This is a genomic window from Phenylobacterium sp. (assembly GCF_019636135.1).
GTDB lineage: Bacteria > Pseudomonadota > Alphaproteobacteria > Caulobacterales > Caulobacteraceae > Phenylobacterium.
The window spans coordinates 110,190-167,860 of the sequence record NZ_JAHBYD010000001.1; the positions used below are offsets into that span (position 1 = coordinate 110,190).

Here is a 57,671-nt window from a genome sequence, read left to right on the forward strand (position 1 = left end):
GCGAGGCGTTCGAGCGCGGCGCCGAATCCGGCCGCCGCGGCGTGGTAGCGCTCGTCCTGGGAGAGGTCTCCCGCCATCGCGTCCCGGTATCCCTTCCGTTCAGGAAGGTAGTCGCCGGGACGCAGGAGGTCTTACGAGAGTTCTGCGATCAGCGGCGACGCGACGCCCGAAGGTCCCGCAATCGCCGCCGCGGGGCGCGGCCAGCGCGCTATTTCACCGGCGCCTTGTCGGCGCTCGCGCAGACGGCCGTGAGCAGCGCGGCGTTGTCGGCGCCGTCGGCCTTCTTGGGCGTGTCCTTGCGCCAGGTGTCCTTGATGTCCAGCGGCTGGCTCGGCTTGTACGAGCCCAGCGTGATCATGTTCCGCTTGGCGCAGTCGAGCGCCACGACGCTGCCGACGCCGTCCGGCTTGCCCGGGCCCGAGGGGCCGATCTTGGCCTCGGGCTTGGAGACCGCCTGCATGACCACCACGCGTCCGGTCTCGCGGTCCTTGTAGGTGTAGTCGGCGTCGTAGGACCACTGGATGCCGTTGCCGGAGTCCACGTACTTGGTCCAGGCCTCGGCGGACGCGGCGCCGGCCAGGGCGAGCGGGGCCAGGAAGCCGAGGGTGGTGGCGAGCGCAAGGGCGCGGCGCATGGGCGTATCTCTCCAAACGATCGTTCGAACGTTGTTCAGACGGAACCTAGCGGCGGTTTCGGGGCGCCTCCACAGAATTCGCGCGCGGCGCATCACCGCCGCTCGGCCCTGGTCTTGTCGCGCTCGGCCTTGAACTCGGCGCCGTCCTTCCAATCGGGCCAGAGGCGGCTGTTCGCCAGCTTCTGGCCCAGTTCGAACAACAGGGCGCCGTCGGCCTCGAAGCCTTTCGGGTCCCAGGACGGGTCGAACTCGTCGGCGGGCTGGTGGTACTTGTCGGCGGTGTAGGCCCTGGCCTTGGCGTCGCCGGCCGCCTTGCCGCCTTCGAACAGGTCGCGGCCGCCGCCGAAGCTGATGGCCGGCACGCCGACCTTGGCGAACGGGAAGTGGTCGGAGCGGAAGAAGCTGCCCGCCTCCGGCCGCGGATCGGGCGTGTAGTAGCGGCCGTGCGCCTTGCCCACCGCGATCAGCTCGTCCTGCAGGGTCAGCGGGGCGTTGCCCGACGTCGTGAAGTCGTGCGCCAGGCCGTTCGGGCCCACGCCGTCCATGTTGATCACGCCCACGGTGGTCGCCAGCGGATAGAGCGGCGACGACGCATAGTACTCCGTGCCGAGCAGGCCCTTCTCCTCGGCGGTCACCGACATGAAGACGATCGTCCGCTCGGGCCGGGGCGCCTTGGCCGAGAGGCGCGCCAGCTCCAGCAGCATCGACGTGCCGGACGCGTTGTCGAGCGCGCCGTTGTAGATCCTGTCGCCCCGGGCGTCGGGCAGGCCGATGCCCAGGTGGTCCCAGTGCGCCGTGTAGAAGACGCGCTCGTCGGGGTGTTTGGCGCCGGGGATCGCGCCTACGACGTTGTGCGAGACCACCTTCTGCGCATCGACCCTGTAGTCGGTGGAGAAGGTCACGCCCTTCAGCTCGACCGGCCTGAAGTCGCGGGTCCGGGCCTGCTTCTTCAGCGTGTCGAGGTCGTAGCCCCCGGCCTTGATCAGCTCGGCCGCCGGGTCGCGCTGCACCCAGCCTTCCAGCGGCGCGTGGTCGGTCGACGGGTCCTTGCGGATGACGTCGAAGATCTCGTTGGTGTTGGAGTTCTTGACGGTGGCCCAGCCGTAGGAGGCCGGCGCCGTCTCGTGGATCACCAGGAAGCCGATGGCGCCCTGCCGCGCGGCCTCCTCGAACTTGTAGGTCCAGCGGCCGTAGTAGGTCATGGCCTTGCCGCCGAAGTCGCCGCCGTTCCCGGTATCCGTCTCGAAGTCGGGGTCGTTGACCAGCACCAGGGCGACCTTGCCCTTCAGGTCGACGCCCTTGAAGTCGTCCCAGTTGCGCTCCGGGGCCTTCACGCCGTAGCCCACGAACACCACCGGCGCGTCCTTCACCGTCAGGTGGTCGCCGATCAGGGTCGCGCGGATCGCGATCTCCTGGCCTTGCGTCCAGGTCTTCGTCTCGCCGCCCAGCTTCACGCTCACGGCCACGGGGCCGGAGGTCTGCGAGCGCACCAGCGGCACGTCCTGGGTCCAGGCGCGGGTCCCGTCCTTCTGCTTGTCGCCGGCCGGCTGAAGGCCCGCGGCCTTCATCTGTTCCACGAGATAGGCGACGGTCTTCCTCTCGCCTTCGCTGGCCGGTGCGCGCCCCTCGAATTCGTCGGACGAGAGCACCCTGATGTCCTCGAGGATGCGGCCCGCGTCGATGGACGGACCGGCGGCGACGGCGGACCCCGAGGCCAGGGCCATGACGGCGACGGTGAGGAGAAGCTTTTGCATACGGGGGCTCGCAATCGGGTCGAAAGTTGCGCGACCCTAGCGACGGCCGGGGCACGTCGCCAGCGCGGCTTGGAATAGTCGCGTTCGGTCAATCCGTTGCCGGTATGTGTCCTTTGCGCAATTCCCCCGACGCCCCGGGCAGTGTAGACGGCCCGCTCAAGTTCTTACGGCGTCCGCCAAACCTCCCCATCCCGGCTCCGCATGCGACTCAAGTTCCTCCTCCTGGCCGCCGGCGTCGTTCTGGCGGGATGCGCGACGCCGCGCGAGGCGGACGTGCGCCTGCCCGCGGGCTATGAGGCCGGGGCCGAGGCGCCCGCCGGGGCGATCCCGCTGGATACCTGGTGGACCGCCTACTCGGACGCCCAGCTCACCGAGCTCGTGCAGCAGGCGCTCGCGCGCAACACCGACGTCCGCACCGCCCGCTCGCGCCTCGACGAGGTGAAGGCCCAGCGCACCAGCGCCGTCCTGCAATACCTGCCGCAGGGCGACCTCGCGGCCTCGGGCCGGCGCACCGACACCGACCAGATCGGCGGCACGGTCGCCAACATCCCGGGCTTCTCCACCTCGGGCGTGTCCGAGCAGTACGGCGCCAATTTCAACGTCTCGTGGGAGGTCGATCCCTGGGGCCGCGGCTTCGTGGCCTACCGCGCCGCCAACGCCGAGGTCGACCGCGTGCGCTTCGCCTACGAGGCCGCCCGCGCCCAGGTCGCCGCCCAGACCGCCGACGCCTACTTCCAGGCCAAGGGCCTCGCCATCCAGCTCGCCGACGCGCGCGAGACGTCGCGCATCCAGCAGGAACTCTACGACCTCGCCTCGAAGCGCGCCGCCGCCGGGATCGCCGCCACCTCCGAGCCCGACCGCGTCGCCGGCGACCTCGCCCAGGCGCAGGCCAACGTGGCCGCCCTGGACGCCCAGCTCCAGATCCAGAAGCGCGCGATCCTGATCCTGGCCGGCCGCGTCTTCGAGCCCACCGCCAGCATCGCCGCCACGCCGGACGTGGGCGAGGCGCCGGGCGTCCCGGCCTCGCTGCCCAGCGACCTGCTGCAACGCCGGCCCGACGTGCGCCAGGCGCAGGCCGCCGTCCGCTCGGCCGCCGCCCAGCAGAAGCTCGCCGGCCTGGCCTTCTTCCCCAGCTTCACGCTGACCCCCGGCCTCGGCTGGTCGCGCATCGAGCAGCCCGGCTTCTCGTCCGAGACCACGAGCTGGACGATCGGCGGCTCGGTGATGCAGCCGCTGCTGTCGATCCCGCGGCTGATGTCCGAGCTGAAGGTGCAGAACGCCCGCGCCGAGCAGGCCGTCACCGCCTACGAGAAGACCGTGCAGACCGCCTTCCAGGAGGCCGAATCCTCGCTGGTCGGCCTCGACGCCGACCGCCGCCGCGTGGCCCTTCTGCGTGACGGCGAGGCGCGGGCGCGGCGCGCCTTCGAGGCGGCCCGCATCGGCTACGAGCGCGGGCTGACCGACCTCAACACCACCCTGTCGTCCGAGCAGGCCTGGCGCGCCGTCCGCGCCCAGCTCACCTCGGCCGAGGTCCAGGCGCTGCGCCGCTCCGTCCAGGCCGTGAAGGCCATCGGCGGGGGCTGGCCGGCCCAGAAATACGCCCAGGCGCGGCCCGAGGCTGCGCGGTGAGACAGAACATGAAGCGCATCACCCTCCTCATTCTGCCGCTGGTCGCGGTCGCCGCCCTGGCGGGCTGCCGCAAGCCGCCGGAGCAGCAGACCGAGGCTCAGCGGGCGCGCGCCGTGACCGTGGTGCGGATCGAGCCGCGGTCGATCGTGGGCTCGCTGACCGCCTCGGGCGACCTGCTGCCGCGCGAGGAGGCCGCCGTGCTGCCGGAAGTGAACGGCTACCGCGTCGCCCGCGTGCTCGCCGACGTCGGCCAGTACGTGAAGGCGGGCCAGACCCTCGTCCAGCTCGATCCGACCCTGCTGGAGGCGCAGATCGCCGCCTCGCAGGCGCAGGCCGCCCAGGCCGAGGACCAGGCCCGCCGCGTGAGCGGGCTGGACGGGCAGGGCGTGCTGAGCCAGGAGCAGATCGAGCAGCGCCGATTCCAGGCCAAGGTCGCCACCGCCAACCTGCGCAACCTGCAGACCCAGCGCCGCAAGCTGGCGGTCGTGGCCCCGGTGTCCGGCCTGATCCTGGAGAAGACCGTCCGCCCGGGCGACCTCGCGGCCGGCGCGGGCACGCCGTGGTTCCGCATGGCGCGCGACGGCCAGGTCGAGCTCGCGGCCGACCTCGCCGAGGCCGACCTCGCCCGCGTGCGCCCGGGCCAGTCGGCCACCGTGACCCTGCCCGGCGGCGGCGTGGCGAACGGGCGCGTGCGCCTGGTCAGCCCGCAGATCGATCCGCAGACCAAGCTGGGCGAGGTCCGCATCACCCTGCCGGTCCGCCCGGACATCCGCGCCGGCGGCTTCGCCCGCGCGGTGTTCGACGACGCCTCGGCCAGCGTGCTGGCCGTGCCGGAAGCGGCGATCCGCTACGACGCCAACGGCGCCAGCGTGATGGTCGTCGGCGCCGATGACCGGGTGAAGCGGGTCATGGTCCAGACCGGGGCCCGCGGCGGCGGCCTGGTGCAGATCGTGAAGGGCCCGCCCGCCGGATCGCGCATCCTGGCCAACGCCGGCGCGCTCTTCCTCGACGGCGACATGGTGCGCCCCTCCGACGCTCCGGCGGCGAAGCCGGCGGTCAAGCGATGAGCGAGGGCCACCGCAGCGGATTCCCCGTCTCGGCATGGGCGATCCGCAATCCGATCCCGGTCGCGGTCCTGTTCATCGGCCTCGTGCTGGCCGGCCTGATCGCCTATTCGGGCCTGGCGGTTAAGCAGTATCCCAACGTCCAGTTCCCGGTGATCGCCGTCACGGTCACCCAGTCGGGCGCCGCGCCCGGGGAGATGGAGACCCAGATCACGCGCCCGGTCGAGGACGCCGTCTCCGGCGTCACCGGCGTGCGCAGCATCCAGTCGGTGGTCACCCAGGGCGTTTCCACCACCTCGGTCCAGTTCGAGATCGGCACGAACCTGCAGAAGAAGACCGACGAGATGCGCTCGAAGGTCGCCCAGGCCCGTGCGCAGCTCCCGCGCGATATCGACGAGCCGCAGGTCACCCAGCTCGAGATCGACGACGCGGCCCCCATCCTGACGATGGCGGTCTCGGCGCCCTCCATGTCGGACGACGAGCTGTCGTGGTTCGTGGACGATACGGTCGCGCGCGCCCTGCAGTCGGCGAAGGGGGTGTCGCAGACGTCCCGGGTCGGCGGGGTGTCGCGCGAGATCAACGTCATCGTCGATCCTGACCGGCTGGCCGCGCGCGGGCTGACCGCCAGCCAGCTCAACACCGCGCTCCGGGCCTTCCAGGTCGACGCGCCCGGCGGGCAGGTGACGGTGGGCGACCGCGAACAGACGGTCCGCGTGCTGGGCACCGTGCGCACGGTGGAGCAACTGCGCGAGCTCACCATCCCGACCGGCGGCGGCCAGTTCGTGCGCCTGACCGACGTGGCCGAGGTGGGCGACGGGGCGTCCGACGTGCGCGGCTTCGCGCGCCTCAACGGCCGGCCCGTGGTCGGCTTCCAGGTCGCCAAGACCAAGGAAGCCAGCGACGTCGACACCGAGGACGCGGTGCTGGCGAAGCTCGCGGAGCTGGAGAAGGCCCACCCGGAGGTCAAGTTCTCGACCATCTTCTCGTCGGTCACCGAGACCCGGGCGAGCTTCCACGCGACCAAGAACGTGCTGGGCGAAGGCATGCTGCTGGCCGCGCTGGTGGTGTTCTTCTTCCTGCGGAACTGGCGGGCGACGGCGATCACGGCGCTGGCCATGCCGATCTCGCTGATCCCGACCTTCTTCGTCATGAAGATGGCCGGCTTCTCGCTGAACATGGTGACGCTGCTGGCGCTCACCCTGGTCATCGGCATCCTCGTCGACGACGCGATCGTCGAGATCGAGAACATCGAAAAGCGCGTCGAGCGCGGCCAGCGCCCGTACCAGGCCGCGATCGAAGGGGCCGACGCGATCGGCCTGGCGGTGGTCGCGACCACCATGGCGATCGTCGTGGTGTTCACGCCGGTGTCGTTCATGCCCGGCATTCCGGGCCAGTTCTTCAAGGAATTCGGCCTGACCGTCTCGGTCGCGGTGATCTTCTCGCTGGTCGTCGCGCGCCTGGTGACGCCGTTGCTGGCCGCCTATTTCCTGAAGGCGCAGGCGTCGCCGCACGAGCGCAAGCCGTTCAAAGGCTTCTACCGCAACGCGCTGGAGTGGGCGCTGGCCCACCGGATCGTCGCCGCGATCATCGGCGGCGTGTTCTTCGTCGGCTCGCTGTTCCTGGTCCCGCTGCTGCCGGCAGGGTTCCAGCCGGCGGGCGACCCCGACTACATGTACGTCGAGATCCAGGGCCCGCCGGGCGCCACCGTGGCCGACATGGAGACCACGTCGCAGCGGATCACCGACCTGTTCGCCAGGCAGCCGGAGGTCACCGGGGTCTTCGTCCAGATCGGCTCGACCGTCTCCAGCTTCGGTCCCGGCAGCGGGGCCAGCGGCGGCGGCGACCTGCGCAAGGGTACGGCGACGATCCTGCTGCGCGAGGACCGCAAGGTCAGCGGCGACGAGATCCGCAACCGGCTGCGCGAGGAGCTGCGGAAGATCCCCGACGTGCGTCTCGGCTTCCTGAGCTTCGAGGGCAGCGCCGGCTTCCAGCAGATCCTCACCGGCGACAACGGCCCCAACCTGGAGCTGGCGGCGCTGGAACTCGAGCGCCAGATGCGCACCCTGCCCGAACTGGCCGACCCGAAGCAGTCGACCCCGCCGGTCGGGCCCGAGATCGTGATCCGGCCGAAGCCGGCCGAGGCCGCGCGTCTCGGCGTGTCGTCCGACGCCATCTCCGCGGTCGTGCGGATCGCCACCGTCGGCGACATCGACGCCAACGTCGCCAAGTTCAACGAGGGCGAGCGCCGCATCCCGATCCGGATCCGCCTGCCGGAAAGCGCGCGGACCGACCTGCAGCAACTGCGGGACCTGCGGGTGCCCACGGCGAGTGGCGGGACGACGACGCTGGAGAGCGTGGCCGACATCACCTTCCAGGCCGGCCCGGCCCGGATCGACCGGCTGAACCGCGAGCGGCGGGTCATGCTCGTGGCCGAACTGAACGGCGGCTACCAGTTGGGCCAGGCGCAGCAGGCGGTGAACAAGCTGCCGATCATGAAGAACCCGCCGCCCGGCGTGCGGCCGGCCTCGATCGGCACGGCCGAGGCGATGGCCGAGCTGTTCGGCGGCTTCGGCATGGCGATCTTCGCCGGCGTGTCGATGATCTACGGCGTGCTGGTCCTGCTGTTCCGCAGCTTCTTCAAGCCGCTGGTCATCCTCTCGGCCCTGCCGACCGCGGTCGGCGGCGCGTTCCTCGGGCTGCTGACCTTCAACCTGTCGCTCTCGATCCCGTCGCTGATCGGGTTCCTGATGCTGCTGGGCCTGGCGGCGAAGAACTCGATCCTGCTGGTGGAGTACGCCATCGAGCGCGAGCGCGAGGGCATGAGCCAGCACGACGCGATCGTCGAGGCCTGCCGCGAGCGGGCGCGTCCGATCGTCATGACGACCTTCGCCATGGCCGCGGGCATGCTGCCCACCGCGTTCGCGCTGGAGAAGGGCGCGGAGTTCCGCCAGCCCATGGCCGTCGCGGTGATCGGCGGCCTCATCACCTCGACCGTGCTGTCGCTGGTGCTGGTGCCGGTGGTCTACGAGTTCGTCGACGACTTCGAGAACTGGATCAAGCCGAAGCTCGCCCGCCTGGTCACCCCGCGCGACGCCGCCCGCGGGCCGGCGCCGGAAGACCGCCTCTAGCGCGCCCTCGGTATCGGTTCACCGGCAGGCTGCGGAGCAGCTTGGCATAGGCGGCCGACTGGAAGACCTGGCGGTCGCACCGCCGCAGCGCCCTCATAATCGACAACGCGCCAGAGATCCGCTGAACATCTCCAATCCCGGCGGTTCGCCAGCAAGCCAATGACGTTGTTCCTGCCGTGTGCAACTGGTCGAACAAGACGGGAGCCTGATCCACAAACCGAGCCGCGACGATGAAGAATGATCGCGAAAATGCTGCGGAAATCGCCCGCATCCGAAGTCGGCTGGCATCGCTTGATACCGAACGCAGAAAACTCGCGACCGAGCTCGCCGCACTCGAACGTGGACAAGCGGCGTGGACGCCCGCCGATCATCGTTCAGAGCCCACCGCGAACACGTCGACCGTGACGGCCAAGTCCTCGACAGCGGCCAAGGTCGACCTGTTTCGCCGCCTGTTCGTCGGCCGGTCCGATGTGTTTCCGGTCCGTTGGGAGAACCGAAAGACTGGCCACGCGGGATATGCGCCCGCATGCGCCAACGAGTGGGTGAAGGGTGTTTGCGGCAAACCTCAAGTCAAGTGCGGGGCGTGTCCCGGCCAAGCATTCATCCCGGTCTCGGACGAGGTCATTGAGAGACATCTGCGCGGCGGCGGCCAGAAGGCGTCAGACAGCGATTTCGTCGCCGGCGTCTATCCGCTGCTCCCCGATGAAACCTGCTGGTTTCTGGCGGCGGATTTCGACAAGGAGAATTGGGTGGCGGATGCGTCGGCCTTCGTCGAGACCTGCCAGGCAAAGGGCATCCCGGTCGCCCTCGAACGATCACGGTCCGGCAGGGGCGGACATGTCTGGATCTTCTTCTCCGAACCCATCGCGGCCCGCACCGCGCGCCAGCTCGGCGCGGCGATCCTCACCGAGACGATGGAGCGGCGACCGGAGATCGGTTTCGAATCCTATGATCGTCTCTTTCCGAGCCAGGACACGATGCCCAGCGGCGGGTTCGGGAATCTGATCGCGCTGCCCCTGCAGCGCCGCGCTCGCGAAGGCGGCAATAGCGTCTTTATCGACAAGGACCTGTGTCCATATGACGATCAGTGGGCGTTCCTGTCGTCGCTGCCACGACTCCCCGCCGACGCGGCGACGAAGATCGTCGCGGAGGCCGAGACGCGCGGCCGTGTGTTGGCCGTGCGCATGCCCGTCGAGGACGAGGACGCCGACGAGCCTTGGCGCATGACGCCCTCGCGGCATCGCGAGCCGGCTCCGATCAACGATCCCATGCCAGGGAAGATTCGCCTTGTCCTTGCAGACCAGATCTATGTCGATCGAACGGAGGCGCCGCCCGCGCTGACGGCGCAGTTGATCCGCCTGGCGGCCTTTCAGAATCCCGAATTCCATCGTGCGCAATCCATGCGGCTGCCGACGTTCGACAAACCCCGGATCATCTCGTGCGCCGAGCTTCATTCCCGCCACGTCGGGCTTCCGCGCGGTTGCCTGGACGAAACCGTCGAACTGATCCGAGCGCTTGGTTCCGAAGTCGAGATTCAGGATCACCGTTCCGCCGGCGCGCCGCTCCCGGATGGCGTGAGCTTCCAAGGCGCGCTCCGCGGCCCGCAGATCGAAGCCTTCGACAAGCTCATGCCGCACGACCATGGCGTGCTGGCTGCGACGACCGCGTTCGGCAAGACGGTCGTGGCCGCAGCCCTCATCGCCAGGCGGGCGCGAAACACGCTGGTCCTCGTCCATCGCCGCGCCTTGCTCGCTCAGTGGACCGAGCGTCTCAAAGCCTTCCTCTCGATCGACGCCAGGGATATCGGCGCCATCGGCGGTGGGCGTCGGAAGCCGACCGGCGTCGTTGACGTCGCGCTGATCCAGAGTCTGGTGCGACGGGGCGAGGTGTCCGACCTAGTCGCGGACTACGGTCACCTCGTCGTCGACGAGTGTCATCATCTGTCCGCGGCGAGCTTTGAACTGGTGGCCAGGCGGGCGAAGGCGCGGTACGTGCTTGGATTGTCCGCGACCGTGACGCGCAAGGACGGTCATCACCCCATCATCTTCATGCAATGCGGCGCTGTTCGGCACAGAGTCAGCGCGTGCACTCAGGCGACAGAGCGGGGCGTCGTGCATCGCGCTTTGTTCAAGCCGACGACGTTCCGGTTACCTCCGCCCCTGGCCGAGCTGGACCGCCCGACCATACCCGCGATCTATGCCGCGCTCGCGCGGGACCAAGCACGCAACGATCTGATCTTCGAAGACGTGCTGAAGGCGTTGGAAGCGAAGCGCTCGCCCATCGTGCTGACCGAGCGCCGGGATCACCTTGATCACCTTCAGCAGCGCTTCTCGCGCTTCGTGAGCAACCTGGTCGTCCTGCGCGGCGCGATGTCGGCGGCCGAGCGCAAGGCGTCGGAGGCGGCGCTGCAAGTCGCGGACGATCAGGAGCGGCTCATCCTGGCGACCGGCCGCTACATCGGAGAGGGTTTCGACGACGCCCGGCTCGACACGCTCTTCCTCACCATGCCGATCTCCTGGCAGGGCACGCTCGCGCAGTATGTGGGCCGGCTTCACCGGCAGCGCGAAGGCAAGGCGGAAGTTCTGGTCGTCGACTACGTCGATGAACGGGCGCCCGTGCTGGCGCGCATGGCGGCGAAGCGACGGGCCGGATATCGCGCGCTCGGCTACGTGATCGAACAATCGGCAGAGCGCGCGCCCGCTGACCGTCTCGGGCCGGCTTGATGGTCCTGCCGCGGGTCCTCAGGTTGAATTGACTGTCCGAGAATGTCGTAGCCGGCGCCTGGCGGGAGTATCCGCATGCTGGAGGAACAGCTCCATATCCGCCTGTTGACCGAGACACGCGCGCGGCTCATGCGCCGATGCCGGCCTGAGGCTGCGGCAAGAGAGCCGCGCTCCAGGACAGGAGACGACTATCCCAGGGCCTGCAACCGCTCGATGAAGCGTGTCTTGGCGGCGTGACGGGTGCGGATCTTCTGCAGTCGAGCCTTGAAATGCGCCGTGGACCCGTCCTGCTCGGCGATGGCCCCGAGATCGTGGAGGAGGGCGGCGGCCCGAGCGTAGGCGGCGCCGTTGCGGCGTTCGATCTCGGCTTCGGCCTGGGTCCAGACGGCTTCGCCGCGTCTGCGGATGGAGTCCAGGCGGGCCCGACGCCCGCGCTCCGCCGCCTTCGCCTGCCGTTCGGCTTCCGCCTCGAGCCGGGCGATCTTCTCGCGTTCGCGGGCGATGCGGATGGCCTCGGCGCGGACGCGCAGGTCAGCGACGGTCCTCGCCGCGCCTTCCATCCCCGCGACGACCGACCTGGCGAGGTCGGGCTCGTCCGCGACCGGGCGGAACGGGCGCTCGGCCGCCGCGGCGGCCAGGTCGGGATCGATCCCGAAGAAGTCCACGAAGGCTTCGAGCGGACCCGTCAACGGCCCGAGGCCCGGCAGCGGCTCCGGATCTCCGAGTTCCACGGCGTCGCCTTCGACCGCCGTCAGCCAGAGGAGATAGAAGACCCTAAGGTCGCCGCCGAGCACGTCGGCGCGCAGCGGCGCCATGGCGGCGAGCGACTCTGATCCGTCGTCCCAGGCCTCGCCCTCGACCTCCTCGACAAGGATGTCGAGGATCAGGTTCCCGCCGACGACGCGCTGACGCACGCCGTCCACGTCTCCAAGGCAGGCCGCGAGCGCCTGCCGGTCGACGAGCCGCTCCGGCCACCGGATCATCAGCCGGCGCGTTCCCCAGTTCGACAGGTAGAGATGGAGGTCGAACCATTTCTCCATCAGGCGCGCCGGATCGCCCTTGAAGTCACCCCACTCATAGTGGTTGCTGAAGCTCGTCGCAGTGATGTTCGCTCGCGTCGACAGAGCGCGCAACGCCTTGCGATCCCCCTCGCCGAGCGGCCGATCGACGGCCCGGAACTCATAGTACTGATATTCGCTCATCGTCTTCCGAGCCCAATTCTCCGGCCGTCGGCAGCGAAACACCCCCCTTCCGGGAAGAGCGGCTCCGGGAGCTTCGCCTCGCGGCTTCTGGGACTACTGGAGCCCCCGGCTGCCAGAACTGCCACGGGCAATCGTATCTTCACGCTGGCGGTTCGTCTGAGGAAAACGAGAACCCAACGAGTTTCATAGTGAAAGCCCTCGCCGTCGGCCTCCGTCATCTCGCCCAGGCTTCTGGGTTTGGATGGATATGCGCGTGGAAAAGAGTAGGCGAGGACCGATGGCGACGACCTGCGCGCCCGGCGGTCCTCGATGCGGTCGCCGCGCCATCCGGCCATCGGCCGGCGCGGCGACGTCGGCGAGCCTTCACGCGGCGTTCGGCGGGACGGACCTAGGCCGGCCCACGCGCGGCGGGCCGCCCCCGACGCGGAGCACCGGTCGGTTGGGTCCCTGTCTTCGCCTTGCGGCGAAACCGGGATGACAGTTGAGAGTGAGGCCGACGGGTGAGAGCGGCCCTAGGCCGCGTAGCCGGGCGATTCCGCGTCCAGCTTTCGGAGGAGGGCGGGCCAGGTGAAGGCGCCGGCGGAGCCGTCGAAGAGGGAGCGGGACTGGTCGGTGACTTTCTCGGGCACGCCCTGGTTCGGGGTCGCGAGGCGGGCGCCCGTGGACTGGGCGCGGACCTGCATCGTGCAGGCGCGCTCCAGGAAGTAGATCGCCAGCCACGCGCCGGCGCAGCTCGGGCCGACGGCCAGGGTGCCGTGGTTGCGGAGCAGCATCAGGTGGCGGTCGCCGAGGTCGTGGACCAGGCGCTCGCGCTCGTCGAGGTCGAAGGCGATGCCCTCGTAGTCGTGGTAGGCCACCTGGCCCGCGACCATCATCGCGTGCTGCGACAGCGGCAGCAGGCCGTCGGCCTGGGCGGCCACGGCGACGCCGTCGTCGGTGTGCAGGTGGATGACGCACCGGGCGTCGTCGCGCGCCATGTGCAGCGCCGAGTGGATCACGAAGCCGGCCGGGTTCACCGGATGCGGGCTGTCCTCGACCGGCTGACCGTCCAGGCCGACCTTCACGAGGTTGGATGCGGTCACTTCGCAGAACCGCAGCCCGAACGGGTTGATCAGGAAGTGGTGCTCCGGTCCCGGGACGCGCGCCGAGATGTGCGTGAAGATCAGGTCGTCCCAGCCTTCGAGCGCGGCGAGGCGGTAGACGGCGGCCAGGTCGCGCCGGACCTCGGCTTCGGTCTGCAAGGGTGCGTCGTAGGGCATGGCGGGGCTCCGGATCAGGCCACGCGGTCGCGCAGGGCGCGCCGGGCGGAGAGGAAGAAGTGCAGGCCGGCCCAGACGAGGGCGACCGTCGACATCAAGAGCGCGTAGCGCAGGCTTTCCTTGCCGAACGTGGGGGCGAGCGCATCGCTGGCCTCGCCCACCAGCCAGGGGCCCAGGCCCAGGCCCAGCAGGGACGACAGGAACAGCGTCAGCGAGATGGCCGTGGCGCGCCGATGCGGCTCGGCGAACGACTGGATGGCCGACAGCGCCACGCCGCCGCCCGACGCCGCCAGGAAGGTCGCGAACAGCTTGATCCCGATGGCGATCCACGGCGACGGCGCCAGGAACACCGCGGCGTAGAGCGGCGCCGAGCCGCCGTAGGCGATGGCCGGCAACCAGAGCTCCCAGCGCGGATCGCGCGGGATCAGCCGCATCCCGAGCCAGCCGCCGAGCATCACGCCCAGGATGCCGCCGACGCCGCTGACCGTGCCGGAGAACAGGCCGATCTGGGTGAGCGTGAGGCCGTGGATGCGGATGAAGAAGGCCGGCAACCACTGCGTCAGGCCGTAGGTGCCGAAGGCTCCGATCGACAGCGCCAGCACGAGGTGGCGCAGCGCGGGGCGGCGGAGCAGGGCCGCGATCGCCTGCGCCGCGGGCTCGACCGCGGCCTCGGCGACGTGGCCGCGCCGGGGCGGCTCGCGCAGCGTCGTGAAGATCAGCAGCGCCAGCGGCACGCCCATCAGGCCCACGATGCAGAGCGCCGCGCGCCAGCCGAAGTGGTCGGCGAGCAGGCCGGTCACCACCAGCCCGGCGCTGAGGCCCGCGAGCCCGCCCGCCTGGAAGATCGAGATGCCCAGCGCGCGGCGCGCCGGCGGCAGGTAGTCGCCGATCAGGGAGTGGGCGGCGGGCACGCAGCCGGCCTCGCCGACGCCGACGCCGACGCGCGCCAGGAAGAGCTGGCCGAAGCTGCGGGCGAGGCCCGTCACGGCGGTCATCACGCTCCAGAGCGCCAGGCAGGCGGCCAGCAGCCGCACGCGCGACGACCGGTCGGCGAGGCGGGCCAGCGGGATGCCGAGCGTGGCGTAGAACGCGGCGAAGGCGAGGCCCGAGAGCAGGCCCAACTGACCGTCCGAGAGGCCCAGCTCGGCCTTGATGGGCTCGAGCAGGACCGCGAGCACCATCCTGTCCATGTAGTTGAAGAAGGAGACCCCGGTCAGGACCGCGATGGCGTACCAGGCGCCCGCGCCGATCCGCACGCCGTCCGCCTCGACAGGCTTCCTGATTGTCGACGCCGCGCCAGCCATCGGTCCTCCCCGTCGCCCGCGCCTTGCCGCCGCTGAACGTGCGGTCACCGTACGGCGAGTGGCTGGACTAATCAAATGTTCAGTGCTTATTTCCGGTCGGAGCAAGGGAGGAAGGGCGCGTGAACGTCGCTGAAGCGATTCCCGTCCGGCGCATGGACTTCGAATTCCCGGACGACCTCGACCTCGTGTTCATCGAGGGCGACCCGGCGATGTCGTACTTCTTCGTCGGCGCCTGGATGATGCTGCCCTACCTGGAGCCGTTCCTGATCCGCACGATCCAGGCGGCCATGCCGGAGATCCGCGACGAGCGGCTGCGCGAGGAGATGAAGCGGTTCTGCGCCCAGGAGGGTCAGCACTTCCGCCAGCACGCGCGGCTGAACGAGGTCGTGCGCCGCATCCACCCGTCCGGCCCGGCGCTGGCCGAGCTCGAAAAGGAGGTGGCCGCCGAGTTCACCGCCTGGTCGGCGGAGAAGCCGCTGAAGTTCAACCTGGCCTACGGCGAGGGCTTCGAATCCATGACCTGCGCCGGCGCGCGGACGCAGATCCGCACCGGCATGTTCGGCTGGATGAAGGAGCCGATCCGCAGCCTGATGTACTGGCACATCCTGGAGGAGATCGAGCACCGGACGGTCTGCTTCGACGTCTATGAGGCGGTGGTCGGCGACTATGCCTACCGCACGCGGATGAGCGTGTGGTTCCAGAAGCACTACTACGCCTGGTGCCGCCGGTTCGCCGCGGCGATGATCGCCGCCGATCCGCAGGCCATCGCGCGCTACGACACGCCCGAATGGGCGGCCGTGCGCAAGCGGCGCATGCGCGCCTACCGCGCCGACTACCTGCCGCGCCTGATCGGCACCTTCATGCCCTGGTACGACCCGGCGAAGGTCCGCCTGCCGCCCGGCTTCGAAGCCGCGCGCGCCGACTTCACCGCCCGCGCCGCCAGCGTCCAGTAGCCCTCACCGGAGCCCCGACCCATGGATGACGCCCCCGCCATCGACCCGCGCCTCGCCGCTTTCGCCCAGGCCCGCATGGGCCGCCCGATCGTGCCGGCCGACGGCCTCCTGCCCACGCTGCACGTCGGCGACGACGACCTGCCGTGGATGGAGGCGGGCGACGGCTCGGCGCTGCAGCTTCTGCACGTCGACCTGAGCCAGGGGCTCTGGATCTCCAAGACCCGCCTGCCGCCCGGCTATCGCGTGGCGACCCACTACCACACGGGCATCGTCTTCGCCGTGACGCTGGAAGGCGCCTGGTACTACTTGGAGAGCCCCGACGAGGTGAGCCGGCCGGGCTCGTACCTGTTCGAGCCGGCGGGGTCGCGCCACACCCTCTGCACGCCGCCGGACATGGAGGGCCGCATGGTGACGTGGTTCGCCATCTACGGCGCCAACATCAACCTCGACGCCGAGGGGCAGATCACGTCGGTGCTGGACGCGCGCGCGGTGCTCGACCTCTACCGCGGCTATTGCGAGGCGCTGGGCCTCGACTGCTCCAAGCTGATCGTCGTCGGGGGATGAGCATGCGCGCGGCGGTCATGCGGGGCGACCGGTTCGAGGTCGAGGAGCGCCCGATCCCCAGGCCCGGCCCCGGCAACGTGCTGGCGAAGGTGCGGGCCTGCGGCATCTGCGGCTCGGACCTGCACTACTTCCACCACGCGCCGCAGATCATCGCGCGCGCCCGGGCGCTCGGCGCCGACACCTCCGGCATGGAGCGGGCGCTGCGCGAAGGGCCGGTGCTGGGCCACGAATTCGTCTGCGAGATCGTCGACTTCGGGCCCGGGACGTCAAAGACGCTCCGGGCCGGCGACCGCGTCGCGTCGATGCCGTTCGTGATGCGCGGCGGCGCGCCGGTGCTGGTGGGGTCGCGTCCCGACACGCCGGGCGCCTACGCCGAATACATGGAGCTGACCGAGGCGCTCCTGCTGCCCGTGCCGGACGAGGTGTCGGACGAGGCGGCCGCGCTGGTGGAGCCGTTCGGCATCGCGGTGCATGCGGTCAACAAGGCGGCGCTGCGCGGCGACGAGGCGTGCGTCGTCGTGGGCTGCGGCCCGATCGGGCTGGCCATCGCCGCGGTGCTGCGCGCCCGCGGGTTCGAGACCATCGTGGCCGGCGACCTGTCGCCGACGCGCCGCCGGCTGGCCGCGGAGCTGGGCGCGACGGCCGTGGTCGACGCCCGCGCCGAGAGCGTGGTCGCCCGCGCGGTCGAGGCGGCGCCGGGCCGGCCGGTGGCGATCTTCGAGAACACCGGCGCGCCGGGGATGCTGCACCGCCTGGTGATCGAGGCGCCGAAGGACGCGCAGATCCTGGTCACCGGCATCGCGGTGGGCGACGAGAGCCTGACCCCGATGGCGGCGATCACCAAGGAGCTGAAGCTCCAGTTCGTCATCTACTACGCGGCCGGGGAGTTCGCCGAGGCGCTGGAGCTGATCCGGACCGGCCGCGTGGACTGGGCGCCGCTGCTCACCGGCTCGGTGGGCCTGGACGGCGTGACCCAGGCCTTCGCCGACCTCAGCGACCCCGAGCGGCACGCGAAGATCCTGGTCCGGCCGTGGGCGAGCTGATCGCGGGCGCCACGGTCCGGACGCTGCGGGTCGGCGCGCTCGCCTTCACCGCCTACGAGCTGGGCGAGGGCCCGCCGGTCCTGCTCGTGCATGGCTTCCCGGACACGCCGGCGACGTGGCGTCACCTGGCGCCCGCGCTCGCCGGTGCGGGCTTCCGCGCCGTCGCCGTCACCTGCCGCGGCTACGAGCCGGGCTCGACGCCGGCGGACGGCGACTTCGGCCTGGCGGCGCTGGTCGACGACGTGATCGGCTGGCTCGATGCGCTGGGCGCGGCGCGGGCGCACCTCGTCGGCCACGACTGGGGCTCCAGCCTGGTCCAGCTCGCCGCGGCGAAGGCGCCGCATCGCGTGGCCTCGCTGACGATCCTGGCGGTCGCGCATCCCGCCGCCTTCGCCGCCCTCCTGCCCACCGACCTCGAGCAGGTGGAGCGCTCCTGGTACCTCTACCTGCTGCAGCGCCCGGACCTGCCCGAGCTGCTGATCGCCGAGCAGGGGCTGCTGGAACACTTCTGGCGCCGCTGGTCGCCCGGCTGGGAGCCCGACGCGGAGGCCCTGGCGGCCATGCGCGCCGCCTTCGCCGATCCGCAGGTCGCGGCCAGCGCGCTCGCCTGGTACCGCCGGGCCTTCGATCCCGCCCACGCGCGCTGGTCCGAGGCCGCCGCGCTGCTCGCGACGCCGATCGCCGCGCCGGTGCTGGGCCTGGCTGGCGCCCGCGACGGCTGCGTGGCGGCGGAGCTCTTCCTGCGCGCCATGCCGGCGGAGATCTTCCGCGCCGGGCGCGAGCTCGCCGTCATCCCCGGGGCCGGCCACTTCCTCCACCTTGAGCGCCCCGAGCTCGTGGGCGCGCGCGTCACGTCCTGGATCGCCCGCGCACCAGCAACCTAGCCGAAGCCGCCGTCTCCGGGCGGCTCTCCTCGTGGGGAGCCGCCCGTTTCCGCCATCCGGGGCGGGAAGGCTCGTCGACAGGTTCCGCTTGACCCGAGGCCGTTGCGGCGGCGTTATCGGTAACAAATTACCATCGGCCAGGCCCAGGCGGGGGGAGATCATGACGGCAAGCGTGGTGGAGGAGGCGGACGGCCGCGGCCCGATGGACGCCGCGCCCGGCCGCGAGCGCCTGCCGCTGACCACCAAGCTCAGCTATGGCCTGGGCGAAGCGGCCGAGGGCGTGAAGACCGCCACCCTCGAGACGTTCCTCTTCTTCTTCTATGTGCAGGTGGTCGGGCTGTCGGGCTCGCTGACCGGCCTCGCCCTGATGATCGCCCTCGTGTTCGACGGCGTGACGGACCCGATCATCGGCAACGTCTCGGACAACTTCCGTTCACGGCTGGGCCGCCGCCACCCGTTCCTCTATCTCGCGCCGATTCCCCTGGCGGTGTGCCTCTTCCTGCTGTTCAGCCCGCCGGCGGCGCTGGGGCAATGGGGCCTGTTCGCCTGGCTGCTGGGGTTCACGGCCGCGGGGCGGCTGATGCAGTCGTTCTACTTCGTGCCGCACATGGCCCTTGGCGCCGAGCTCAGCACCGACTTCAGGGAACGCGTCTCGGTGAGCGGGTTCCGGGCGCTCTTCGCCTACATCGGCCGCCTGGCCGTGCTGGGGCTCGCCTTCAGCGTGTTCTTCAAGTCGACCGAGGCCTTCCCCAACGGCCAGCTCGATCCCGCCGCCTACCAGCCGCTGGCGACCGTGTGCGGGGCCCTCGTGATCGTCGTGATCTTCGCCTCGGCGCTGGGCACCCAGCGCCGCGCCCAGGAGGTGTACGCGCGCGGCACGGCCAACGGCAGCCTGGCCATCGGCAGCGGCGGGCTCGTGCGGAACCTGCTGACGGCGTTCCGGCTGAAGGCCTTCACCGTCTACTTCGTCGCCATCCTGATCTCCTACATCCTGGGCGGGGTGCAGGCGGCGCTGAACATCCACCTGAACACCTACTTCTGGAAGCTCCCGACCACGGGGGTCCAGGCGGTGCTGGTGGCCAATGTCTTCGGTTTCATGGCCGGCGCCTTCATCGCCCGGGCGCTGGCGCATCGTTTCGACAAGAAGCCGGTCTACGTAGCCTGCGTGGTCCTTTCGGTGATCGTGCCGGCGGCCACCATCGGCCTGGCGCTGGCGGGCGCGTTCCCGCTGGAGGACAAGGGCTTCCTGACCGTCCTCCTGGCGACCAGCACCTTCGTCGCGGGCTTCATCGGCGGGCCGGCGGTCGTGGTGGCGGGCGCGATGCTGGCCGATGTCGCCGACGCCTATCACCACCGCTTCCGGGGCCGTTCCGAGGGGTTCCTGTTCGGGGCCAGCGCCTTCACCCGCAAGGCCTCGCTGGGCGTGGGCGGGGCCATCGCCGGCGTCGCGCTGGACCTGATCAACTTCCCGCGTGGCGTGCCCGTCGACGCCGTGCCCCGCGAGGCGACCGTGCAGCTCGCCATCCTCTACGGGCCGGCCATGCTGATCTTCACCTGCATCTCGATGAGCATCATGTGGACCTATCCGCTCGACCGCCGGCGACACGCCGAAATCCTGGCCGACCTGGAGCGCGAGGAACGCGCCGCGGCGAGCGATCGGTAAGGGTCCCATGCGCAAGCTCCTGATCGCGAACCGCGGCGAGATCGCCGTCCGCATCGCCCGCACCGCCGCCCGGCTGGGGCTTCCCACCGTGGCGGTCCATTCCGAGGATGACGCCCGCGCGCTGCATGTCCGGCGGTGCGACGAGGCGCAGGCGCTGCAGGGCGTCGGCCCGGCGGCCTACCTCGACGCGTCCGCCCTGGTGGCGGCGGCCGGCTCGACGGGCGCCGACACCATCCACCCCGGCTACGGCTTCCTGAGCGAATCGGCCGCCTTCGCCAGGGCCTGCGCCGAGGCCGGCCTGACGTTCGTGGGGCCTGACCCCGAGACCCTGGCGGCGTTCGGCGACAAGGCCGCGGCGCGCGAGATCGCGCGCCGATGCGGCGTCCCCGTCCTGGAGGGCACGCAAGGGCCGACCGGCCTCGCCGAGGCCGAGGACTTCCTGCGCGCCCTGGGGCCGGGCGGGGCCGTGATGGTCAAGGCGGTGGCCGGCGGCGGCGGCCGCGGGATGCGCCCGGTCGAGCGGATCGAGGACCTGGCGGCGGCCTACGAGCGCTGCGCGTCCGAGGCCCTGTCCGCCTTCGGCGCAGGCGAACTCTATGTCGAGCGGTTGCTGCCGCGGGCCCGGCACATCGAGGTCCAGATCCTGGGCGACGGGTCGGGGGAGGTGATCCACCTCTGGGACCGCGACTGCAGCGTCCAGCGCCAGCGGCAGAAGATCGTCGAGCTGGCGCCGGCCCTGGGCCTGGAGCCGCCGGTGCGTGCGCGGCTGCTCGAGGCGGCGCTCGAACTGGGGCGGGCGGTGCGCTACCGCGGCGTGGGGACGATCGAGTTCCTCGTCGAGCCGGGGGGCGGCCACGCCTTCATCGAGGCCAACGCCCGGCTCCAGGTGGAGCACACCGTCACCGAGGCCGTCACGGGGCTGGATCTCGTCGAGCTCCAGCTCGCGGTGGCGGACGGGCGCAGCCTGGCCGACCTGGGCCTGGCGGGCGGCCCGCCGCCGGTCCGCGGCGCCGCGATCCAGGCCCGCATCAACCTGGAGCGGATGGGCGAGGACGGGACGGTGCGTCCGGCCGGCGGCGTGCTGTCGGCCTACGAGCCGCCCTCGGGCGCGGGCGTGCGCGTCGACGGCTTCGGCTACGCCGGCTACGAGACCAGCGCCCGCTTCGACTCCCTGCTGGCCAAGGTGGTCGTCCACGACCTGGCCGGCGACCCGGTGACGCTCCACAGGGCCGCGGATCGGGCGTTGGCCGAGTTCCGGATCGAGGGGGCGCCCACCAACATCGCGTTCCTCCGCGCCATCCTGCGCGATCCCGCCTTCGTCGCCGGCGACTGGACCACGGCCCTCATGGAGACCCGCGCCGGCGAACTCGCGGCCGCAGCCCAGGCGCTGGGCCCGCCGCTGAACTTCGAGGCCAGGGCGGGGGCCGCCGGCGCCGGCTCGCCCAAGGCCGCCGTGGCCGCGCCGCCCGGGACCCGGGCCGTCGATGCGCCCCTGCAGGGGACGGTGGTCAGCCTCGCCGTCGCGCCCGGCGAGGCCGTGCGGGCGAACGCGCCCGTGGCGGTCCTGGAAGCCATGAAGATGGAGCACCTCGTCCCCGCCGGCGTCGACGGCTTCGTGCGCCGGCACGCCGTGGCGGTGGGCGAGACGGTCGCCGAGGGCCAGAGCCTGGTGTTCATCGAGCCGGCCGACCTGGGCGAGGCGGACAGCGCGGCCGACGAGGAGATCGACCTCGACCACATCCGGCCGGACCTCCGCGACGTGATGGACCGGCACGATGTCCTGCTCGACGCCGCGCGGCCGGAGGCGGTGGCGAAGCGGCGCAAGCTGGGCTACCGCACCGCCCGCGAGAACATCGACGATCTCTGCGACCCCGGCTCGTTCGTGGAGTACGGCGGCCTCGTCATCGCCGGGCGCCGCCTCCGCAACCCGGTGGAGGAGCTGATCCGCACGACGCCCGCCGACGGCATGGTCGCGGGCGTCGGCCGGGTGAACGGCGACCTGTTCGGCCCCGAGGCCTCGCGCTGCGTGGTGATGTCCTACGACTACATGGTGCTTGCCGGCACCCAGGGCATGAAGAACCACGAGAAGACCGACCGGCTGTTCGAGCTGGCCGAGAGATGGCGCCTGCCGGTCATCTATTTCTCGGAGAGCGGGGGCGGCCGGCCGGGGGACACCGACCGCGTGTCGGGCGGCGGCGTCTTCAACGTCCGCGCCTTCATGCTGCAGGGGCGGCTGAGCGCCCTGGCGCCGCAGATCGGGATCACCAACGGCCGCTGCTTCGCCGGCGCGGCGGTCCTCCTGGGCTGCTGCGACGTCATCATCGCGACCGAAGGCTCCACCATCGGGGTCGGCGGGCCGGCGGTGATCGAAGGCGGCGGATTGGGCGTCTACACGCCGGAGGCGGTGGGGCCGCTGTCGATCCAGGTCCCGGGCGGCGTGGTCGACATCGTGGTCAGGGACGAGGCCGAGGCGGTGGAGGCGGCCAAGCGCTACCTGTCCTATTTCCAGGGCCGGTCGCCCACGTGGTCGTGCGCCGACCAGCGCCGGCTGCGCCACCTGATCCCGGAGAACCGGGTGCGGGTCTACGACGTCCGCGAGGTGGTCGAGACCCTGGCCGACGACGGCTCGGTGCTGGAGCTGCGCAGGGGCTTCGGCCTGGGCATGGTCACCGCCCTGGCGCGGATCGAGGGCCGGCCGGTGGGGATCATCGCCAACAACCCGGCCCACCTGGGCGGGGCGGTGGATTCCGACGCCGCCGACAAGGCGGCGCGCTTCATGCAGCTCTGCGACGCCTTCGACATCCCGCTGGTCGTGCTGGCCGACACGCCCGGCAACATGGTGGGGCCGGAAGCCGAGAAGACCGGCCTGATCCGGCACTGCTGCCGGATGTTCGTGACCGGCCCGAACCTCACCGTGCCCGTCTTCACGGTGGTCCTGCGCAAGGGCTACGGCCTGGGGATCCTGGCGATGGCGGGCGGCAGCTCGCACGCCTCGTTCTTCACGGTCGCCTGGCCGACCGGCGAGTTCGGCGGCATGAACCTCGAGGGCTCGGTGAAGCTGGGCTACCGCAAGGAGCTCGAAGCGATCGCCGATCCCCAGGCGCGCGAAGCCGCCTACCAGGAGATGGTGGCCAGGGCCTACGAGCAGGGCAAGGCGCTGAACGTCGCCATGGGCTTCGACTTCGACGACGTCATCGACCCGGCCGAGACGCGGAGGTGGATCGTCGCCGGCCTCGAAAGCACGCCCCCGCCGAAGCGCGAGGGGAAGAAGCGGCCCTACATCGACACCTGGTAGGATCGGGGCGCCCGCCTGGCCCGCCGCGAGGGGCCGGGGCCGGGGCTCAGCGCGGGACCTCGATCCCCGCCGCCTCGCGATCCCACGCCTGCGGCCCGACGCCGCTCTCCCGCAGGACCTTCTTGCGCACCTTCTGGGTGGGCGTGAGCGGCAGGGCGTCGATGAACTCCACGTAGCGGGGCACCATGAACCGTGGCATCCGCGGGATCAGCCAGCGCACCAGCTCCTCCGCGCTCACCGACTGTCCGGGGACGCACTGGACGACGACCTTGATCTCCTCGTCGGCGCCGGCGTGGTCGGCCTTCTTCACCGCCACGGCCGCCGAGAGGGCCACGGCGGGGTGGGCGTTGACATAGGCTTCGACCTCGAAACTCGAGATGTTCTCGCCGCGCCGGCGGATGGCGTCCTTCATCCGGTCGAGGAAGAAGTAGTTGCCGTCCGCGTCCTTGTAGACGGCGTCGCCGGTGTGGAACCAGCCGTTGCGCCAGGCCTCGGCCGTGGCCTCGGGGTTGTTCAGGTAGCCGGCGTTCATCACCCACGGCCGGTCGGCGCGCAAGATCAACTCGCCGGCCTGGCCGTCGGGCACGGGCTGGTCGTGCTCATCGACGACGCGGGCCTGGTAGCCGTCGCGCAGCACGCCGCAGCTCATCCGGCCGGCCGCGTCGTGGACGACGGCGTCCCAGTCGCGGAACCGGATGGGGCAGCTCACCTCGGTCATGTTGAACACGCCGAAGCGCCGGCATCCGAAGCGCCGCGCGAACGGCTCCGCCGCCGGGTCGCGATAGGGGGTCAGCAGGAATTTCAGCGGCCGCTCCGCATCGTCCGCCCGCTCGGGCTCGGCCAGCCAGTCATGCACGACGCTTCCCACGGTGACGCCGAACCTGAGGTATTCGGCCGCCGCGGCGCTGCGGCTGATGAAGGGCCGCATCAGGTGCCGTCCGCCGCACAGCGCGGCCATGTAGGGGAAGACCTTGGCGCCGCCGTGGTAGGTGGGGCCGGCGTTGTAGATCACCTCGTCCGGGCCGAAATCCTCCATCCTGAACGAGCCGGCGACCATGGCGTGCATCTGCGCCCAGGGCAGGCGCACCGCCTTCGAGGGTCCGGTCGTGCCCGAGGTGAAGAGCACGTTCATGATGTCCCAGGGGGCGGGGACGGCCAGGTCCGACGGCGCCTCGGCGCCGGCGAGGAACGCCTCTGCGCCGATCATCCGGAACCGCGCGCAAGGTCGCGCGGCGCCGTCGACGACGACGATCGTCTCCAGGTGCTCCAGCCGGCCGGCGACCTCGGCGACCCGGTCCAGGAACCGGTCCATCACCAGCATCGTCCGCGCCCGCGTCAGGTTCAGGGCATGGACGAGGAGGTCGCCCCGATAGTCGGTGTTGATCGGCGCCTCGACCGCCCCCAGCCAGGCCAGCCCCAGCCAGCCCAGCAGCGCTTCGATCGTGTTGTGCTGCATGGTCACGACGTGGTCGCCCCGGGCCACGCCGGCCCTGCGCCACGCGCCCGCCCAGGCCCGGGCGCGGGCGACCGTTTCGCCGTAGGTCAGGCTGCGCGCCTCGAGGTCGACGACATAGGTCCTGTCAGGGGCCGTGGCCGCCCGCTCCAGCAGGGTGCGGATGAGACTGACGTCGGGCGTGCGGACGGCATCGGCGGGATCGTCAGGGCGCATGGGTCCTCCCCCCGGACGGTCGGCGGCTTGCTTTCAACCGTCTTGCCTGCCCGAGAATAACGCGTTACCTTCGGGCAATAAAACACGTTACCACCGGATGGGCCAGGGGCGCAGGCGCGCGTCCCGGTTCCCCGGGGACGGACACGATCAGAGGGGGAATCCATGACCACCAGAAAGATTGCGCTGCAGTGCGGGTCGGCCATCGGCGTGCTCGTGGCGGGTTTCGCGGCGGCGCCCGTGTCCGCCCAGGTCGCCGGAGGCGCCCCCGCAGCGGCCTCGATCGAGGAGGTGATCGTCACCGCCCGCCGGCGCGAAGAGAACCTCCAGGACGTGCCGGCCGCGGTCACCGCAGTCAGCGGCGAGGCGCTGGAATCCCGCCAGATCAGGAACGCGAGCGACCTGCAGATCGTGATCCCCTCGCTGTCGGTGGGCGGCGCGAACTCGGTGTTCAGCCGCAACTCGGCGAACTACTCCATCCGCGGCATCGGCCAGGGCCTGTTCGGCGGCGGGTCGGTCACCTCGTACTTCGCCGAGGCGCCGTTCGGCCCGACCGGCCCCTCGATGCCCTTCTTCGACATCGCCTCGGTCCAGGTGCTGAAGGGGCCCCAGGGCACGCTGTTCGGCCGCGCGACCGCCGGCGGCGCCGTCCTGATCGGCCCGAATCCGCCGAGCGCCGACGACTTCTACGGCTCGATCAACGGCAAGTTCGGCAACCTCCAGCGCAGCGACGTGAACGTCGTGCTGAACGTGCCGATCATCGACGACCAGCTCGCCTTCCGGCTGGCGCTGAACCGCACCCATCGCCAGGGCTATGTGAAGAACACCATCACCGGCCAGCACATGGATGGCGACGACAGCCGTTCGATCCGCGCCAGCCTGCTGTTCAAGCCGGCCGACTGGTTCAAGAACACCTTGTTCTACAACTACTACGACTTCGACTCGACGACCGCGGCGCGGGTCACCATCGGCGCGAACCTCGGCCTGGCGAACCTCAACCGCAACGCCGCGGCCTTCGCCGCCGTCTGCGGCCAGGCCGTCCAGTTCGGCTTCGCCACCGACGTGGCCGGCTGCCAGGCCCAGCGCGTCCAGATCCTGGCCGACATCCGCGCGGCCCTGGTGGACGAGGTGAACAACAGCCGGCAGGGCGGCGACAACCTGCGCCGGATGACCACGGGCACGGCGTATCCGAACCGCGAATACATCAACCGCCACGACCTCGTGAACACCACCGAGATCACCCTGCCGTCAGTGGGCGTCTTCGAATTCGGCCTGAAGAACATCTTCAGCTTCCAGCAGGCGCGGAACCTGGTCGCGGGCAACTATTCGGCCACGCCGTTCGACCTGAACGCCTCGGCCTTCGGCACGTCCAGCCAGTCGCAGTGGATCAACGGGCGGCTGGTGGGCGACACCGGCAAGTTCAACAAGACCTTCACCAACGAGATCCAGTTCAACGGCTCGGTCTACGATGACGCCCTGATCTGGATCGCCGGCTACTACTACCAGAACCAGCCGGTGTCGGAGGGCCTGCGCGGCAGCACCAACCTGAACCGCACCTTCGGCGGCGTCGGCACGCCCAACCTGGGCCCGATCTCGGCCACCCCGATGGCGCTGGCCGGCCACAACCGCGAGACCGCCTACTTCGGGCAGTTCACCGCCGATCTCGGCCGGGTCGGCCTCAACGGCCTGAAGTTCACGGCCGGCTATCGCAAGACGCACACCGAGGTCACGAACGTCAGCGCCGCGGCGGTGGTCTCCTATCCGTCCGGCCTGGTGACGCCGGGCGCGGTCAGCCGCTCGGTCACCAAGGGCAGCGGCCCCGGCTACACGTTCGCCCTGGACTGGAAGGTCACCGAGGACCTGCTCGTCTACGCGACCCGCCGGCGCGGCTACAAGCCGGGAGGCCTCAACACCATCCAGGGCGCCAGCGCCGTCCCCGGCTTCGTGCCCCAGTACGAGCCGGAATCGGTGATCGACACCGAGCTCGGCGCCAAGCTGGACTTCCTCCTGGGCGACGTCCGCGGCCGCCTGAACGTCGCCGCCTACAAGGACGACTACACGAACATCCAGCGGGGCGTGAACGCCATCACGCCGGCCGGCCAGAACATCGCCTTCACGGCCAACGTGGCGGCGGCCAGCATCAAGGGTTTCGAGGCCGAGGGCTTCCTCACCTTCGATCGCTGGAGCCTGATCGGCACCTACAGCTACACCGACGCCGCCTACACCAGGTGGACCGGCTCGGACCCCCTGGGCGCAGCGCCGGCCGGCACGAACATCGACCTGTCGAACAACCCCTTCGCCAACACGCCGAAGCACAAGGCGAGCCTCACCGTGCAGTACGACGTGCCGGTGGACGAGCAGTACGGCCGGGTGAAGAGCTCGCTGACGGCGTCGTGGCAGTCGCGCTCCTGGCTCAGCGACAACGCCCAGCGCTACATCGAGGTCTACTCCAACAACCCGACGGTGATCCTGGCCGAGAACTCGCTGAAGAACACCGTCTCCGAGCCCGGCTTCCTGGTCATGAACGCCCGTGTCGACTGGGTGGGCGTGTTCGGCCGCGAGGACATCGACGCGAGCCTGTTCGTCAAGAACCTCACCGACAAGACCTACGCGTTCGCGGGCGCGCTGGCGCTGCAGAGCCTGGGCGTCGCCCAGAAGCTGTACGCCGAGCCCCGGACCTACGGCGTGGAGCTCACCTACCGGTTCGGCGCCCGCTAGACCATTCGGCGCTTAGGTAGGTCCGAGGTCGGGAAGCCGAATGGTCTATTCTCAAGCAAAGGTCTTGAGCCTTCGACGGTTCAAGCGAACCGCCGAAGGCTCTAGGGCGCCTGCCGAACCCATTGGGAGGACATCCATGCGCATCTCGGACTGCGGCGCGTCGCCCCACGCCGACGCGATCATGCGGGAGATCGCCCGCTACGGCCTGTTCGAACACGTCGTCGAGCTGGAGGCCTATGGCTTCACCGTCGTCCCGCCGGAAACGCTGCGGTCGGCCGACGGCTTCGTGGAGCGGCTGCGCGACGCCATGCTGCACACCTGCGAGAAGCGGAACGGCGTCCCCATCGGCGATCCCCTGACGGCCTCTCCGCCCAAGGAGGCCATCGACCCCAACAAGTGGGACGTGCTGGAGGAGGACGAGGTCTTCGTCGAGGCCGCCACCAACCCGGTGATGCTGGCCCTGGTCCGCTGGCTGCTGGGCGAGAGCGCGATCCTTTCGGGCCAGACCTGGATCATCAAGGGCCGGGAAGGGCGCACCCATGCGCTGCACAGCGATTCCCACGGGATCCCGCCGGGCGGCGGCGGCATCGCCCACATGTGCAACGCATCCTGGCTATGCACCGACTACGCAAGCGAGGACGACGGCCCCACGGTCTTCGCCCCCGGCACCCACAAGTACGGGCGCGCGACCCTTCCGCACGAGGCCGACCTGGCGAACACGCCGATCCGCACCGTGCCGCTGATCGCGCCCGCCGGATCGCTGGCCATCTGGAACGGCGCCACCTGGCACGGCTCGCTGCCGCGCCACAAGGACGGCCTGCGGATCACCCTGGTCCAGAACTACATGCGCACCTACATGCGGCCGCAGGCGCTCTACGATCGCACGGTCTCGCCGCAGCTCCGCCAGAAGTTCCCCGAGCTGGACCGCGTGGTGGGCCGGCCGCTCTATCCCTACGTCGACCCGCAGAACGCGGACGGCGGGCGCGTGGCCCCCTTCATCCACACCGGGACCGACCCCTACGCCTGAGCCAGCGTCCCGGTGTCCCGGGCGCCCGCGCCGTCGCCCAGGACCTGGCCCGTGTGCTCGCCCAGCAGCGGGGCCGGGGCGCGCAGCGCCGGCCGCACGCCGTCGATGCGATAGGGCGGCGCCAGCATCATGTGACAGCCGACGTGGGCGCGGGTCATCCAGCCCCAGGCGGCGTTGGCCTTGAGCTGCGGGTCGCGGGCCAGGTCGTGGGGCGCCAGCAGCGGCGCGGCGCAGGCGCCGGCGGCCTGGAGCTCCTCCGCAGCCTCGCGGCGATCGCGGCCGGCGGCCCAGGCCGCCAGCGCGCCCTCGATCTCCTCGGCGCGGGCGTTGCGGCCGTGCGGCGTGGCGAGGCCGGGGTCCGACAGCCAGTCCGGGCGTCCGACCGCGTGCGCCAGGGCGCGCCACGCCGCCTCGTCGGGGCAGGCCACGGCGATCCAGGCGTCGTCGCCCGCCGCGGGCGCGACACAGCGGGGGGCCATGTCGAGGTTGCGGCTGCCCATGCGCGCCCGCGGGCCTTCCGCCTGCATCCGGATCAGGGCCTCGGCGCCCACCTGGAACAGGCACTCCACCTGGGACAGGTCGATGTCGGCCCCGCCCAGCCGCTCGCGCCCGAACAGCGCCGCCAGCGTCATCGCCGCGGCGTAGACGCCGGCGATGGGGTCGCCATAGGCCAGGTGCTGCAGGCTGGGCGGCCAATCCTCCTCGCCGTTGAAGAAGGGCAGGCCGCTCGCATGTTCCACGGTCGATCCGTAGGCGCGGAACGAACGCCAGGGGCCGGTCGCCCCGAACGCCGCCATCGAGATGAACACCAGGCCCGGCCGCGCGGCGCGCAGCGCCTCCTTCGACAGGCCCAGCTTGTCCATCACGCCGGGGCCGAAGTTCTCGATCACCATGTCCGCCCCGGCCACCAGCGCCTTGGCCTGGGCGCGGCCCGCGGGGGTGGACAGGTCCAGCGCGACGCCGCGCTTGTTGCGGTTCATCACATTGTAGGCCGACGCGATCTCGTGCGCCGGCGGGTCCGATCCGGGCACGGGGGCCCAACCGCGCGCCCAGTCGAAGTGGTCCTCGGTCTCGATCTTGACGACGTCGACGCCCAGGTCCGCCAGGTGGCGTGTCGCCAGGGGCCCCGCCCAGCCCATCGAGAAGTCGATGACCCGCAGGCCGGAGAGCGGCCCGGGGCCGCGGCCGCGCCGCGGCGGCTCGGCGCGGCCGTCGAAGGCCATGCGCATCGGCAGCCCCGGCGCCAGCACGCCCGCCGCGCCCGGCAGGCCCACGAAGCTCCCGCGCTCGCGCCAGTGGTCGGTGGCGATCAGGGCCGCGGGGTCCGGCACGGGCGCCAGGGGCACGCGCAGCCGCTGGCCCTCGGTCAGCCATCGCTCGGTCGGCGCCGAGGCGAAGATCGGGCGCAGCTCGGCGTCCAGCGCCTCGGCGTTCAGCACCCGGTCCGGCCCGGTCGCGAAGCGCGGATCGCCGGGCAGCTCGGGCCGCCCCACGAGCTGGCACAGGGCCCGCCATTGCGCCGGGGTATGGGCGGTCACGCCGATCCAGCCGTCGGCCGAGGGATAGGCCACCGTGGGATAGCCGGCGCCGTAGCGGTTCAGGCCCTTGCGCACGGACGTCTCGCCGGAGGTCAGCAGGGCGGGCGGCCCATGCTCGGTGAAGCACAGGCAGGCCTCGAGCACATCCACGTCGACCCGGCCGTGCGTGCGGCCCGTCCGCCGGCCCCACAGGGCTGCGAGGCCCGACAGGAACAGGGTCACGCCTCCCAGCATCTGCGGCGCGCAGCCCTGGGCCAGCAGCGGCGGTCCCTCGGCGGGGCCGAAGCCGTGCGCCGTCCCGCTCAGCGCGAGGATCAGGGTGTCGTCGCCCCGCCAGTCGGCGTACGGGCCCTGGCGTGCGAACCACGTCAGGTTGAGGCGCAGCAGGTCGGCGTTCAGGGCCTTCAGCTCCGCGTCGGCCCCGGCCACCGCCGCGTGGCCCTGCCCGGCGATCGACACCTCGGCGCGGGCGCCGCGGGCGGCGATGGCCGCCAGGGCTTCGCCTGCCGTTTCCGCGAACGTCTTGCCCTGGTCGAGCCAGAGGTCGAACGCCGAGGGCCGGGCGCCGCCGTCCGCCACCCGCACCACGGTCGCGCCGAGCACCGAGAACAGCCGCCCACAGTAGCGGGCGCCGGGGTCCGCGCTGAACTCCACCACGCCGATCCCCGACAGGGGCTGTCCGCCGCTCGTTTCCACCGCCGTCCTCCCGGATGTGGCAGCCGTTGCTTGACGCTGCCTTCGGAGAGAGTGATAACGCGTTACCAAACCAATGCAACGGATGGATTGGGGAACGCCTGGGATGCCGCTCGACACCGCCGACGATCCGTATGCCGTACCGGAGTTCCTCGCGCCCAGGATCGATGCCCTGGGCCTGCGCGGGAACGTCCGCGACCTGGTCGACAACGGCTACACCGTGATCCAGGATCCGGTGGCGCATGCCCTGACCGACCGGGTGCGCGAAGCGATCCTGCGCCTGGCCGAGGAAACGGCCCCGCCGCGGACGGGCCAGAGCGCGGCCCTGCTGCTGGGCCGCGACCCGGTGTTCTCGGAGGCGGTGCTGGTTCCGCGCCTGCTGGCGCTGGTGGAGTTCCTGGTGGGCCGCGGCGCGATCCTCAGCCAGCTCACCAGTTCGATCCGCGGGGAAGGGGCGGCGCCCCTCGTGCTGCACGCCGACAATAGCTGGTTCCCGGCGCCGTTCCCGAACTGGGAGATCATGGCCACCGCCTGCTGGGTGACGGACGCGTTCACCCGGGAGGGCGGCTGCACCTCGATCGTTCCCGGCACGCACGCGCTCAAGCGCCACCCCAGCGAAGAGGAGTGCCGCGCGCTGGACGGCCTCGTGCCGATCCTGGCGCCCAGGGGTTCGCTCTGCCTGTGGGACGGCTCGGTCTGGCACGGCAACTACCCGCGCGAGACCCCCGGCCAGAGGGTGGTGATGCACATGACCTACACCCGCGCCGGCTTCGCGCCGGTCGAGGACTACAGCCACCTCGACGAGGCCTGGCTTGCCGGCCAGCCCGAGGGCGTCCGCGACCTCCTCGGCCGCAACCTGTTCCTGGGGTCGACCACGATCGGGAGCGGCGGCGCCGACCCGGTGAAGCTGCGCCACACCCAGCGGATCGCGCGCAGCGAGAAGGCCTGACCGGCGGCCCCGGCCCGCCCTCAGGCGGTGATCACCGCCAGGCGGTTGTGCAGTTCCGTCAGGTAGCGGGGCGCGCGCGACCAGTCGCCCTGCTGGCTCGGCAGTTTGCCCCGCTCGCGCCTGGCCCGGCGCTCGGCGATGATCTCCGGCGTATAGACCAGGCGCGCGACGGGCAGGGTGGCGGCGTAGTCCGCGGTGACGCTCGCGTCGGCGTCGCCGATCTCGCCGGGACCGGCCTCCGCCGTCGTGCCGTCGATCCGGAACCACCAGGCCGCGAGGCCGGATGCGGCCACGTCGGGCGGCGCGTCGGTGAAACGCTCGCACAGGCTGAAGCGCTGCCCCGGCTCGCCGTATGCCGCGGCCAGATCCCTCAGGATCGTCCCCGCAGCGGCGATCCAGGCCGGACCGGCGAACGGCAATTTGGTGTCGGTGACCTCGATCAACGCGCCGCCCCTTCGATGTGGGAATCTTCCAAGCACCTGTACGGAGTGATGATAACCAGTTACCAAGGTCGGTCAACATAGCGTCCCTGGCCGTTGCAGGCCATGGTTGCGACCGGCTGGGAATGGCGGCAGGGCGGGTCGCGTCGTGGCGCGTGGGGGCGAGAGTTTCAAAGGCTTCATGGAAGCGTCAGGCAAATCGACCGAGGACAGGGCGGCGCGCATCCTGCGGGTGGCGCGCGAGATCATCCGCGAGAGCGGCGGCTTCGAACTGTCGATGCGCGAGCTGGCGGCCCGCGGGCAGGTGAGCCTGCGCACGCCCTACGAGCTGTTCGGGTCGAAGGTGGGCATCATCCGTGCGCTGCTGAAGGAGGAGCAGGCGATCTTCCAGACCCGGCTCTGGCCGATCGGCGACACTGACATCTTCGACTACTTCTTCGCGACGCTGACGGTCGGCGTGGCCTTCTACGCCGAGAACCAGCCCTTCTATCGAGCGCTGTTCCGCGCCACCCATGCCTATTCCGGCGGCTCGGAGACGGAGCCGGGCCGTGAGAACCCCGAACGGTTCGAGGCCGCGATGCGCCGCGCCTACGGCGCCGGGATGCTGGACGCCGAAATCGACATCCGGGTGCTCTCCGAGACCTTGATGGACATCTTCGCGGCCAACGTCCGCACCTGGGCCAGCAGCGCCTACGACATCAGCTACGTCGAGCCGCGCATAGGCTTCGGCTGGGCCACCATCCTGGCCGGGGTGGCGGTGGAGCCCCACGCCGCGCGCCTGCGCGCCCGCGCCAAGCGCTACCAGGATCAGCTCCGGGACTTCCGGGCCCCGGCGCGCGAAGTGCTCAGCGGCTCCGATTCCTGACGGCTCAGGTCCGGAATCCCGGGCCGTGGACCTGGAGGTAGGTCTCCTTCAGCAGCTCGCGGTCGTTCTCCTTCCAGCCGTGCCGCCGGCCCAGGAAGTTGTGACGGCCGAGCAGGGTGGGCAGGGCGGGGTCCTTGCCCGCGAACCACGCCTCGTCGAGGTGGTCGTAGGTCTCGATCGGCTGCATGCCGACGCGGGTGTAGGTCATGTGCAGGACCACCCGTTCGCCCGGGAGCCGGCGCGGATAGTTGCCGTGCCAGACCGAGCCGTTCCACAGGCAGATCGAACCCTTGGGCGCGACGATCGGCACGGCGCCCTCCAGGCTCTCGCGGCGGTCCTTCGGCGGATGGGCCCGCAGCTTGTGCGTGCCCGGGATCACCAGCGTGGCGCCGGACTCCTGGGTGAACTCGTCGGTCACGAAGCAGCCCGTGGCGGTGATCTCCCACTCGGGGAAGGGCGCCGGGAACCAGCTGTTGTCGGCGTGGAGGCCCAGCGACTGCGGTCCCGGCCGCCGGCGCGAGCCTGAGAGCTGCGAGAACAGCGCGCCCCGGCCCAGCAGGTATTCCACCAGCACCAGCAGCTTCGGCGTGGTGACGGCCTCGGCGAAGATCGGATCCTGGTCCAGCAGGGTGAAGCGCGTGGGCGCCTTGGCCTCGGGCGGCGCCGGCACGCAGCGGATGATGGCCTCGCGCACCTCATCCGCCATCGCGATGGCCTTGGGGTCGCGGATCACGGTGTAGCCCTCGTCCACGAGGTCGACGATGTTCCGGCGCAGGTCCAGCGCGTCGACGCGGGCGGCCAGTTCCTCCGGCACGGCATAGGGATCCTGGGCGACGTCCAGCGGCATGAGCCTGCTCCGAGATTGTGCTGGTAACACATTACCGATATGCATCGGGGTGTAAAGTCCGCAGCATTCCCGGGGGAGGAAAGACCGTGATCGACCGCCTGCTCGAGGGACTGACCGTGGTCGAGGCGTCGCGCGGCGTCGCGACGCGCTATTGCGGCCGGCTCTTCGCGCGGCTGGGGGCGACGGTGGTCCGCATGGCCGGCGGGGACGACACGGTCATCGGCTACGGCGGCGCGGCCGGCGAGGCCTATGGCCGGTGGCTGGACGAGGGGAAGGCGGCGGGCGAACCGTCCTCCGCCGACCTCGTGATCGGCGGACAGGACGCCGGCGACCTCGCGGAGGCGGCCGCCGTGGCGGACCGGCTGGGCGCGGTCCTGCTCGAGCTGACCTGGTTCCATCCCGACGGCCCGTGGGGCGCGTGGCGCGGCGCCGACGAGCTGATCCAGGCCCTGACCGGCGTCGCCTATCCGTTCGGCCCGAAGGAAGGGCCGCCGACCCTGGCCCAAGGACACGGCCCGCAGATCGCGGCGGGCGTCACGGCGTTCAACGCCGCGCTCGGCGCCCTCATGGCCCGCCCCCGGCCGCGGCGGGTGTCGGTGAACGTGTTCGAGGCCTTCATGTGCCTGACGGAGACGGGCGCCGTCTCGGCCCTGATGGAGGGCGGCGGCTCGGTGCGCCTGGGCGTGAACCGCTTCGTGCCAACCTATCCCTGCGCCAGCTACCGGACCGCCGACGGATGGCTGGGCGTCTCCACCCTGACGCCGGCCCAGTGGAAGGGGCTGTGCGGCATGCTGGGCCGGCCCGACCTCGGCGAAGACCCCCGTTTCGCCACGACCGTCGAACGCCTGCTGGCGGCCGACGAGGTCGACGCCTTGCTGGCGCCGCTGTTCCTGGGCCGCACGACCGCCGACTGGGTCGCCCTGTCCGGCGCGGCGCGCGTGCCGGCCACGCCCATGCCCGACCTCTCCGAGCTGCCGCGGGTGGAGCACTGGCGCGCCCGCGGCGCGTTCGGCCCGTTCGGCGACGGCGAGGCGGTCGCCCCGACCCTGCCCTGGCGCATGGTGTCCGGCGGCGCGGCGCCGTCGCTGGATGCGGGGCCGCCCGAGGCGCCGCTGCGCGGCCTGCGCGTGATCGACTTCTCCATGGGCTGGGCCGGGCCGCTCTGCGCCCGCACGCTGGGCGACCTGGGCGCCGACGTGGTCAAGGTCGAGTCCGAGAGCCACCCGGACTGGTGGCGGGGGTGGGAGGCGGACCAGACGGGCGACCCGCCGCCCCGCGAGACCAAGTTCAGCTTCATCTCCATGAACCGCAACAAGCGCGGCGTGGTCCTCGACCTGCTGACGCCGGAGGGCCTCGCCCAGGCGAAGGCGCTGGTGGCCGGCGCCGACGTCGTGGTCGAGAACTTCGCGGCCGGGGTGATGGACAAGCTCGGCCTCGGCGCCGAGGTCCGGCGGGCGCTGAACCCGGGGCTGGTCGCGATCTCGATGCCGGCCTTCGGCGCCGGCGGGCCGCTGTCGGGCATCCGCGCCTACGGCTCGACGGTGGAGCAGGCCTCCGGCCTGCCGTTCGTCAACGGCCGCGACGCGTGGCCGCCGTGCCTCCAGCACGTGGCCTTCGGCGACCCGATCGCCGGCCTCTTCGCCGCCGCCGCCGTGCTCTCGGCCCTGTTCGCGCGCGAGCGCGCCGGCGGGGCCGAGATCGACCTCGCCCAGGTCGCCTGCCTCTTCCAGTTCGCGGCGGACGCCCTGGTGGCCCAGCAGCTCGCCGACCGGCTCCTGCCGCGCACGGGCAACCGCCGCCCCCGCGCGGCGCCGGTCGCCGTCGTCCGCGCAGGCGACGACGATTCATGGTTGGCGGTCGCGGTGGATGGGCCCGCCGCCTGGCGCGCCCTCTGCGGCGTCCTCGGGCGCGGGGACTGGGCGGAGGATCCGGCGCTCTCCGATGCCGAAGCGCGGAACCGGCATGCCGACGCGATCGAGGCGGCGCTGGCGGCCTGGGCCGCGCCGCAGGATCCCGCGGCGGCCGCCGAACGCCTTCAGTCGGCCCGCGTCCCGGCCGCACCCGTGCTTCGCAGCGACGGCCTGGCCTACCTGCCGCAACTCGCCGATCCCGGCTTCTGGCCCGAGATGGAGCGGCGCTACGTGGGCCGACACGTCACGCCGGCCGCACCCTTCGCCTACGACGGCGCCCGCCCCGCGCTGCTCCGGCCGGCGCCGACCCTGGGCGAGCACACGAAGGAGGTGCTCGATGCGCTTGAACGGCAGGGTGGACGAACGACAGGGTGAATGGGCGACAGGGTGAATGAGCGACAGGCGCGAGCCGCCCGGCCTCGGCGCCGCAGTCGGCTGGCCCGACTTGACGCGTCCGTTCCCCGCCGGGCGCCGATCAGCGCCTGACGCCCTTCTCCGAAAGCAGCAAGACCACGCGGCCGCCCCCGACAGGCGGCCGCGTTCGCACGAGGGGTCGTTCGCGGCAGCGCGGCCGGCGCGGGGGGCAGCCGGACGGCGTGAAGACGAGACTGTTCTCAGGGAATCTAGCCGTCGCGGTAGAGGGGAGGGCGCGATCTGACGGGATCAAGCAGCGTCCAATCGCCCTGGGCGATGTCGTTCCCGTGCGGGAATGGGGGATCGGGCGATTTGCCCAGCGAACGAAGGACACGGGGATCGGTGTAGTAGGCTTGCAACACGGCCGTCAGCAGGATGCCGAGCGCGCCAATGCGCTCCTCGACCGCGCGGGCGACGACTTCGCCGAAATCCGCGGCATCCAGCGCCAGGAGCGCTTCAGGAGATCCGTGCGCCCCGGCAAGTGCTCGAAGTTCCGCCGTGAGGGGAGCCTGGAACCTGGAGACCGCCTGCAGGACGCGCTTGAGGATCAATGGATCGTCGGCGGCGGGAATCCCATGATTGCGGCTGGCTGGAATGAGAGATCCGACCATTCGCCGGATGAGCTGGGTCTCGGAGGAATCCTGGATTTCCTGATCCGTCATGTCGATGTCCCGGCGGCCTCAGTCGAACAGGGTCGAGTTCGACAGCCGCGCCTTGATTTCGGAGGCGATGTAGAGGGCGAGCGCCTGGATGGTGGCGGTCGGATTCACGGCTGCGCTCGTCACGAACAGGCTGCCATCGATGATGAAGAGGTTCTTCACGTCGTGGCTGCGTCCCCATGCGTTCACGACGGAGTTCGCCAGCGAGGCGCCCATCCGCGCGGTCCCCATCAGGTGGAAGCCGGCCGCCCGCGCCGGGCCCATCTGGCGCAGGAGCCGGACGGCTCCTGCCGCGGCGGCGAGCTCTCGCCCGCGGTCCAGGGCGAAATCCATCATCCGGCGACTGTTCTCGCTCAGGGTGTAGTGGATCCTGGCGCCGGGTATCCCGTCGGCGTCCGTCTGCTCGGGGTCGAGGGTCACCTCGTTGCAGGGCTCGGGGAGGTCTTCGCAAACCGCGACGATACTGACGGTGCGGTCGATCAATTCCCGGTAGGCGTCATGATGCTGCGCGCCCCACGGGAGCGCGCCGGCCTGGAGGGCTACGAGCGCGGAGGCGGCAGGGCCGTACCCCCTCTGCATTTCGAAGGAGAACCCGCGGACGAAACCCCGGCTGAGGTCGGTTTCGTAGAACTGGTGGCTGGCGATGCCCTTGTACGGTCCCCGGTTTCCGTCGAGCGCGTGGTCCAGCACGGCGTCGACAACGCCGTAAGGGTGGAACATGAGGTTCTTCCCGACCAGCCCGCTGGAGTTGGCGAGCCCGTCCGGGAAGCGGGGGGACACAGAGTTCAGCAGCAGGCGCGGCGTGCCGATCCCGTTGCAGGCGACGACAACGATGTGCGCCGCGATCCGCCGCACGGCGCCGCCGGGCTCGTGGTAGATGGCGCCCGAGGCCATCCCGTGGTCGTCGACGGTGATCTCGCGGACGCGGCGCCCCGGCCTGAGTTCGACGCCGGCGCGGATAGCCGCCGGCCAGTAGGTCAGGTCAACGCTCGCCTTCGCGCCCTGCGCGCAGCCCAGCCCGCAGGCGCCGAGGTTGATGCATCTGGCCCTGCCGTCGTACTCGACCGTGTTGATCGCGCAGTCGGATGGCCACCAGTGCCAGCCCAGGGCGTTGTATCCCCGCGCGAGGGCGGCGCCTGACTTGCCGAGCGGGAGGGGCGGCATGACCGGTTGCTTGGGGGGATACGCCGGGTCGCCCGCCAGGCCCGACACACCCATCATCCGCTCGTTCAGCTCGTAGAAGGGCTCCAGCGTCGCGTAGCTGATCGGCCAATCGTCGGCCACGCCGTCCAGCGTCCGCACCCGGAAGTCCGACGGGTGGAATCTGGGGAAGTGGCCGGCGTAGAGTATGGTCGCGCCGCCCACGGCGTTGAAATTGGCCGGCGCGATCTCGGAGCGCCTGGCGTCTATCGGGTAGTCCGCCGGGCCTTGCCTGACGTTCGGGTCGTTGCTGAAGTCGGGCCGGGCTTCCCACGCCGGGCTTGCGATAGGGTAGGTCTTGTGATCGACCCAGTCGCCCTGCTCCAGGCAGACGATATGCATCCTGGTCTCGGCCATCGCCCACGCGAAGGCGGCGGCCGACGCGCCCGCGCCGACAATCAGAACATCGACCTGCTCCATGACTACGGCCTCGCGTCGTCGGATTGCCAGCGATGCCGTTCGAGGCTGGCCTCGTTCAGGTTGAGACCGATCCCCGGTCGGTCGGAGACGAGGAAGTGGCCGTCCTCCCAGGCGAAGGGTTCCTCTATGATCTCATCGAAGAATTCGTCGGACTGCCCGATGCTCTCCTGGATCAGGAAGTTGGGGACGTTCGCGTCGATCTGGAGCGCGGCCGCCGTGATTATCGGGCCGCCCCATACGTGGGGCGCCATCAGCACATAGTTGGCCTCCGCCAGAGTGGCGATCTTCTTCGTCGCTGTGATGCCCCCAGCGCTCCCGAGGTCGGGCTGAGCGACCGCGCAGGCGCCCTCCGCGAACAGGAGCTGGAATTCGTATGGGGTGACGAGACGCTCGCCCGTGGCGATGGGGATGGTCGTCGATCGCGCGACCCGGCCCATCTCCTTGTAGTTCTCGGGCGGACAGGGTTCTTCGAGCCAGAGGGGGTCGTATTCCTCCAGGCGCGCGGCAAGGCGGATGGCTGCGGCCGGGGTGATCTGACCGTGGGTGCCGATCAGGATGTCGGCCCTGTCCCCGATGGCGTCTCGTATCGCGCCGACAGCACGCGCCGCATGACCCAGTTCGGCCTGAGAAAGGTCCCACGGCTTGTAGATCCGTTGGGCGCTCTTGTTCTGGATGAGCGGGTCGAACTTCAGTCCGGTGAAGCCGCGGTTGACCCATTCGAGCGCAAGCTCGGCAAGGCGGCCGGGATCTCCCGTCCAGGCCGTCGCCGTGGCCGCCAGGGTGTCGGATGGGCGTGTATCGTAGATGTAGGTGTAGCTGCGGATCCGATCGCGGACCTTGCCGCCAAGAAGATTATAGACCGGGGTCTTGTAATATTTTCCCGCGATGTCCCATAGGGCGGTGTCGAAGGCGCTGATGACTCCAAGCATGACGTAGTCGGGATGTAGATACGTCAGGCCCGAGTACAGCTTATGATAGAGATATTCACGATCCAGCGCATCCTCTCCCCTGAGGTAGGTCGCGTAGATGTTGTTGACGAGTTCCTGATATCCTCCTGCCAGCCCGTTCAAAGTGCTCAGGATCGCGGTCTCGCCCCAGCCCTCGAGCCCGTCGTCCGTCTCCAGCTTCACGAAATGCCAGTAGCGCCCCCCTTTGTGGGGCGGGGCCGTCTCGACCACGAAGCATCTCACGTTCGACAGCTTGGGCATCTTCCTGGTTCTCCGCCTCGTCGGTCTTTCAGTTCAGCAGGTGTGCTTCGCCGCCCCGGCGGGGCCGGGAGAGGCGAAGGAGGTGGGCCATGTCCGCGGTTCCACGTTTGGCCGAGCGGCCCGGTCGCGGCGGCTGGCCGGCGTCGCCCGTTCCGGCCAGCCGCCGCTCCCGCGCCAGCGTCCGGTTCGTCGGCGATGCATGGATCTGAGGCGTGCCGTCGCACGCGCTCGGCGGCCAGTGATCTCCTCCCTCGATTGCCGTCAGTTCTGATAGCTATTAGGGAGATAGTCAAGACATAGCGGCGCTCCCTTGGTTGCGCCGGCCTTGGGCTCGCCGGGCCCCGGAGTTCGGCGGCCCTGCGCATGCCTCGAAGCCCCGATTCGCTCTGCGTAGGTCCTCGGCCACGTGGGGTCGGCTGGCATCCGATATATTGACCAATAGTCATATATTGTCGGAATCTGGGCCATCGCGCCAAGGCTTCGGCGCTTGCCGGATATGCGGTTGAACGCCTCCTGAAGGAAAATATCGAGTTCTGTCGAGGACTCATTCCGCTGGTTCCATCTTGACACGAAGCCTAGTTACCCTCGTTTATAATGACTATCGCACCGATAGTGGAGCGACCACGGACTTGGGCGGCGACGGCCGGCTCATCGGCTTTCGCTTGCGTCCGGAGGAAAAACAGACGCCGGCACGCCGGCGTTTCAGGGGAGGGTCAACATGCTCTTGGATGCACGGAACTCGCTGGCGCGAGCCTGGCGCGGCGGAACTCGATCGAAGAGACTTCTTCTAGGCGCTGCGATTTCGGCTCTATCGGCGCCAGCGTTCGCTAGCGAGGCGACCGGTCCGGGACAGATCGAGGAGCTCGTCGTCACGGCGCAGAAGCGCGCCGAGAATGTCCAGGACGTGCCGCTCGCCATCACGGCGGTCCGCGGCGACGTCGTGCGCGACATGAACATCACCGACGTGAAGCAGCTGACCCGGATCGATCCCAGCCTGCGATTCAAGCAGACCGTCAGCAACGGGTTCTCGCAGTTCCTCATCCGAGGCGTCGGCACCAGCGTGTTCACCGTCGGCGTGGACCAGAGCGTCGGGACCGTGATCGACGGGGTCACGATCGCCGATACGGGCAGCATCAGCACGCTGGCGGACGTCGAGCGCATCGAAGTCCTGCGCGGGCCGCAGGGGATGCTGTTCGGCAAGAATGCTTCGGCGGGCGTCGTCAGCATCGTCACGAAGCGGCCTGTGATCGGGGAGACCAGCGGCTCCGCCCATGTCGAGTATGGGGCGATGGACACCCGCGTCCTGCAGTTCGTCGAGAACATCGCGCTGGGGGACAAGGCTGCGGTCCGGTTGGTGCAGACCTACAACCATCGGGACGGCTCCATGCGGAACGTCCTCACAGGGCAGAAGATAGATCCGCAGGACGTCGTCACCCTGGCCGCGAAGTTCCAGTGGAACGGCGAGCGGCTCGGGGTCTTCGCCAGCGCCGACTACACCGTCAGCGACGACTTCTGCTGTGCGCAGGCGTGGCGGCAGGCTCCCGCCGGATATCCCCCCGCGCTCGATGCGGCGAGGTACGGCTTCACCATCGGCCCGAAGAACCGCGTGAACAGCGCCGGGGGTCAGTCCTTTGGCAATGCGGACACCTACGGCGGATCGCTGCAACTGGAATATGACCTCGGCGGCGGCTATTCGCTGACCTCGATCACCGCGGCCCGCTCCTCATACCGTTTCACGTCGTACGACGGGGACCTGGCGAGCGCGAACTATGTCGACGCGCAGCAGAACATCCCCAGAGTTCGCCAGCTCAGCCAGGAGCTGCGGATCGCCTCGCCCACGGGCGGCGCGCTCGACTACGTGGCCGGGCTCTACCTCTATGCGCAGGAAGCGCGCCTCACGGTGCGCCAGGTTGGCCGTCTCGAGTGGGCGAACCCTGGATCGAGCGGGCAGATCTTCCAGGTGGTGCCCATCGCGCCCGGCGATCAGTTCGATGCAAGGCGGCACACGAAGACCGAATCCAGGAGCGTCGCGGCCTTCTCGCAGGTGAACTACCAGGTCACCCCTCAGCTCCGCCTGCTAGCGGGCGCGCGCATCACCTACGACGACCTCGACTTCGACTACTACCTCGACAACACGCCCGGCTTCCGGCTGCTTCCGGGATCGGTGGTGCTCAGGTTCGCGCAATCGACGGACAACACGAACCTCTCGTATCGGCTGGGCGCGCAGTACGACGTCACCCCCGACGTAATGGTCTATGCCTCTGTGGCCAGGGGCTACAAGGGGCCGGGCTTCAGCGGCTACACCGTCACCTCGCCGACCGCGGACGAACGCGTCCGCCCGGAAATACCCACGAGCTATGAGATCGGCATGAAGTCGGCGTTCTTCGACCGCCGGGTGCTCTTCAACTTCAATCTCTTCAAGGCCGACATCAAGGACTTCCAGGCCCAGGTATCGGACCTGTCGAACCCCACGTACAGCGCCAAGGTCCTGAACGCGGCGAACCTTTCCACCAAGGGCGTGGAGGCGAGCCTCGTCCTTCGGCTGACCGAGACTCTGCGGGTCGCGGCGAACGGCGCATACACCGATGCGCACTATGAGAATTTCCCAGGCGTCGCGTGCTACTTTGGACAGCCGAAGGTGGCGCAGGGTGGTCCCTGTGTCGCGCCGCCCTCGAATCCCGCCTCCCTGGACGGCGTGTTCAATGCCGATGGGCTGCCACTGGCGGGCACGCCGAAGTACGCCTACCAGATCAACGCCTCCTACGAGCGCCCGATCGGGAACGGGCTGAGCGGCTACGCCCGGCTGAACTGGGACTGGCAGGACGATGTGAACTACAGCCCCAATGGTGACCCGGGCACGATCCAGAAGGCGTTCGGTGTCCTGGGCGGCAGCATCGGCATCCAGGCTGAGGACGGCGCCTGGCGGCTCGGGCTGTGGGCGGTGAACCTCCTGGACAAGCGTTGGGCGCCGCAGATCTCGGCTTCTCCGGTGACTTCGCTGAATCCGGGCGGCTACAGCCACTACTGGGCCCCGGACTCCTTCCGGCGATACGGCGTGTCGCTCGACGCGCGCTTCTGAGTTCGAAGCGCAGTCATGAGCGGTCCGGCGAGCCCGGCGGCGCCTCCGATGCCATCGGCAGGCGCCGGCTACCCCCTTGGTCAAGCCTATGCATGGTACGTCGTCCTCGTCTTTGCGTTGGCGTACACCTGCTCGTTTCTCGACCGCCAGATCCTGAGCCTGCTGGTGGAGCCCATCAAACGGGACCTCCATCTCAGCGACACCCAGATCAGTCTCCTGCAGGGCCTTGCCTTCGCGCTCTGCAACGCCCTGGCCGGGCTGCCCCTGGGGTATCTGGTGGACACGAGGCGGCGGATGCCGATCATCGGGGTGGGGATCGCCTTCTGGAGCCTTGCGACATCGGCCTGCGCGGTGGCCCGGTCCTTCGCCGGACTGCTGGTTCTCAGGATGGGCGTCGGCATGGGAGAGGCCACGCTGACGCCTGCCGCGAATTCGGTGATCGGCGACCTCTTCCCGCCCAGCAAGGTCGGGCTTCCCCTCGCCATCTACAGCCTTGGCGTCTTCGCCGGCGGCGGGCTGGCGTTGATCCTGGGCGGCGCCCTGATCGGCTGGCTGGAGTCGCTTCCGAGAGTCCTGCTGCCGGTCGTCGGCGAACTCCGACCCTGGCAAGCCGTGTTCGCGGTCCTGGCGTTTCCCGGGCTGTTGCTGGCGGTCTGGGTCTTCACGCTTCGCGAGCCGCCCCGCGGCGCGGCCGCAGACTTCGACGGGCCTCACCTGACAGTCGCCTTGCGCTACATGGCCGACCACCGCTGGACGTTCCTCTGGCTGAACCTGAGCTTCGGGGTCCTCGCCATGGTGGGTTACGGCATGGCCGCATGGGCGCCGACGTTCTTCATTCGGGCGCATGGCTGGACCGCGGGGCAGATCGGTCACGCCTATGGGCTGATCTTCATGCTGGGCGGCGCGGGCGGCGTGGTGAGCGGCGGCATGCTGGGGGACGTTCTCCAGCGGCGGGGATTGCGCAATCCCCGCCTGACGGTCGTGGCGGTCGCCACGGCGGCTGCGGCGCCCTTCGTGATCGCCTTCCCGGTCGTGCGGACCGCGGACACAGGGCTCGTCCTGCTGGCCGGCGCCGTCTATTTTTCGACCTTCGTGAACGGCCTCTCGCCCGCCCTCCTTCAGCAGATGGTGCCCAACCAGATGCGGGGCCTGACCGTATCGTTGTCCCTGCTCGCCCAGAACCTGCTGGGCCTTGGGCTCGGGCCCACGCTCGTGGCCCTCTCCACCGACTACCTATTCCGCGACGAGAGCCGGCTGGGCCTGTCCCTGTCGGTGGTGACGGGCGTGCTGCTCCTCACGGCGCTGCTCTTGCTTCGACTGGCTTACGGTCCCTACCTCGCCACGCGTACGAGCATCGAAGGCCGGTTCGCGAGAGCTGGATAGGGTGACGTGATGCTGTGCGCCCGAAGTCCGGGCATCCTTCGCGCGCCTGCGATGCCCCCGGTGTGGCGGCGGGAGGGCGATGGCGACGGAGCGCGGCGGTCCCGGCCTGGTTGGCGGCGCGCCCTCGCGCTTCGTATGCTGAGACAGGACGCCCCGAAGGCTTCATCGACCCGCCAGCAGAAGCTGTGTACTTCGGGCGTACATACCTTAGATGCGCCGCCCCGCATGATGTCGAACGAGCAAAGCCCTGGCATGACGCCGGAGACCCGAAAGCCTCGAACCCGTCTCTCCGCGGAAGCACGACGGGCCCGTTTGCTCGTCTCGGCGGCGAAGATCGTGGTGGACCAGGGTTTCTTCCCCGTCTCGATGGAAGGCATCGCGCGTGACTGCGGCGTCAGCAAGGGCCTGGTCTATGCTCATTTCCCGACTCAGGAATCGCTCGCCAACGGCCTGCTCGGCGCGCACCTCACGCAAATCGAACCGGCGCTGGCTGAGGCCGGCAATCGCCGCGATCTGCTGAACGCCGCTCTTGCCGCGGCGGACGCCTACTTCGACCACATCGCCGGGAACGGGCTGCTGCTGAACATCCTGATCGGGTCCTCCCACGCGTTGGGCAGGCTGGACACGAAGGTCCTGCGGCAGCGCGACAGGCTTGTGTTGCCGTTGCTGCGGCGGGCCAGGCGTGAGTTGGGACTGACCACACGCGAGACCCTGGCGGCCTTCAACCTCATCCTCGCCATTCCTGAAGAGGCAGGACGGCTCGCCTTCACCGGGCGGATGGCTCCGGCCGCGGCCCGCGGCCTCATGCGCTTGCTGGTGAAGAGCGCGATCGACAGCATTCAGCCGAGTCGCGCGCTCTGATCGGGCCTGGGCTCGGCTTCCGCATTCCTGACAAGGTCCTCGATGGCCCCCAAGATGATGGCCAGCGACATCCGCTCGGCCTCGATAAGGGAGATCTTTCCCATGGTCAGGACCTTGCCTGTCCGCAGCGACAGGTTCGTCAGGATCAGGCCGGCGTTGAACGCGAGTTCCTTCTCGACGCCAAGCTCTTCGAGTTGCGCCGCTGTCGCATAGTTTCCCAGGATTCGCTGGTCGTGATGCTCGGATCTCAGGCCCCGTCGCACATCGGGATGCGCCAGCAGCAATTGCAGCAACGGGCCTCTGGAGGCCACTTGGTGCAGGTAGCTCACGGTGGCCAGAGTGAGGCGCGACCATGGATCCCGCCCGAGGCGGATATCCGCCTGCTGGATGGTGTTCATCTCGTTGAGCTCTTGCCTGGCGATATGGACGAGAAGCTCAGCCTGGCTCTTGAAATAATTGTAGATATGGCCCTCGCTCAGGCCGATCTCGCGCGCAATGCGTTTCATGGTCGCGGCGTGAAGTCCGTCTTCCACGATTATGCCGATAGCGGCTTCGGATATTTGGCTCCGCCTGGCGTCGACGGAGAGGCGCGTGCGGGTCCGCCGTGATCCGGATCGCCCTTCCGCCGGGATGACGATCTCCTCGGACATGCCTTCCGGCGCGTCGAGCAGCGGCCTGCGGGTTTCCGAACGGCCAGCCCTGACCTTGGACCAGTACCGACCGGACGGGTAGGGGATGAGCATTCGGTCGCAGATCTTCGCCAAGGCGCCGCTGGTGATCCCCAGGGATCTGGCGTTGACGCCCAGCGGCTGACGCCAGACCAGTTCATACAGATCGCGACGGGAGATCGTCCGATCGCGCGCGCCCTTCGGCGTGTCGTCGACTGGCTCTGGGGACCTGACGGAGATGTGCCACTCCTCACACACGATCTGGAGGCTGTTATGAACTCGGGAATGGGATCAGCCTAGCGGGCCTTTATGGTTCGCAAACCTTATCCTTCGGACGTTTCCGATGACGAGCGGGCGTTCGTGGCCCCGTAACTGGCGCAGTTGGCTCGGATACGATTATCCCACCTCTCCCTCCGCCCCCGAGAGCCGGGCCGCCTGCTCCCGGAGGCCATCGCTCACGTCGCGAAGAGCCTGGTGAGCGCCGACAACAGCGTCATGCTGGGTCAGGTGGTGTTCGTCGATGGCGGCGCTGAGGTGCTGAGAAGGCCTGACCTGATCTGACAGGCGCAGACTGACGCCAGGTGGCGTTGCCGGCGCGGCGGCGGAGGTGTGAGGCGCATTCGAAAGAACAGGTGAACTCGGCTGGCCGACGCTCCGCGATGCGGCGAAGCGCCGGCGAGTCGGGTCAGAAGTTCTTCCGGACCGTCACACCATACGTCCGTGGATCCCCGAGGAAGGCGCCGAGGTTCCCGAATTGCGAGGGCAGGATGCGACGGGTGTAGTCCTTGTCGAAGAGATTGCGGGCCCAGAGGTCCGCACGCCAGGAATTGTCGGGCCCCACGACGCTGACGCGTGCGTTCACGAGCGTGTAGCCCTTCTGGATGCGCAGGACGTCCGTCGACCCATTGGTGAACTGGTCGGAGACGTAGCGGGCGTCGGCATGGGCGAAGCCGCGCAACCCGGTCTCGCCGATCGGGAACGAGTAGCTCGCGGAGCTCACCCAGGTCCAGGTCGGCGCCGACTCCATGCGCCGGCCGGCGAAGGTCCGGTTGCCGGCGTCCTGGGTGTAGTGGACGTCGTTGTAGGTCACCGCCTGCTGGAGCTTGAGGTCGTCCGTGACTTGCCAGGACGCCTCCACCTCGGCGCCGGAGCTCTTCACTTCCGCGAGGCGCCGCACGATGAAGGCGAGGTCGACACGCTCGATCAGCTGAAACCCCTTGATCGACTGGTCGAAGATCGCGGCGTTCACGGAGAGGCGGCGGTCGAAGAACTCGCCCTTCAGGCCAGCTTCGTAGGCGTCCGTCGTTTCGTCGCCGAAGGAGAGGTCCGACCCCTTCGGGTTCGCCGGGGTGGTGAAGCCATATCGGTCCAGGTTGTAGCCGCCCGACTTGTATCCGCGCGAATACGACAAGTAGCCCTTGAGCGTGTCCGAGAATGCGTAGTCGGCGACCGCCGTGCCCGAAAGCGCGCGCTCCGTGCGGCTGTCCCTCGCGGGGCCGGCGGTGGTGTTCACGCGCGAGTCGAAGAAGAAGCTGCAGAAGACGGAGATGCCTCGGGCGTCGTTCAGGCGGACCGAGGCGTCGCACGCCGGGTTCTGCGCGATGGAGATGAGCGAGACCGACTTCTCGTTGATCGTGTAGCGCAGCCCGCCGGTCAGGCTCAGCCGATCGGTCACCTTCAGCGTGTTGTGCGTGAAGAGGGCATAGGTTTCACCCTTCTGCTTGGCGATGGAGCGCGCGTAGTCGTTCGGCCTCCAAAGGGCGGCGATCCCCGGGGCGAAGGCTGCGGCGCCGCCGTTGTAGTCCACGAACCCGCGGTCCATGGCGTAGGTGAAGTCCTGGTCGATGACCTGGTTCGCGTACCAGGCGCCGACGAGCCAATCCAGGCGGTCGGTCTTGCCCTGGAGTCGGGTCTCCTGCGTGTATTCGGTCAGGCCCATCTTCAGGCCATCCGTCGGGATGTAGGCCAGCGGCACGCCGTTGTGGTCGAAGTCCTGTGCGCGCCACGCCCGCCATTGGCGATAGGCGCTGACCGAGACCAGGTCCGCCCATCCGAGGTTCCAGTTGACCTCGGTGGAGAGTCCCCCGTCCTTGACGTCCTCCTGGTTCTCCCGGCCAGGCGTCAGCCCCTGCAGCCGGTCGAACGGGTCCTTGCTCGGATAGGCTGTCAAACCGTAGGTCTGTGCGAAGGCCTCGACCCGCGGCGTGTTGGCGTTGGGGAGATAGAAGATGGACGTGCAGCAGCTCTCGTTGCGCTGGGTGTAGTCCGCGATCACGTCGATCCGCAGGTCTTCGCTGGGGCGGAACCTCAGGCGGCCGCGGATGAAGTTGCGGTCCTGGTTGTTGAGGCCCCGCTTGTTGTTCACGTCGTAAATGAAACCGTCGCGCCGCTGCGTGATCGCTTCGAGCCTCCCCGAGATCGTCTTGGTGATCGGGCCGCTGACGGCCGCGGCGATGCGGCGGTAATCGTAGTTGCCGACGGCGCCTTCCAGGTAGCCGCTCACAGACTCCTCGTCCGGAGACGCCGTGACGATATTGATCAGGCCGGCCGACGTGTTGGGGCCGTAGAGGGTGCCCTGGGGACCGCGCAGCACCTCGATCCGCTCGACGTCGCCGAGCTCGGTCAAGGCCGAGCCGACGCGCGCCCTTGCGACCCCGTCGATAACAATGCCGACGGAAGATTCGAGCCCGATGTTTGTCGAGATCGTCCCGATGCCGCGGACCCGCAGGCTGCTGTCTGAGTCGCCCCCCGGGGTCTGCGCATTCAGGCTGGGCGCCAGCGCAATCAGGTCACGAACGTCACGAACGCCGGAGGCCTTGAGGTCCGCGCCGCCGATGGACGTCACCGCCAGGGGAACATCGATGAGACGTTGCTCGCGCTTCGTCGCCGTGACGATCAATTCCTCAAGTTGGACGTTGCCGTCCTCGGCCGCCGCTGCTGCGGCGCTCCCGCCCATCGCAAGCGCGAAAGCCACACCCGAGCTGCAGAGCAGCTGCGCCCCTCTATTCACGTCTTCCTCCACCGTTAAACCGGCATTTTTCGGTCCGCATCCCCGCGCGCTCCCGCTTCGACGATCGAACTCTATTAGCTTCTATAATCAGACTCACATGCGGATGCAACGCGCATCAGCCTCTATCGCGATGCTCTCGCACGTGCTCGCGCAGGACGTGCCCCCACGCACTCATTCAATGATAAGACTCTCTCTCGTCGTCACTGGCCGGCGTCGTGCAAATGGTCTGTCCCCACGCATGGCTAGCCCCAGAACGAGGACTTGAACTTCAATTATCATATTGACTTGTGCGGGGTATGAGATGAGGTGACCCGGCAACGAACCGAGGATTTCAGAATGCAGTATGAGTTTGGCAGTACGGAATGGCTCGCGGCGCTTCACGGAATCATCGCGGAGCGGACGGCGGCGCTTTCACCCGGCAATCCGAAACTGTGGATGTCGACGTGCGAGGTCTTCTACAACGCCCCGGCCCACCTGGCCGGTCCTGACGGCAAGATCTCCTGGAGCTGCGTGATCGCGGACGGCAAGGCCGATTTCCAGCGTAAGGAGCGCGACGACGTTCGCTACAAGGTTCTCTGCGACTACAACGCCGTGCTCCCCATGGCGCAATACGACACGCTCGACGACGCTGATCGTCAGGTCGTGCTGCAGCAGATGGTGAAGGAGCTCCTGGACAGCGGGAACATGTCGCGTCCCTTGGGCGCGCGCTCGGCCGACCCGGACCACTTCCCCAAGCTGCACGACGCGATCGCCAAGCTCACGATCTGACGCCGACGGACATCAGACCATGGAACGTGATGATGTGGCATTGGTGCGGGCGCACCCTTCGAGATTGTCGAAGAGCAGGCCGGCGGTCGACGCCACCGCATCTTCCACAATGGACCTGCGTCGCTCCGCGACCTGTTCCAAGGCACGCGCAGCGATCGTCCCTTCATCGCCTTTGGCGACGAACGGTGGACCGTCGAAGAGGCGTGGCGGCGATCGGTTCGGCTTTGGCCGGCGCTTCATTCGGAATCGGGCCCTGGCGGAGCACATCGTCGTTTGACGACGGGTCCCTGGCGTCGTCGCTCTGCTAAAGCACTCCGCCGTCCAGCCGGACAATCGTTCCAGTCGTGAAACTCGAGCGGTCGCTCGCGAGGTAGAGGGCGGTGGACGCGATCTCCTCTGGGCGGCCGATCCGCTTGAGCGCCGACGGCGAGTTCTTGTCTAGCTCCTCGCGCCAACTGGCGGCGATATCGGTCCAGAATGGCCCGCACATGATTGCGTTGACCCGGACGCTGGGACCGAACTCGAACGCCTGAGAACGGGTCATGGCGTTGAGGGCGGCCTTTGCGCCTGCATACACGGGATAGGCCGGCTCGGGCCGGATGGCGGCGATGCTGCTCACGTTGATGATGGCGCCGCCGCCGTCGGCGACCATGCGCTCACCTACGAGCGCCGACAGGCGGAACGGCCCCTTGAAGTTTACGGCGACGATCTTGTCGAACAGCGCCTCCTCCACATTCACCGACCGGGGAGCGGTCGGGGCTATCCCCGCGTTGTTCACGAGCACATCGATGCGCCCGAACGCAGCGTAGGCCTGGTCGACGAAAGCCTCCAGTGCGCTCCAGTCGCCGACGTGGATGGGGAGGCCAACGGCTCGCGCGCCAAGCGCCCGCAGTCCAGCGGCGACCGCCTCGCAGGCGCCCTGCTTGCGGCTGGCCACGATGACGTCTGCACCCTCGAGCGCGTAGGCCTTCGCGATCTCGTAGCCCAGGCCGCGACTGCCACCTGTGACGAGCGCAACCTTTCCGCTCATGCTGGACGTAGACAATGGAGCTCTCCTGATGCGAGCCGCCCACGCAGGCGGCTGTTGCGCGGCGGTTTGACTTCAATCATGATACTTTGAAAGCTTCAATTATCATACTGCTATGGATGCGCACTGGGAGCGCATGCGCATGCGAGCTTGGAGGCGGAGAAATGAAGGCCGTAGTGCTACGGGCAACCCCTGAGGGCGGCGTCTTTGAGGTGGCTGAAGTCCCCAAGCCCGAAGTCGAGGCGGGCAAGGTGCTGGTGAAGGTGCGCGCAGCGGGCGTGAACCGCGGCGAGCTGATCACGCAGAAGAACTATCGCGCTGGTCCCGAGGTCATCAACGGCATCGAGTTCACGGGGGAAGTGGCCGCCATCGGCGAAGGGGTCAGGGGGTGGGCGCGCGGCGCGCCTGTAATGGGCCACGGCCGCCAGAGCATGGCGGAGTATGTGCAGGTCGATCCGCGGGCCCTAATGGCGACGCCCGATAGCCTGGACGTGCTGCACGCCGCCGCTTTCCCGAACGTGTTCATTACCTCGCACAACGCGATCGTCACCGCCGGCGGATTGAAGCGCGGCGAGACCGTCATCGTGAACGCCGCGTCGTCTGGAATCGGCACCGCCTCGGTGCAGGTCGCTCGCGCAATGGGCGCGGGCAAGATCGTCGCGGTCTCGCGCCTGCGGAGCAAGGCCGAGCGTGTGCGGCCTCTCGGCGCGACCGACGTCGTCGGCTCCGACGAGGAACAACTGGAGACCGCCGTGCTCGCTGCAACCGGCGGCCTCGGCGGCGATCTGCTGATCGACTCGCTGGGCGGCGCGTATCTGCCGGCGAACCTGCGATCACTGGCGCTCGAAGGACGCCTGGTGAGTGTCGGCCGGACGGCAGGACCAACCTCGGAGCTGGACCTCGACCATCTGTCTCTGCGGCGCCTCAGGATCATCGGAGTCACCTTCCGCACGCGCACCCCCGAGGAGGCGCTGCGTTGCGTTGAGGCCTGCGCTCGCGACTTGCTCCCTGCCCTGGCGTCCGGCGAGATCAAACCTGTGGTGGACTCCGACTTCCCGATGGCGCGCATCGCGGATGCACACCGCCGGCTCGCCTCCAACGAGCAGTTCGGGAAGATCGTCGTTACGCTGGACTGATGGGCCCCGCAGAGGCCGACTCCCGTTCATATCCGCGGCAGCACTTCCCACGTACCAGTGCAGATTGCATTATCAGAGCGAGTACGTACGGTTCGGGAAGCCTGAGTGACACACGCGGACGAAGACGGGAGCGCAAAGCTGGTGCCGGCGCACTCCAGCACGCGCGCGCTCAAGATCATCGGCGACGTATGGGTCATGCGGATCCTGTGGGACGCCTTTCGCGGCGCCAAGCGCTTCAGCGACTGGTCGGAGATCGGCGGAATTCCGCGACCGGTGCTGGTCGATCGCCTCAACCGGCTCTTGAGCGCCGAGGTGCTTGAGACAAAACCATATTCGACGCGCCCCGTGCGGCACGAGTATCGGCTCACCGAGCGTGGGCGCGAGCTGTGGTCCTACATTCTCTCGCTGTGGACCTGGGATCAGCGGTGGGTCGTGGACCCGGATCGGATCCAGCGCCAGCTGCGGCACCACCGATGCGGCAAGGTCTGTCACGCCATCATCTGCTGCAACGCCTGCGGAGAACCGGCGCAGAGGTCTGACATTGTCGAGGTTCGCGGTCCCGGCGCGACGCTGGAAGCGCGGCTGAAGCCACGCTGGCAGCGTCGTTCGGCCGTCAAGGAGAGTGCGCCGGACACCCGCGATTTCTCGAACGAGCTGATGCGTATCGTGGGGGACCGCTGGAGCACGGCGCTGCTGGCGGCCGTGACGCGGGGCGACGGCACCTTCGGTGATGTCCAGAACCGGCTGCACATCTCCTCGCACCTTCTCAGCGAGCGTCTGAAGGAATTGGTGGCGTACGAGGTGATGGAGCGCGTCGCGTACGGCGCGAAGCCTCAGCGGCTGCGCTATCGGTTGACGGAAAAGGGCGAGGCGCTGCTGCTCAGTCACTGGCTCCTGATGCGCTGGGGCGATCGATGGCTCGCGGGACCCGAGGGACCGCCGCTGCTGGTCGAGCACAAGTGCGGCGCGCCCTTTGTCGCCGAAGTGCATTGCAGTGAATGTGGCGGAAAGCTGCGGCCTGGCAATTTCAGCTTCGAGCCGGACGTAACCCTGCAGATCTTCCGGGGTGAGGGCGCTGCCGTTGCGGCTGAGGCCGGCTAGCCGGCTTTCGCGACCGACACGAACTCGCCCGGCAACGCCATGGCCTCCAGCAACTGCCGACGGTCATAGTAGTCACGCTTGGCGACGATCAGACCGGCTTCCACCTCGTAGAACCCGGCCACGGGGGCCTCACCCCAAGATCCATCGGCCCGTCGGCACGCGTCGATCCGCTCGGTCACCACCACATGGTCGAGGACGCCGATGCGCGCGAAGCGAAGGTTCACGGCGCTGACACGCTCCATCACCATTCGCGTCCGGCGACGGATTTCCTCTCGTCCCAGCATCGGCTCGTGCATCATTGAGTGATTGGCGCCGTCCGGTGCGAAGGTCTCCGCCACACCATCCCAGTCCATTCGATTCCAGGCCTCGGCCCAACGACGGACCACCTCGATTCGCTCGTTGTCCTGCATCTTGGTCACTCCTCCAAAGAGGAGGGGCCGCGGGCCGCGGCCCCTCCAGGGAAGCCGGTCGTGAGGAAGGACCACGCCAGCGGAAGATCGAGGCGCTGCTTTCGAGCCGTGTCGCCCGATGGACGTCAGCAACTGCGCGCTGCAGCACCTGGTCGGTCGCCAACGCCTCAGCAGAGCCCTGACATCGGCAGCCAGCTCGCCAGGAGAGCGAGGCTGAGCGGGCCATGCGACGTCCGATGCTTCCTCATGGCGGCGCCTCTCTCACTCGCTACGACGGAGCAGATTAACTTCCATTACATAACTTACTGACTTTCACAACCATACCATAGAAGCTCGACAGGCCCTCGGGCGATGCTATGGTCGGCTCTCAAGCGCCGCGGATCGTGGGGCGGCGGAGACATTGACAAGATGAGCGTGCAATCGGTCGTCGCGGCGACGGCGGAAGAGGCCTCGCGACCCTGGCCGACGCCGACGCGGAGTTGGGCGCTCGTGGTGATCCTGGTCGTCGCCTACGTGTGCGCCTTCGCGGACAGGCAGATCCTGGCTCTGCTGGTCGATCCGATCAAGCGCGACCTCGGCATCTCGGACACCCAGTTCAGCCTTTTGAACGGGCTTGCGTTCTCGATGTTCTACACGGTGATGGGACTTCCGCTGGCCTGGCTTGCCGACCGCGGCTCACGCCGGACATTGGTGGTGGTCTGCATCAACATCTGGAGCCTGATGACGGCGGCTTGCGGCGCCGTCAGCACCTTCTGGGGCCTCTTCTTGGCCCGCATGGGCGTGGGCGCGGGCGAAGCCGGCCTCTCTCCGGCCGCATATTCAATGATCGCCGACTGCTTCCCGCCGGAGAAGCGCGCCCGGCCGATGAGCGTGTACGCCACGGGATCGATCCTGGGCGCCGGGCTCGCATTCATGATCGGGGGCGTCGTCGTTCATTGGGCGTCGCTCGCCGGGACCATCAGCCTGCCGCTTCTTGGCGTCGTCAGGCCTTGGCAGGTCGCCTTCCTGTGTGTCGCGCTCCCGGGGCCGCTGATCGCCGCGCTTCTCTTCCTGGTTCGTGAGCCTGAGCGGCGCGGCGAAGCGGCGCAGCGGACATCGCAGACCTCCCTGCTCGACTTCCTCCGCCGACGTCTCCGAGTCTTCCTCCTGCTGACGTTCGCCTTCAGCATCTCGGGTATGGTCATCGCCAGCTACAAGGCCTGGGCCCCAGCGATGTTGATGCGAAAGTTCGGTTGGGACGCCCAGACCGTCGGGCTGGCATTCGGCGCCATGCTCATCTTCGGTTCCGCCACAGGCGTGCTGGCCGGGGGCTGGCTGTCAGACCGCCTGGCTCGGCGAGGCCGTTTCGACGCGCCGCCCCTGGCCAGTCTGATCGCAGTGCTGGTCGCCGCACCCTTCGCCATCGCCACGCCCCTGATGGACAATTCCATCGCGGTCGCGGCGCTGCTCTCGGCGGCCACGTTCGGCTTTGGGTTGATGCAAGGCCTCCCTGCGCCCGCGCTGCAAGCGATTGCTCCGAACCGACTACGCGCCCGGGTATTCGCGACCTACTTCCTCATAGGCAACCCCATCGCCTTCATCGTCGGCCCCACGGCGGTCGCCCTCGTAAGCGACACGATCTTCCGCGATCCGACGCAGGTCGGCGCCGCCTTGGCCTGCATTTCCGCCGTTGCGGCTCCGCTTTCGGCGGTGTGCTTGCTCGCCGCGCTGGGTCCGTTCGTAAAGGCGGTACGCGAGGAAGATGCTGCCCGACCAATTTGAGTTCAGTTATTGAAGCTATATATGCGGAACGCGCTTGACCTGCGTTGCGATTAACTTCCATAAAAATATCCACCTGAGTGCGCCGGAGCGCCAGGACGGAGATAGACCAATGCGTACCCGTAGCGCCCGCATCGCCCCCATTGCCTTCGAAGATGCGACCGACGAGGTACGCGCGATGCTCGAGCCGCTGCGGTGGGACGGGGTGATCCCGAACCTGCACCGGACGATCGCGAACTATCCGTCGGCGTTGGTTGCGTTCAAGGCCTGGGGCGCTCACGTGCTTCGGGGTGGCAGCAGCCTCGGGGCGCGAGAGCGTGAGATCTTGGTGTTGCGAGTCGGCTGGCTGTCCCGCGCGGGATACGAATGGGTCGCCCACGTCGAGATCGGCAAGGGCGCTGGGCTGACCGACGCAGAAATCGAGCAGATCAAGGTGGGGTCTTCGCATCCCGCGTGGGCAGACCCCGATCGGACCCTCGTGAAGGCGGCCGAGGAGGTCCACGAGGACCGCTTCATCTGCGACACGACCTGGCAGGAGCTGAACGCCACTCTCAACCGCCACCAGTGCATGGACGTCGTCTTCACGATTGCCCAGTACGAGTTGGTTTGCACGATCCTGAACAGCTTCGGCGTCCAGTTCGACGGCGACCGGCAGCTGCCGGACGACGTCCGCGCGGCCTGGGGGCTCTGACCCGCCGAGATCCCAAACGACCGATAGCTCACGTCTTCAGCGTACTGCCCGTGACCATCTCTCCAGCACGCAGATCGTTGAGTTGCGGCATGGTCGGCATTTCTGAAGCCATGGATCGCTTCGGGATGACGGCCCGAGCCCTGCACTACTACGAGCAGCGCGGCCTCATACGGTCCAGGCGCAGGCCGGATCGTTCTCGCTGCTACGACGCCGCGGGCATCCTCACGCTGACCTGGATCGCCCGGCTGCGGCGTCTAGGTATCCGCCTCGCCGACATCGAGACCCTTCTCCGTGATGATCTGGACGAGGCGCGGGTCATGGCCGGCGCGCGTGCGCTCCTGAGGTCGCGGCAGGCGGCGGTGGCCGCCGAACTCGAGCGGATCGGTGACGTCCTCGCCTTCCTCGCCGGTGACCGGAAGATCGAACCCTGGGCTCACCCGGAGGTCCCGCTGAGGCGGCGCGCCAGGGAGGCGCTACGGCGCGATCGGGCCGCGGAACCGACGGATCAGGCGTGGCCGAGGGGTTGATCCCACGCCTGGGCTTCTTCCGCGCAGGCCCGGTAGGGCCGCAGCGCCAGCAGGAACAGGATCAGGGACAGCCCACCGGCGACCACGCTCACTATCGCAAGCGCGGTTCCGATCTTGGCGGGATCGCGCAGGATCCTATCGCTGACAAGTGCGACAATGAGCGGGCCTAGTCCTACGGCGATGAAGTTGCTGACGAGGAAATAGACCGCCGCCGCACGAGCCCGTAGCTGGTTGGGCACGATCAGTTGCACCGAAACAACCGGAAGCGCGTGCATGAGGCCTATGACGAGGGATAGGCCCGCCAGCGAGATCAGCGCGGCGTCGCCGTGTAGGAGGGGTGTCGCGACGGCGAAGGGGATACAAGCCGCGACGGCCAGAGACTGCGCCAGTATCGGCGCATCAGGCCGCCCGACGGACCGGAGGCGCTCCACCAGGCCCCCACTCAGCACGACGCCCAGCGTTGAGAGCACCAGAAACATCGATCCCAGCACGAGACCGGCCTGCGCGGCGTCCATTCCGTGGCTGCGCATGAGGAACGCGGGCGCCCAGTGTGCGTAGGCGCCCGGTAGTATGTTGGAGAGGCCGAACGCCAGCAGGAGCGGAACGAACGCGCGCCACCGTGTGGCGATGTACGGGACAATCTTCTCTGCGGTCCTGGTCCTGGCGATCCCGCGGCGGAGGGGTTCGCGCACCAGCAGCATGAGCAGGGCGATGATCGGTCCTGGGGCGGCCACATAGAGAAACGCGACTTGCCAGGGCTCAAGCCGCCCGAACCCGGGGAGCGAAAGCCTGGGACCCTGACTGACGACGGCGATCACCTGCCCCCCGACAATCAGGGCCGCGCCGGCGCCGATGAAGACTCCTATCGAATACACCGCCATCGCCGTCGCGCGCCGACCAAGGGGGAAATAGTCGGCGATCAGGGAATAGGCAGCGGGTGATAGCGTAGCCTCCCCGATGCCCACCCCCATGCGGGTCAGGAAGAGGCCCCCGAAGTTGCGGGCGAGGCCGCAGCCGGCGGTCATGATGCTCCACGCCGCTATTCCGGCGATGATGACGCCTCTGCGGCTGAAACGATCGGCCAGCCAGGCGAACGGGAACCCCGCAATGGTGTACGTCGCCGAGAACGCAAGGCCGGTGAGCAGACTGAACTGGGTGTCGGTGATCTTCAGGTCGGCCCGGATCGGCTCGACGAGGAGAGTCAGGATCTGCCGATCCACGAACGAGCTCGTGTAGGCCAGCAACAACACCATCACCACGAACCAGGCGTAGGGGCGCGAGGGCCATGGCTCGTCGGCCGAGGCCGCTCCATGCACGCTCTTGCTTGTCGCCATGGCAGTCCCCTAACGCGGCCAGCCGCCTTCGTCCGCGGTCAACGGTATCAGTGTTGTAATTGAAGTCTAGTGAGTATATCCATTGAAGTCATGGGGCCGATCGAGCGGCCCGACTCCGCCCTCGGTGGGGAAGACAAGGGGGAAAGCCGCCATGAGCAAGCTGGGTCTCGCCACCACGACTTCATTGTTCGCACTCACTATCTGCGTGGCCGGCCCAGCGGCCGGCTACGCTGCCGAAGCCGCAACGACTTCGGATGAAGGCGCC

The 57,671-nt window shown here is 69.2% G+C and carries 44 protein-coding genes (2 of these 44 cut by a window edge); 25 read left to right on the top strand and 19 right to left on the bottom strand.

Translation table 11 applies throughout. From position 1 onward, the window contains the following. From KF737_RS00555 to KF737_RS00565, 3 genes are all read right to left on the bottom strand, one after another. On the bottom strand, window positions 1-77 hold the beginning of the coding sequence (locus tag KF737_RS00555; protein WP_296449080.1) for a sigma factor. Its footprint begins 274 nt before the window's first position; only the first 77 of its 351 coding nucleotides appear in the window; it begins with the start codon at window positions 75-77; its stop codon lies beyond the left edge, outside the window. Between the two features lie 131 nt (window positions 78-208). Beyond that, entirely contained in the window at window positions 209-634 is a 426-nt protein-coding gene (locus KF737_RS00560; protein ID WP_296449083.1) for a hypothetical protein, read from the bottom strand. A 92-nt stretch (window positions 635-726) separates the two neighbouring features. Beyond that, complete coding sequence (locus KF737_RS00565; protein ID WP_296449085.1) at window positions 727-2,388, bottom strand: M28 family metallopeptidase; 1,662 nt, start codon at window positions 2,386-2,388, stop codon at window positions 727-729. A 201-nt stretch (window positions 2,389-2,589) separates the two neighbouring features. Here KF737_RS00565 and KF737_RS00570 point away from each other — a divergent pair, with 201 nt between their 5' ends. The 4 genes from KF737_RS00570 (at window position 2,590) to KF737_RS00585 (ending at window position 10,932) form a co-directional block, all read left to right on the top strand. Further along, window positions 2,590-4,017 (top strand): efflux transporter outer membrane subunit, encoded by a 1,428-nt coding sequence (locus tag KF737_RS00570; protein ID WP_296449088.1) that lies wholly within the window; start codon window positions 2,590-2,592, stop codon window positions 4,015-4,017. Between the two features lie 8 nt (window positions 4,018-4,025). After that, window positions 4,026-5,084, top strand: a complete 1,059-nt coding sequence (locus KF737_RS00575) for an efflux RND transporter periplasmic adaptor subunit (protein ID WP_296449090.1) — start codon at window positions 4,026-4,028, stop codon at window positions 5,082-5,084. Continuing rightward, the gene (locus tag KF737_RS00580; RefSeq protein ID WP_296449092.1) at window positions 5,081-8,209 is read left to right on the top strand and encodes an efflux RND transporter permease subunit; all 3,129 of its coding nucleotides are present in this window, start codon (window positions 5,081-5,083) and stop codon (window positions 8,207-8,209) included. The genes KF737_RS00575 and KF737_RS00580 overlap by 4 nt, the downstream gene beginning before the upstream one ends. 230 nt (window positions 8,210-8,439) lie before the next feature. After that, complete coding sequence (locus KF737_RS00585) at window positions 8,440-10,932, top strand: DEAD/DEAH box helicase family protein (RefSeq protein ID WP_296449096.1); 2,493 nt, start codon at window positions 8,440-8,442, stop codon at window positions 10,930-10,932. Window positions 10,933-11,120: 188 nt separating this feature from the next. Here the strand turns inward: KF737_RS00585 and KF737_RS00590 are convergent, their stop codons facing one another. From KF737_RS00590 to KF737_RS00600, 3 genes are all read right to left on the bottom strand, one after another. After that, on the bottom strand, window positions 11,121-12,176 hold the full coding sequence (locus KF737_RS00590; protein ID WP_296449098.1) for a hypothetical protein: 1,056 nt from the start codon (window positions 12,174-12,176) through the stop codon (window positions 11,121-11,123). A gap of 470 nt (window positions 12,177-12,646) precedes the next feature. Then, window positions 12,647-13,393: a class II aldolase/adducin family protein gene (locus tag KF737_RS00595; protein ID WP_296449103.1), complete on the bottom strand. Its 747-nt coding sequence runs from the start codon at window positions 13,391-13,393 to the stop codon at window positions 12,647-12,649. 14 nt (window positions 13,394-13,407) lie between these two features. Continuing rightward, window positions 13,408-14,697, bottom strand: coding sequence for an MFS transporter (locus KF737_RS00600; protein ID WP_296449106.1), 1,290 nt, complete (start codon window positions 14,695-14,697; stop codon window positions 13,408-13,410). A 119-nt stretch (window positions 14,698-14,816) separates the two neighbouring features. Between KF737_RS00600 and KF737_RS00605 the strand changes: the two genes are divergently transcribed. From KF737_RS00605 to KF737_RS00630, 6 genes are all read left to right on the top strand, one after another. Then, window positions 14,817-15,650, top strand: coding sequence for a metal-dependent hydrolase (locus KF737_RS00605; RefSeq protein WP_296449109.1), 834 nt, complete (start codon window positions 14,817-14,819; stop codon window positions 15,648-15,650). 21 nt (window positions 15,651-15,671) lie between these two features. Beyond that, window positions 15,672-16,214 carry a 2,4'-dihydroxyacetophenone dioxygenase family protein gene (locus tag KF737_RS00610; RefSeq protein WP_296449112.1) on the top strand — a complete coding sequence of 181 codons (543 nt, stop codon included), beginning with the start codon at window positions 15,672-15,674 and terminating at the stop codon, window positions 16,212-16,214. Then, a complete protein-coding gene (locus KF737_RS00615; protein ID WP_296449116.1) occupies window positions 16,211-17,257 on the top strand; it encodes a zinc-binding dehydrogenase in 1,047 nt (348 codons plus the stop codon). The genes KF737_RS00610 and KF737_RS00615 overlap by 4 nt, the downstream gene beginning before the upstream one ends. Beyond that, complete coding sequence (locus KF737_RS00620; RefSeq protein ID WP_296449119.1) at window positions 17,245-18,141, top strand: alpha/beta fold hydrolase; 897 nt, start codon at window positions 17,245-17,247, stop codon at window positions 18,139-18,141. The genes KF737_RS00615 and KF737_RS00620 overlap by 13 nt, the downstream gene beginning before the upstream one ends. A gap of 160 nt (window positions 18,142-18,301) precedes the next feature. Next, window positions 18,302-19,804 (top strand): MFS transporter, encoded by a 1,503-nt coding sequence (locus KF737_RS00625; RefSeq protein WP_296449122.1) that lies wholly within the window; start codon window positions 18,302-18,304, stop codon window positions 19,802-19,804. A gap of 7 nt (window positions 19,805-19,811) precedes the next feature. Further along, window positions 19,812-23,099: a carboxyl transferase domain-containing protein gene (locus tag KF737_RS00630; protein WP_296449125.1), complete on the top strand. Its 3,288-nt coding sequence runs from the start codon at window positions 19,812-19,814 to the stop codon at window positions 23,097-23,099. Between the two features lie 46 nt (window positions 23,100-23,145). On the opposite strand, the gene KF737_RS00635 is transcribed toward KF737_RS00630, so the two are convergent. Further along, a complete protein-coding gene (locus KF737_RS00635) occupies window positions 23,146-24,768 on the bottom strand; it encodes an AMP-binding protein (protein ID WP_296449131.1) in 1,623 nt (540 codons plus the stop codon). A gap of 162 nt (window positions 24,769-24,930) precedes the next feature. Here KF737_RS00635 and KF737_RS00640 point away from each other — a divergent pair, with 162 nt between their 5' ends. Further along, a complete protein-coding gene (locus tag KF737_RS00640; protein WP_296449134.1) occupies window positions 24,931-27,483 on the top strand; it encodes a TonB-dependent receptor in 2,553 nt (850 codons plus the stop codon). 136 nt (window positions 27,484-27,619) lie between these two features. Then, window positions 27,620-28,510, top strand: a complete 891-nt coding sequence (locus KF737_RS00645) for a phytanoyl-CoA dioxygenase family protein (protein ID WP_296449137.1) — start codon at window positions 27,620-27,622, stop codon at window positions 28,508-28,510. Here KF737_RS00645 and KF737_RS00650 read toward each other — a convergent pair. After that, complete coding sequence (locus tag KF737_RS00650) at window positions 28,501-30,744, bottom strand: CoA transferase (RefSeq protein ID WP_296449140.1); 2,244 nt, start codon at window positions 30,742-30,744, stop codon at window positions 28,501-28,503. The genes KF737_RS00645 and KF737_RS00650 overlap by 10 nt on opposite strands. Window positions 30,745-30,847: 103 nt before the next feature. Between KF737_RS00650 and KF737_RS00655 the strand changes: the two genes are divergently transcribed. Beyond that, a complete protein-coding gene (locus tag KF737_RS00655) occupies window positions 30,848-31,690 on the top strand; it encodes a phytanoyl-CoA dioxygenase family protein (protein WP_296449143.1) in 843 nt (280 codons plus the stop codon). Window positions 31,691-31,710: 20 nt separating this feature from the next. On the opposite strand, the gene KF737_RS00660 is transcribed toward KF737_RS00655, so the two are convergent. Continuing rightward, on the bottom strand, window positions 31,711-32,133 hold the full coding sequence (locus tag KF737_RS00660) for a hypothetical protein (protein ID WP_296449145.1): 423 nt from the start codon (window positions 32,131-32,133) through the stop codon (window positions 31,711-31,713). Window positions 32,134-32,311: 178 nt separating this feature from the next. On the opposite strand from KF737_RS00660, the gene KF737_RS00665 reads away from it, so the two are divergent. Continuing rightward, window positions 32,312-32,995 (top strand): TetR/AcrR family transcriptional regulator, encoded by a 684-nt coding sequence (locus KF737_RS00665; protein ID WP_296449149.1) that lies wholly within the window; start codon window positions 32,312-32,314, stop codon window positions 32,993-32,995. A gap of 4 nt (window positions 32,996-32,999) precedes the next feature. Here the strand turns inward: KF737_RS00665 and KF737_RS00670 are convergent, their stop codons facing one another. Continuing rightward, window positions 33,000-33,842 carry a phytanoyl-CoA dioxygenase family protein gene (locus tag KF737_RS00670; protein WP_296449152.1) on the bottom strand — a complete coding sequence of 281 codons (843 nt, stop codon included), beginning with the start codon at window positions 33,840-33,842 and terminating at the stop codon, window positions 33,000-33,002. Between the two features lie 86 nt (window positions 33,843-33,928). Here KF737_RS00670 and KF737_RS00675 point away from each other — a divergent pair, with 86 nt between their 5' ends. Continuing rightward, window positions 33,929-36,127 carry a CoA transferase gene (locus tag KF737_RS00675; protein ID WP_296449155.1) on the top strand — a complete coding sequence of 733 codons (2,199 nt, stop codon included), beginning with the start codon at window positions 33,929-33,931 and terminating at the stop codon, window positions 36,125-36,127. 248 nt (window positions 36,128-36,375) lie between these two features. Here the strand turns inward: KF737_RS00675 and KF737_RS00680 are convergent, their stop codons facing one another. Genes KF737_RS00680 through KF737_RS00690 form a run of 3 tightly spaced genes read right to left on the bottom strand, consistent with a single transcriptional unit; the run spans window position 36,376 to window position 39,653 of the window. Then, window positions 36,376-36,828, bottom strand: coding sequence for a hypothetical protein (locus tag KF737_RS00680; protein ID WP_296449158.1), 453 nt, complete (start codon window positions 36,826-36,828; stop codon window positions 36,376-36,378). An 18-nt stretch (window positions 36,829-36,846) separates the two neighbouring features. Beyond that, window positions 36,847-38,445: a GMC family oxidoreductase gene (locus KF737_RS00685; RefSeq protein ID WP_296449161.1), complete on the bottom strand. Its 1,599-nt coding sequence runs from the start codon at window positions 38,443-38,445 to the stop codon at window positions 36,847-36,849. A gap of 2 nt (window positions 38,446-38,447) precedes the next feature. After that, window positions 38,448-39,653, bottom strand: coding sequence for a mandelate racemase/muconate lactonizing enzyme family protein (locus KF737_RS00690; RefSeq protein ID WP_296449164.1), 1,206 nt, complete (start codon window positions 39,651-39,653; stop codon window positions 38,448-38,450). A gap of 718 nt (window positions 39,654-40,371) precedes the next feature. On the opposite strand from KF737_RS00690, the gene KF737_RS00695 reads away from it, so the two are divergent. The 3 genes from KF737_RS00695 to KF737_RS00705 all read left to right on the top strand — a co-directional run bounded on the left by KF737_RS00695 (window position 40,372) and on the right by KF737_RS00705 (window position 44,976). Next, window positions 40,372-42,732, top strand: coding sequence for a TonB-dependent receptor (locus tag KF737_RS00695; RefSeq protein ID WP_296449167.1), 2,361 nt, complete (start codon window positions 40,372-40,374; stop codon window positions 42,730-42,732). A gap of 15 nt (window positions 42,733-42,747) precedes the next feature. After that, complete coding sequence (locus tag KF737_RS00700) at window positions 42,748-44,115, top strand: MFS transporter (protein ID WP_296449170.1); 1,368 nt, start codon at window positions 42,748-42,750, stop codon at window positions 44,113-44,115. A 252-nt stretch (window positions 44,116-44,367) separates the two neighbouring features. After that, a complete protein-coding gene (locus KF737_RS00705; RefSeq protein WP_296449173.1) occupies window positions 44,368-44,976 on the top strand; it encodes a TetR/AcrR family transcriptional regulator in 609 nt (202 codons plus the stop codon). Here the strand turns inward: KF737_RS00705 and KF737_RS00710 are convergent. Continuing rightward, a complete protein-coding gene (locus KF737_RS00710; RefSeq protein WP_296449176.1) occupies window positions 44,955-45,902 on the bottom strand; it encodes a TetR/AcrR family transcriptional regulator in 948 nt (315 codons plus the stop codon). The genes KF737_RS00705 and KF737_RS00710 overlap by 22 nt on opposite strands. 427 nt (window positions 45,903-46,329) lie before the next feature. Then, a complete protein-coding gene (locus tag KF737_RS00715; protein ID WP_296449179.1) occupies window positions 46,330-48,618 on the bottom strand; it encodes a TonB-dependent receptor in 2,289 nt (762 codons plus the stop codon). A 372-nt stretch (window positions 48,619-48,990) separates the two neighbouring features. Between KF737_RS00715 and KF737_RS00720 the strand changes: the two genes are divergently transcribed. Then, window positions 48,991-49,422, top strand: coding sequence for a hypothetical protein (locus KF737_RS00720; RefSeq protein WP_296449182.1), 432 nt, complete (start codon window positions 48,991-48,993; stop codon window positions 49,420-49,422). A 12-nt stretch (window positions 49,423-49,434) separates the two neighbouring features. Here KF737_RS00720 and KF737_RS00725 read toward each other — a convergent pair whose 3' ends face one another. After that, window positions 49,435-49,662 (bottom strand): hypothetical protein, encoded by a 228-nt coding sequence (locus tag KF737_RS00725; protein ID WP_296449185.1) that lies wholly within the window; start codon window positions 49,660-49,662, stop codon window positions 49,435-49,437. A 64-nt stretch (window positions 49,663-49,726) separates the two neighbouring features. Next, complete coding sequence (locus KF737_RS00730; RefSeq protein WP_296449189.1) at window positions 49,727-50,452, bottom strand: SDR family NAD(P)-dependent oxidoreductase; 726 nt, start codon at window positions 50,450-50,452, stop codon at window positions 49,727-49,729. A 161-nt stretch (window positions 50,453-50,613) separates the two neighbouring features. On the opposite strand from KF737_RS00730, the gene KF737_RS00735 reads away from it, so the two are divergent. After that, entirely contained in the window at window positions 50,614-51,585 is a 972-nt protein-coding gene (locus KF737_RS00735; RefSeq protein WP_296449192.1) for a zinc-binding dehydrogenase, read from the top strand. Between the two features lie 105 nt (window positions 51,586-51,690). Beyond that, window positions 51,691-52,686, top strand: coding sequence for a helix-turn-helix domain-containing protein (locus KF737_RS00740; RefSeq protein ID WP_296449195.1), 996 nt, complete (start codon window positions 51,691-51,693; stop codon window positions 52,684-52,686). Here KF737_RS00740 and KF737_RS00745 read toward each other — a convergent pair. Next, the gene (locus KF737_RS00745) at window positions 52,683-53,096 is read right to left on the bottom strand and encodes a nuclear transport factor 2 family protein (RefSeq protein WP_296449198.1); all 414 of its coding nucleotides are present in this window, start codon (window positions 53,094-53,096) and stop codon (window positions 52,683-52,685) included. The two genes, KF737_RS00740 and KF737_RS00745, sit on opposite strands and share 4 nt — an antisense overlap. Before the next feature lie 408 nt (window positions 53,097-53,504). Between KF737_RS00745 and KF737_RS00750 the strand changes: the two genes are divergently transcribed. The 3 genes from KF737_RS00750 (at window position 53,505) to KF737_RS00760 (ending at window position 56,072) form a co-directional block, all read left to right on the top strand. Beyond that, window positions 53,505-54,857: an MFS transporter gene (locus KF737_RS00750; protein WP_296449201.1), complete on the top strand. Its 1,353-nt coding sequence runs from the start codon at window positions 53,505-53,507 to the stop codon at window positions 54,855-54,857. Between the two features lie 109 nt (window positions 54,858-54,966). Next, window positions 54,967-55,545 (top strand): carboxymuconolactone decarboxylase family protein, encoded by a 579-nt coding sequence (locus KF737_RS00755; protein ID WP_296449203.1) that lies wholly within the window; start codon window positions 54,967-54,969, stop codon window positions 55,543-55,545. Window positions 55,546-55,634: 89 nt separating this feature from the next. After that, window positions 55,635-56,072: a MerR family transcriptional regulator gene (locus tag KF737_RS00760; protein ID WP_296449206.1), complete on the top strand. Its 438-nt coding sequence runs from the start codon at window positions 55,635-55,637 to the stop codon at window positions 56,070-56,072. Here KF737_RS00760 and KF737_RS00765 read toward each other — a convergent pair. Continuing rightward, on the bottom strand, window positions 56,051-57,406 hold the full coding sequence (locus KF737_RS00765; protein WP_296449210.1) for an MFS transporter: 1,356 nt from the start codon (window positions 57,404-57,406) through the stop codon (window positions 56,051-56,053). The two genes, KF737_RS00760 and KF737_RS00765, sit on opposite strands and share 22 nt — an antisense overlap. A gap of 151 nt (window positions 57,407-57,557) precedes the next feature. Between KF737_RS00765 and KF737_RS00770 the strand changes: the two genes are divergently transcribed. Continuing rightward, window positions 57,558-57,671, top strand: the beginning of a protein-coding gene (locus tag KF737_RS00770) for a TonB-dependent receptor (RefSeq protein ID WP_296449212.1). Its footprint extends 2,091 nt past the window's final position; the window shows 114 of its 2,205 coding nt (coding positions 1-114); the start codon lies at window positions 57,558-57,560; its stop codon lies beyond the right edge, outside the window.

What these genes read in the sequence shown, in the direction of transcription:
- KF737_RS00705 (WP_296449173.1), top strand. Translation starts at nt 44,368, where the DNA reads ATGACGCCGGAGACCCGAAAGCCTCGAACCCGTCTCTCCGCGGAAGCA.
- KF737_RS00695 (WP_296449167.1), top strand. Translation starts at nt 40,372, where the DNA reads ATGCTCTTGGATGCACGGAACTCGCTGGCGCGAGCCTGGCGCGGCGGA.
- KF737_RS00745 (WP_296449198.1), bottom strand. Translation starts at nt 53,096, where the DNA reads ATGCAGGACAACGAGCGAATCGAGGTGGTCCGTCGTTGGGCCGAGGCC.
- KF737_RS00655 (WP_296449143.1), top strand. Translation starts at nt 30,848, where the DNA reads ATGCCGCTCGACACCGCCGACGATCCGTATGCCGTACCGGAGTTCCTC.
- KF737_RS00625 (WP_296449122.1), top strand. Translation starts at nt 18,302, where the DNA reads ATGACGGCAAGCGTGGTGGAGGAGGCGGACGGCCGCGGCCCGATGGAC.
- KF737_RS00565 (WP_296449085.1), bottom strand. Translation starts at nt 2,388, where the DNA reads ATGCAAAAGCTTCTCCTCACCGTCGCCGTCATGGCCCTGGCCTCGGGG.
- KF737_RS00685 (WP_296449161.1), bottom strand. Translation starts at nt 38,445, where the DNA reads ATGGAGCAGGTCGATGTTCTGATTGTCGGCGCGGGCGCGTCGGCCGCC.
- KF737_RS00690 (WP_296449164.1), bottom strand. Translation starts at nt 39,653, where the DNA reads ATGCCCAAGCTGTCGAACGTGAGATGCTTCGTGGTCGAGACGGCCCCG.
- KF737_RS00670 (WP_296449152.1), bottom strand. Translation starts at nt 33,842, where the DNA reads ATGCCGCTGGACGTCGCCCAGGATCCCTATGCCGTGCCGGAGGAACTG.
- KF737_RS00765 (WP_296449210.1), bottom strand. Translation starts at nt 57,406, where the DNA reads ATGGCGACAAGCAAGAGCGTGCATGGAGCGGCCTCGGCCGACGAGCCA.
- KF737_RS00645 (WP_296449137.1), top strand. Translation starts at nt 27,620, where the DNA reads ATGCGCATCTCGGACTGCGGCGCGTCGCCCCACGCCGACGCGATCATG.
- KF737_RS00560 (WP_296449083.1), bottom strand. Translation starts at nt 634, where the DNA reads ATGCGCCGCGCCCTTGCGCTCGCCACCACCCTCGGCTTCCTGGCCCCG.
- KF737_RS00755 (WP_296449203.1), top strand. Translation starts at nt 54,967, where the DNA reads ATGCGTACCCGTAGCGCCCGCATCGCCCCCATTGCCTTCGAAGATGCG.
- KF737_RS00735 (WP_296449192.1), top strand. Translation starts at nt 50,614, where the DNA reads ATGAAGGCCGTAGTGCTACGGGCAACCCCTGAGGGCGGCGTCTTTGAG.
- KF737_RS00630 (WP_296449125.1), top strand. Translation starts at nt 19,812, where the DNA reads ATGCGCAAGCTCCTGATCGCGAACCGCGGCGAGATCGCCGTCCGCATC.
- KF737_RS00725 (WP_296449185.1), bottom strand. Translation starts at nt 49,662, where the DNA reads ATGAAGCGCCGGCCAAAGCCGAACCGATCGCCGCCACGCCTCTTCGAC.
- KF737_RS00700 (WP_296449170.1), top strand. Translation starts at nt 42,748, where the DNA reads ATGAGCGGTCCGGCGAGCCCGGCGGCGCCTCCGATGCCATCGGCAGGC.
- KF737_RS00600 (WP_296449106.1), bottom strand. Translation starts at nt 14,697, where the DNA reads ATGGCTGGCGCGGCGTCGACAATCAGGAAGCCTGTCGAGGCGGACGGC.
- KF737_RS00575 (WP_296449090.1), top strand. Translation starts at nt 4,026, where the DNA reads ATGAAGCGCATCACCCTCCTCATTCTGCCGCTGGTCGCGGTCGCCGCC.
- KF737_RS00750 (WP_296449201.1), top strand. Translation starts at nt 53,505, where the DNA reads ATGAGCGTGCAATCGGTCGTCGCGGCGACGGCGGAAGAGGCCTCGCGA.
- KF737_RS00635 (WP_296449131.1), bottom strand. Translation starts at nt 24,768, where the DNA reads ATGCGCCCTGACGATCCCGCCGATGCCGTCCGCACGCCCGACGTCAGT.
- KF737_RS00570 (WP_296449088.1), top strand. Translation starts at nt 2,590, where the DNA reads ATGCGACTCAAGTTCCTCCTCCTGGCCGCCGGCGTCGTTCTGGCGGGA.
- KF737_RS00760 (WP_296449206.1), top strand. Translation starts at nt 55,635, where the DNA reads ATGGTCGGCATTTCTGAAGCCATGGATCGCTTCGGGATGACGGCCCGA.
- KF737_RS00610 (WP_296449112.1), top strand. Translation starts at nt 15,672, where the DNA reads ATGGATGACGCCCCCGCCATCGACCCGCGCCTCGCCGCTTTCGCCCAG.
- KF737_RS00615 (WP_296449116.1), top strand. Translation starts at nt 16,211, where the DNA reads ATGAGCATGCGCGCGGCGGTCATGCGGGGCGACCGGTTCGAGGTCGAG.
- KF737_RS00595 (WP_296449103.1), bottom strand. Translation starts at nt 13,393, where the DNA reads ATGCCCTACGACGCACCCTTGCAGACCGAAGCCGAGGTCCGGCGCGAC.
- KF737_RS00720 (WP_296449182.1), top strand. Translation starts at nt 48,991, where the DNA reads ATGCAGTATGAGTTTGGCAGTACGGAATGGCTCGCGGCGCTTCACGGA.
- KF737_RS00665 (WP_296449149.1), top strand. Translation starts at nt 32,312, where the DNA reads ATGGAAGCGTCAGGCAAATCGACCGAGGACAGGGCGGCGCGCATCCTG.
- KF737_RS00680 (WP_296449158.1), bottom strand. Translation starts at nt 36,828, where the DNA reads ATGACGGATCAGGAAATCCAGGATTCCTCCGAGACCCAGCTCATCCGG.
- KF737_RS00730 (WP_296449189.1), bottom strand. Translation starts at nt 50,452, where the DNA reads ATGAGCGGAAAGGTTGCGCTCGTCACAGGTGGCAGTCGCGGCCTGGGC.
- KF737_RS00585 (WP_296449096.1), top strand. Translation starts at nt 8,440, where the DNA reads ATGAAGAATGATCGCGAAAATGCTGCGGAAATCGCCCGCATCCGAAGT.
- KF737_RS00580 (WP_296449092.1), top strand. Translation starts at nt 5,081, where the DNA reads ATGAGCGAGGGCCACCGCAGCGGATTCCCCGTCTCGGCATGGGCGATC.
- KF737_RS00640 (WP_296449134.1), top strand. Translation starts at nt 24,931, where the DNA reads ATGACCACCAGAAAGATTGCGCTGCAGTGCGGGTCGGCCATCGGCGTG.